We start from the raw sequence: 54,524 nt of genomic DNA, 5'->3' as shown, positions 1-54,524 counted from the left end.
TCGAAAAATTCATTCCAAACCTCCGTCGGATCGGCGGGGCTGCCGTCCGCGCAATGTCACCCCCACCAAGATGGAGAAGGTGGCGAAATTTCAACCCGATATGGTTAAAATACGGTTCGCGGCAACATCTGTTGCAAATTTATCACGACAGGCCCCGACCACAGCCTGCTTTCAAAGAGCGCCCGGGCATGGCATTCGGCGTCAAGCGTGCGTACTGCATCGCCTCACCTAGCGCGGTTCGAACCGGTAGAGCGATTGCGAAAGCGGCACCGGAGCTCGCAGCAGGTCGGCGCATCGGCGGTCCAGTGCAAGTGCCAGATCATGAGCCCGCAGCACTGCCGTCTTCCAATCACCGGCTGTTTTCAGCAAGGCCAGCGACTCTGAAGGGCGGTCGGCTGCGATCATGAGTTCTGCCGCGACGATGCGATCTTCCGGCGAGATGGTTTCGCCGGCCTTCAGCTTACCGGCCAATCCGACCCACTGTTCCCAAGGGAAGGCGGTGGTGAGCTGTTTCGGGCGAGGTGGCGGTTCGTCGCCATTGCCTTGCATGAACCGGGCTAGCGTCACCCGCGCCAACGCCCTGTCGATGAACAACTCCGCCGTTTCGCCCTGCATCTCGGAAATCAAGGCGTGACGCAGATTATCCTGCCGGTCGCGGTGACCAAGAACATAATCGATCGCGTTGAGCATGGCTGCCGTAACAGCATCGGGATTGTTGGTCGGGTCGAGCTGTCTTGCTGCAATCTGGGCATTGAGCGCCCCTGCCACCGTGGGACCGAGGCGCAAATCGCCTGTCTGGTTCATGAGCGTGAGCAGGATCGCGGCTTGAGGAGCATGGGCAATCAGCTGCCCGATCGACCGGATGGCTGGACCCATGCCGTTTTGACGGTCGACCGCCTGCACCTCCGCTGGCTGTCTGGAGATATCGAAGGAAGGGCGAAGATCAGCTGAGTAAAGGGTACGGCGGATAGAGCCCGTGCGACTGGCCTTGTCGGGGCGCACGGCGGATGGAAGCCTATCAAGGTAGGCGACGTAGTCGGAGAGGTCCTCCTTGGCTGCCCGCATCTCGAGAGCCAGCCGCCAAATGCCTGCATCTTCGGCCTTTTGGGCGAGATGTGACTTTGCTTCCTCATCGAGATCGGATAGCGCCCGCGCAGTTCCTTTGGCGGCTTCCGACGCCTGGTAAGGGTCGGACGTCTGCAAGCGCCCCACTTCGCCCAGCAGCCAGTCGCCGCCGTCCTCGGAGACGAGGGCACGCAAGGCAGATTGGCCAAGCTGTGGCACAATCGACTTGGCGTTGGGCAGCGGTTGCATGCCGGCAATCATCGCCGCCCTGTCCGGCGTTTTTGCATAGGCAACCCTGAGTTCGACAATGCGCAGTGGAGGATGACTGCGTTTTTCTAAGTCGGCCAGCAGTGCCGAACCTTCGGTGTAGGCAAGCCCGCCATAGCGTATCCTCAGATAGGCCGCGTCATCGCCAAAACGGTCGCGCCAGAAATTCGGGAACGTTGCGGGTTCTGCCAGCAGGAAATCGGCCGCGTCCAATATGGTTGGCGCGTAGGTGCAGGCGCTGGGCTCTGTCTGCGCGGTAGCAGCCGGCGATACCGGCGCAACTCCCGTGATCGCCGCTATGACTGCAAGAACTGCCTGCCAACGCATGTGGGCTCCTCCGCTGCGTGATCGTACACCGGAAATTATCGGCCCCACCAGCGCGCGGCCTTTCGGCCGAGCCGGCATCCGCCCGACAAATGTTTGCGCCAGAGGGCTTCGGCCCTATGTTGCAGAAACAGAAACCTGCTGGAGCCGAAAATTTGGCCGCGAGAAAGAAAGCCGCTAACCGTTATTACAGCGGCCCGCCGAGCGACCATTTCGACGGCACACTGTTTTTCAATCCCGATGGCAAGCCGCCCGGCCGTTTCGCTGACCTGCTGAAATGGCAACTCAGCGGCGAACGCTCAAAATGGCCGACAGCCAGCCCGAGCCCATTTCCGCCGGCAAAGCCAGGAGCGCGGATCGAAGGTTCCGAATTGCGCGTGACGATGGTCGGCCATTCGACGCTGCTGATCCAGACGGCGGGCCTCAACATCCTCACCGACCCGGTCTGGTCCGAGCGCGTCTCACCGCTCTCCTTCGCCGGGCCGAAACGGGTCAACCCGCCAGGTGTAGCCTTCGCCGACCTGCCGCCGGTCGACCTCGTGCTGCTCAGCCACAACCACTACGATCATCTCGACCTCGCGACGCTGAAGCGGCTCAAGACAGCACATGATCCGCTGGTGATCACACCGCTCGGCAACGACGCCATCATCGAGGCCGCCGTTCCCGGCATGCGGCTGTCGATGCATGACTGGGGCGATCGTATCGACATTGGCAATGGGACAGTGATTCACATCGAGCCCGCGCATCACTGGTCGGCGCGCGGTGCGCGCGACAGGCGCATGGCGCTGTGGGCGGGCTTTGTCGTCGAAACGCCGGCCGGCAACATCTACTTTGCCGGTGATACCGGCTTTCACGATGGCATCAACTACCGGCTGATGGCGCAAAAACATGGCGGCTTCCGCTTCGCCATCCTGCCGATCGGCGCCTACGAGCCGCGCTGGTTCATGGAGCCGCAGCACCAGAACCCGCAAGAAGCCGTGCAAGGCATGAAACTGTGCAACGCCGCATACGCCGCCGGCTGTCACTGGGGCACGTTCCATCTCACCGACGAGCCAATCGACGAGCCGGCAAGACATCTGGCCGAAGCATTGGATGCCGCGGGCCTTTCGCAGGACCATTTCCGCGCCTTGCACCCCGGTGAAGCTTGGGACGTGCCGCAATCGCCGACTGCTTGACCTAGCGGACACGGGCACCGGGAACCTAAGGGTCACGATAACGTTTGGTCCGTGTCCCAGGCATATCGTTCGAGGCATTTTCAATGATCAAGTGGATCATCATTCTTCTGATTGTCGCGGCTGCCGCCAGCCTGCTCGGCATGCCGGCGCTTGCCGGAGCCGCCGCCACCGGCGCGCGCATACTGATCGGCATCGTTCTGATCATCTTCCTGCTCGTGGTGCTCGGCATCTTCGCGGTGACGTGAAATCGCTGCGCACTGGTAATTCCTGCCCGTTTCCGCCATATAGCGCCAAACGGACACGGAATTTTCGGAGCGATGGCAAGCACTGCCCCTTTCGCCAAGATGAACGGCATCGGCAACGAGATCATCGTTGCCGATATGCGCGGTCGTGCCGATCGCGTGACGCCGGAGGCTGCCATTGCGCTCAACGCCGACGCCGCCACCAAGTTCGACCAGATCATGGCCATCCATGACGCAAGGACCGATGGCACCGACTATTTCATCCACATCCTGAATTCCGACGGTTCGCGCGCCCAGGCCTGCGGCAACGGCACGCGCTGTGTCGTCCAGGCCCTTGCCGCTGACACAGGCCGCAAGACATTCACCTTCGAGACCGTCGCCGGCATCCTCAATGCCCGGGAGCATGCCGACGGGCTGATATCCGTCGACATGGGCACGCCGCGCTTTGGCTGGCAGGACATTCCGCTGGCCGAGGAATTTCGCGACACCCGCATGATCGAGCTGCAGATCGGGCCTATCGACGCGCCTGTTCTGCATTCGCCCTCGGTCGTTTCGATGGGCAATCCGCACGCCATCTTCTGGGTCGATCGCGATGTCTGGTCCTACGAGCTCGACCGTTTCGGGCCGCTGCTCGAGAACCATCCGATCTTCCCCGAGCGGGCCAACATCACCATCGCGCAGGTGACCTCACCGGAAACCATGGTCATCCGTACCTGGGAACGCGGCGCCGGCCTGACCAAGGCCTGCGGCTCCGCCGCTTGCGCATCGGTGGTCGCCGCCGCCCGCACCAAGCGGACCGGACGCAGCGTTACCCTGATGACACCTGGCGGCGGTTCGCTGCATGTCGAGTGGCGCGAGGACGACCACGTCATCCTGACCGGCGCGGCCGAATGGGAATTTTCGGGCAGCTTCGATCCCTCGACCGGAATCTGGGCCCGCGACACCGAAAGCGCAGCCTGATGTCGGCTCTTCCCAAGGGCGTCGATATGGCTGGGGGTGTCGACGTGGTGACGTTCGGCTGCCGCCTGAACACCTATGAGTCCGAGGTGATGCGGCGCGAGGCCGAAAGCGCCGGCCTGGGTGCTCTGGCCGGCGGCGCCGTGATCTTCAACACCTGCGCCGTCACCGGCGAGGCCGTGCGCCAGGCCAAGCAGGCGATCCGCAAGGCACGCCGCGAAAATCCCCAGGCGCGCATCATCGTCACCGGCTGCGCCGCGCAGACCGCGCCGCAGGATTTTACCGCCATGGACGAGGTCGACCTCGTCCTCGGCAATGACGAGAAGCTGAAGGCGCATTCCTATCGCGCCTTGCCGGATTTCGGTGTCAACGACACCGAGAAGGCGCGCGTCAACGACATCTTTTCAGTGCGCGAGACGGCCGGGCACATGGTCGACGCCATCGAGGGCCGGGCGCGTGCCTTCGTCCAGGTGCAGAATGGCTGCGACCACCGTTGCACCTTCTGCATCATTCCCTACGGGCGCGGCAATTCGCGTTCGGTGCCGATGGGCGCCGTGGTAGAGCAGGTGAAGCGGCTTGCCGGAAACGGCTATGCCGAGATCGTTTTGACCGGCGTCGACATGACCAGTTTCGGAGCCGACCTGCCGGGCGCGCCAAAACTCGGCAAGCTTGTGAAGACAATCCTCAAGCAGGTGCCCGATGTGAAGCGCCTGCGGCTCTCCTCCATTGATTCGATCGAGGCTGACGACGATCTGCTCGACGCCATCGCCACCGAGGCCCGGCTGATGCCGCATCTGCATCTGTCGCTTCAATCGGGCGACGACATGATCCTGAAGCGCATGAAGCGCCGGCATTTGCGCGATCAGTCGATCCGCTTCTGCGAGGATGTGCGCAAATTGCGTCCTGGCATCGTCTTCGGCGCCGACATCATCGCCGGCTTTCCGACCGAAACGGACGGGATGTTCGAGAATTCGGAAAAAATCGTCGAGGAGTGCGGACTGACGCACCTCCACGTCTTCCCGTTCAGCCCGCGCGAGGGCACGCCCGCCGCGCGCATGCCGCAGGTCCGCCGCGAGGTGGTCAAGCAGCGCGCCGCCCGGCTGCGCGCCGCCGGCGAAGCCGCGTATGGCAGTCATCTGTCGTCGCTTGTCGGAACGCGTCAGTCGATCCTGATCGAGCGTGACGGCCTTGGCCGCACCCAAGGTTTCACGCTTGCCGCACTCGGCACGGGTGCGCCGGGCGATATCCTCGAAGCTGATATCACCGGCCACGATGGTATCAGACTGATCGCAGCGCCGCTTGCCGCGCGCGCCGCCTGAGAACGCAAAAAATATGGCTGGTTTTTTCAAGAAGATATTTTCGTTCGGCAAGAAAGAGATTGTCGAAGAGCGGATCGACGAGACCGCGCCGCTGCCACCGATCAAATGGGATCAGCTGGATGCGCTGAAGCCGGCGGCCGAACAGGTCGTTCCGGAATTCTTGAAGCGCGACGAGCCGCAGGCGGAAATTGTGCCGACAGTTCCGGCCGAGCCGCCTCAGCCGGAACCGGCGCCTGTCGAGGAACCGGTTCCCGAGCCCATTCCAACCGTCCCGCCAGCCCCGGAGCCTACGGTTCCGTCCGAGCCCGAGATCCAGCCTGAGCCTGTACCGGCCGAGGAGCCGCGACCGGTCGAGCCCGCCCGGGAGCCACAGGCTCCCGAAATACCCGCTGAACAGCCGGCCCCGCAAGAAACGCCCGAGGTGCCGGTCGTTCCGGAACGCGTTCCGGAACCTGCGCCACCGGAAATTCCGACGCCAGAACAGCCTGAAGTCGTGCCTGTACCGGGGAGACAGCCAGAGCCTGCGCCCGTGGAAGTGCCGACGCCAGTCGAGACGCCGTCGGCGATCCCGTCCGCCAGACTTCCCTTGGATGTCAGCGCCGCCCCTCATCCGCCTGCCGGCACCTTCTCCCCGTATAGGGACGGGGAGAAGGGCGCTGATCGTGACGCCAGTGCCCCTCCTGCAAATGTTGAAGAAGAAGCCTCGGCGCTGATGCCCGCCTCGCCCCGTACTTCACGGGCAGAGGGTAAGGGTGAGGGGCAGCGCCAGCCTGCGAATGACCTTGCGCCAACCGACGAAGCCGCGCCAACGATTCCGGCGCCATCGGCGGAAATCGCGCCCCCCCTTCGCCAGCCGGCGCCCGTCGAAGCACAGCCCATCATTGCCGAGGTCGCACCCGAGCCGCAGCCGGTCACGCCACCAGCCCCGCAACCCCTGCCCGAGCCAAAGCCCGCTCCGGGCAAGGTGACCGTCACCAAGAAGGTCGAGCAGAAGGCCGAGGTGCAGAAGGCCCCGGAGCCGGCGCCGAGGCGCTCGTGGTTCCAGCGCATGAAGGACGGACTTGCCCGTTCGTCGCGCGAGCTCACCGGCAACATCGCCGGCGTCTTCACCAAGCGAAAGCTCGACGAAGAGACATTGCAGGATCTGGAGGATGTGCTGATCCGCGCCGACCTCGGCATGGAGACCGCATTGCGCGTCACCGATGCGCTGGCCGCCAGCCGCTACGGCAAGGATGTCTCCGATACGGAAGTGCGCGCCATCATGGCCGCCGAGGTCGAGAAGGTCCTGACCCCTGTCGCCAGGCCGCTGGAGCTCGACCTCAACCACAAGCCGCATGTCATCCTTGTCGTCGGCGTCAACGGCACCGGCAAGACAACAACCATCGGCAAGCTGGCGGCGAAGCTCACCGATGGCGGCCTGTCGGTGATGCTGGCGGCCGGCGACACGTTCCGTGCTGCCGCGATCGAGCAGCTGAAGATCTGGGGCGAGCGGACGAAATCGCCCGTCATCTCCTCCAAGCTCGGTGCCGATGCGGCCGGCCTTGCCTACGACGCCTTCGAGAAGGCCAAACAGGCGGGCTCCGACGTGCTGATCATCGACACCGCCGGCCGGCTGCAGAACAAGGTCGAACTGATGGCGGAACTCGAAAAGATCGTCCGCGTGCTGGGCAAGCTCGATCCGGAAGCGCCGCACACCGTGCTGCAGACGGTCGACGCTACCACCGGCCAGAACGCGCTGAACCAGGTCGAGATCTTCCGCAATGTCGCCGGCGTCAATGGCCTGGTGATGACCAAGCTGGACGGCACGGCGCGCGGCGGTATCTTGGTGGCGATCGCGGCAAAGCACAAATTGCCGGTTTATTTCATCGGCGTCGGCGAACAGGTCGACGACCTCGAACCTTTCTCGGCAAGCGAATTCGCCCGGGCGATCGCTGGAGTGGCCTAACAAGCATATCCCAGAAAGTTGCAGACTTTCTGGATCAGATCATGCGTAAGAAAGAAGTTTTCATGAACCCACCCATCCTCGAACGCGATCCGTCCGATCCTCAGAAGGGAAAAAAGGAAGGCCTCAATCCCGTGCTCAAGCTGGTGCTGGAGCTCGGGCCGCTGATGGTGTTCTTCTTCGCCAATGCGCGCGGCGAATGGCTGCTGCAGAAGTTTCCCGCGCTGGCCGAACTCGGCGGCCCGATCTTCGTCGCCACCGGACTGTTCATGGCCGCGACCGCGATCGCCCTGATCGCCTCCTGGCTGCTGACCCGCACCCTGCCGATCATGCCGATGGTGTCGGGCGTCGTCGTGCTGATCTTCGGTGCGCTGACGCTCTATCTGCAGGACGACATCTTCATCAAGATGAAGCCGACCATCGTCAACACGCTGTTTGGCGGCGTGCTGCTTGGCGGCCTGTTCTTCGGCAAGTCGCTGCTCGGCTATGTCTTCGATTCTGCCTTCAGCCTCGATGCCGAAGGTTGGCGGAAACTGACCTTCCGCTGGGGCCTGTTCTTTCTGTTCCTGGCCATCGTCAACGAAGTGGTGTGGCGCAATTTTTCCACCGACGCCTGGGTTACCTTCAAGGTCTGGGGAATCATGCCGATCACGCTTCTGTTCACGTTCAGCCAGATGCCGCTGATCCTGCGTCATTCGCTGGACGACAAGACCGGAGAGAAGGCCGGCAAACAATAGGGCCGGCAAACAATAGGGAGAGGGCCATGGAATTCGTCGCCACGCGCGAACAGCTGAGGACGATCTACAAGACGCCCCGGCCGACGGACGGCTCGATCCGCAAGGAGCTGAAGGCGCTGGATGGCCATTGCCGCTCCTTCATCGGCAAGAGCCCGTTCGTGCTGATCGGTTCATCCGATGGCGCCGGCAATGCCGACGTGACGCCGCGGGGCGACCGGCCGGGTTTCGCAGCCATTCTCGACGACAGGACCATCGCCATTCCCGACCGGCCCGGCAACAATCGTCTGGACACGCTGGAGAACATCCTCCTCAACCCTTCGGTCGGACTGCTCTTCCTCATTCCCGGCATGAACGAGACGCTGCGCGTCAATGGCGATGCCCGCATCACCGTCGATGCCACCTTGCGCGAACGGCTCGCCGTCGACGGCAGGGAGCCGCAAAGCGTCATCGTCGTCGCCGTCAAGGCCACCTACATGCATTGTGCCAAGGCCTTCATGCGCTCCGACCTGTGGAAGCCGGAGAGCTGGTACGACCGCACGACGCTGCCGACGCTCGGCCAGATCCTGCGCGACCAGCTGGCGCTTGCCGATTCCGCCGAAGCAACCGACCGCTGGCTGGACGACAGCTACAAGCAGACGATGTGGTAGGCTGTCCGGACACGATTCGTCCCGGACTGGTCCCGCACAGTGCTGAATATCATCGCCATTTCTGGCAGCCTGCGGGTGGCCTCCACCAATTCGGCCCTGGTCGCAGCACTGGCGCGAAACGCACCGCCTGGATGCCAGGTCACGGTCTATGACCGGCTCGGCCACCTGCCGATCTTCAATCCGGATGATGAAGGCGAGCGGACGCCGCCGGAAGCAGCCTTGCTGATCGACGCCGTCACAAACGCCGATGGCGTCATCGTCTCCTGCCCGGAATATGCCCATGGTGTGCCGGGTGGACTGAAGAACGCGCTCGACTGGCTGGTGTCGCGCGACGCCGCGGTCGGCAAGCCCGCCATGCTGGTACACGCGTCGCCGCGCTCGCTGTTTGCCCGATCTGCGCTGGCCGAGATCATACGGACGATGTCGTTCGCGCTTTATGACGGCGCGGAACTCGAAGTCGGTTTGCTTGGCAAGAAGGCACCAGAGGTGGCGGCTATTTTGGCTGAGGCGGAAAATGTGCTCGCGGTGCGGAAAGCGCTCACCACGTTCGCCGATTTTATCCGCTCGCGTTGATGCTCGGCGACCGCTACCTCGCTTTCGCCACTCCTCGACCTAACCCTTGCGCAACGTCTCGACGTCGGTCTTGCCGACATACCAGTCCCGCGCATTGACCTCCTCGAAGACCACCCAGACATCGTCATTGCCCAGCCCGGTAGCATCCATGATGGCCGCCGTGACTTTTTTGGCGATGTCAGCCTTCTTGCCTGCGGGATCGGCGGCGATCACTTCCTTGACGATGCGGATGTTGACGAATGGCATGATTTTCTCCCTTTGGATTTTGTCGGCTGCCGTCGGGAAGCTGATCCGAAATTCGCTCTTGCGAATTGCCTGACGGTGCCGGGAACCGCAGCGCGGCAGGCACAGCGGGTAAGCGCAGAAACGCCAGCAAAGGTCGCCAGAGAAGAGTTTCCGGCAACCTCAATAGGTCTTGGCTCCATTCACCATCAGCCGCACCGAATAGAGCGAGGTGGTGCCGGCGATGTACAGGCAGTTCATCTTGTTGCCGCCGAACACGCAATTGGCGGTCACCTCCGGCACCTTGACCTTGCCGATCAGCGTGCCGTCCGGATCGTAGCAGTGGATGCCGTCGGCAGCGCTCGTCCAGATGCGTCCGTCCGAGTCGAGCCGGAAACCGTCGAACAGGCCAGCCGTGCAGTCGGCGAACACCTTGTCGCCGGAAACCTTCTTGCCGTGCTTGCCGACGTTGAACACGCGCATATGCGCCGGATTCTGCGCACCATGCGTGCGGCCGGTGTCGACGACATAAAGCAGGCTCTCGTCCAGCGAGAAGGCGAGCCCGTTCGGCCTGACCATGTCGGTGATGACAGCCTCGATCTCACCCGTGTCGGGATCGACCCGGTAGACATGGCAGTGGCCGATCTCGCTCTCGGCCTTGTCGCCCTCATAGTCCGTGTCGATGCCGTAGCTCGGATCGGTGAACCAGATCGAGCCGTCGGACTTCACCACGACGTCATTGGGCGAATTCAGCCGCTTGCCCTTCCATTTGGCGGCGATGGTGGTGATCGAGCCATCATGCTCGGTGCGGCTGACGCGGCGCCCCGAATGCTCGCATGTCACCAGCCGGCCCTGCCGGTCGACGGTGTTGCCGTTGGAATTCCCGGACGGCTGGCGGAAGACGCTGACGCTGCCGTCCGTCTCGTCATAGCGAAGCATGCGGTTGTTCGGGATGTCGGACCAGACGATGTAGCGGCCGGCGGCGAACCAGGCCGGCCCTTCCGCCCACCGACATCCGGTAAACAGCTTCTCGACTTGCGCGCTACCGTTGAACAGTCGCGCGAAGCGCGGATCGAGAACCTCATAATAGTCTGCGGCCGCCATGCTTTTCCTCCCGGCATCACGTGACGTCAGATCAAGCCAGCCCGCGATCGATATGGCAAGACGGGGCATCCGCATTTGTAAGACAAAATGGGAGCAGGCGCGGCTCGGCTGGATCCTGGTAGTTAGGGCGCCATTAACCGGCTATGCGCTGCGTGCAATGGTGCATTGCAACATCTTCTTTTTGCAACGCACCATTCCTATGTCATGCTTCGTACCGATCAAGGGAGGAACAACGGCCGCGAGAATGCGGCTCAAGAAAAGGGAACTTACCCATGATCTTCAACGACCTCATGAACCGCGCTCGCACCAGCATTGCCAAGCGCAAGCACTACAACCGCCTCGTCGCGGAAATCGACAGCTTCTCCAGCCGCGATCTGGCCGACATGCGCGCCGACCGCAGCGAGATGCTGTATCAGGTCCACAAGCAGATTTACGGCTGATCTTTTCAGTCGACCTTCGCAACAGCGGGGCGCAGCCCCCTCACCCGGATTGCCAAACCGAATTGCAAGAGCAATTCGGGGCAATCCGGCATCTCCCCAAGGGGAGAGGAGCAGTTTGGCGCTTCCGCTTCTCTTCTCCCCGCCGGGGAGAAGGTGGCCGCGTGCGGCCGGATGAGGGAGCCTGGCGCCGCCGCTCAGTTCGGCGCGGCAAGAGCCTTGTCGATCCGCGGCAACAGCAGGCTCTGCGCCGTCTCCGGCGTCAGCGGGCCGACATGCTTGTAGGCGATCTTGCCGTCCTTGCCGATGACGAAGGTTTCCGGCACGCCGTAGACACCCCAGTCGATCGCCGTGCGGCCCGCCTCGTCAACACCGATGGCCTGGAACGGGTTGCCGAGATCGCCGAGGAACCGGCGGGCATTTTCCGGCCGGTCCTTGTAGTTCAGCGCCGCCATGACGAAGCGCTTGTCCTGCGACAAAGCGAGCAGCACGGGATGTTCTTCCCGGCACGGCGCGCACCAGGACGCGAACACGTTGACCAGCGTCACCCGCCCCGCGAACTGGCTGGAATCGAGCCCCGGCAGATTGCTGCCTTCAAGCGGCGGCAGGTTTGTCTGTGGCGCCGGCAGGCCGATCAAGGCCGACGGCACTTCCGAAATGTCGCGGCCGGACAGCAGCTGCGACAGGAACAATCCGGCCAATCCCAGGAAAACCAGCAGCGGCAAAAGCACGATCAGGCGTCGCCCACGCGCCGGCGTTTCCGTTTCCATGCTCATGACTTGACCGTCCCGGCCTTGTCGGAACGCCGCCGGATGCCGGCTGCTTCGAGTTCGGCGAGTTCGCGCTTACGTGCCCGCTGGTCGATGAGAATCCAGCCGATCAGCCCGGCCAGGACCACGGCCGTGATGCCGTAGGCTGCGGTCACGTAAAGGGCGTGAGCACTCATGCGACCCGCTCCGCCAAGACTTTCAGCCCGATCATGCCGCTTCGTTCGATCATGCCTTCCCTTAGCCTTGCATCCTCGGCTTCGCAATCTGGCGCCGCGCCGCATGCCACCATCGTCCATGCCACCTTCATCCTTGGCGCATGACGGCCTCAATCCGTCCCGTGCCGCAATGCCAGCGCCGCGGAGACGGGCCCCAGCACGGCAAGAAACAGCGTCAGCGCGGCAAGAATGAGGAAGGGCTGCAGGAACGGGTCGGGATTGGCCGTCGCGCCATAGCTCGCCGAAACGCCGAAGATCAGCACGGGAATGGTCAGCGGCAGCACCAGCACCGAGATCAGCAACCCGCCGCGCGGCAGCGCCACCGCCACCGCCGCACCGGCGGCACCGATGAAAGTGATCGCCGGCGTGCCGACCAGCAGTGTCAGGGCCGTGGCACCGATGGCAAGCGGCTCCATGTTCATGAACAGGCCAAGCAGCGGCGCGGCGATCACCAACGGCAGCACGCTCCCCGCCCAATGCGCCAGGCATTTCACCAGCACGGTCAGCGCCAGCATGTGGCGGTCGTTGCCAACAACCAAAAGGTCGAGCGAACCGTCCTCGCGGTCGGCCTGGAACAGGCGGTCGAGGCCGAGCAGGCAGGCAAGCAGCGCCCCGATCCACAGGATCGCCGGGCCAATGCGGGCGAGCAGCTTCAGGTCCGGCCCGACGCCGAACGGAATGGTGGCGATGACCGCGAGGAAAAAGATGACGCCGGTCAGAGCGCCGCCGCCGGCACGGATGTTGAGACGGATGTCGCGCAGGAAGAGCGACCACATTATGATGCGGTCCCTTTTTGAGGAGGCAATGCCGACATCAATCGCCCATCCTCAATTCCCTTGCACCGTCCAATCCGAGCGGCAGGTGCGTCGCAGCGACGATGATCCCACCGCCTGCGCAGTACCTCGACATCAGTCCCGCAAACCGCCGCTCCGAGGCCTTGTCCAGTCCCGCCGTCGGCTCATCAAGGAGCCACAGCGGCCGATCACTGACCAGCAGTTTCGCGATTGCCGCCCGCCGCCGTTGCCCTGTCGAGAGATACCCGAAAGGCAGATGGCCGATACCGCCGAGCCCAACGGTTTCAAGCGCTTCTTCGACGCCCAGCACCCCTTCGCCATTGAAATCGCGCCAAAAGCGCAAATTCTCCGTCACGCTCAACACCGTCTTCATCGCATTCTGATGGCCGAGATAGTGGCAGGCTGACGCGACCGACGGGAATTCGTCGCCACCGTCCTCGATGACCGCGCGACCTTCCGCCGCCGGCAACAGCCCGGCAATGATTCGCAGCAGTGTCGATTTTCCAGAACCGTTCGGCCCGGTGACGATCAGTGCCTGACCGCTCTCCAGCGCAAAACCGACGGCGGAAAAAACGGGCTCGCCGCCGCGCTCGCCGCCCAGATTTTCGGCGATCAGCCGCATCCCTGCCTGTCCCCAAAACGAAGCGGCACGGTAGCTGCCGCATCGCACAAATTTGCTTTCCAACTGTCTAGAACTATTCCAGAAAATTCTCTATATGCGGGGCATCCGTGCCAGCGGTCGGCGCGGGAACAGAATTAGCGCCGAACCAGCGCACGCGCCGCCTTGAACGGCTCGGGTTGCTTGGGAACGGACAGCGGAAATGGCCGTACCCGCACCTTTGCGCGTGATTGCATGCCATCGGCGTCCGTTCCCTTTCAGGCTGAACAGACAAGGACGGATCGCACGTGTCAAAATCCCTCGATAGTTTCAATTGCCGCCGCACCCTGACCGCGGGTGGCACCGAGTATGCCTATTTCGACCTCATCGAGGCCGAGAAGAACGGCCTCACCGGCATCGCCCAGCTGCCCTATTCGATGAAGGTGCTGCTGGAGAACCTTTTGCGCAACGAGGACGGCCGCTCCGTCACCAAGGAGAGCATCCAGGCGGTTGCCGGCTGGTTGACCGACAAGGGCACCGCCGGCGTCGAGATCGCCTACCGCCCGGCTCGCGTTTTGATGCAGGACTTCACCGGCGTTCCCGCCGTGGTTGATCTGGCCGCCATGCGCGACGCCATGGCTTCGCTGGGCGGTGATCCGCAGAAGATCAATCCGCTGGTCCCCGTCGACCTCGTCATCGACCACTCCGTCATCGTCGACGAGTTCGGCACGCCGATGGCCTTTGCCCGCAATGTCGAGCTCGAATACGAGCGCAACGAGGAACGCTACAAGTTCCTGAAGTGGGGCCAGCAGGCGTTCCGCAACTTCCGCGTCGTGCCGCCCGGCACCGGCATATGCCACCAGGTCAACCTCGAATATCTCGGCCAGGTCGTCTGGACCAACACCGAGGATGGCGAAACCACCGCCTATCCCGACACCTGCGTCGGCACCGATTCGCACACCACCATGATCAACGGCCTTGGCGTTCTGGGCTGGGGCGTCGGCGGCATCGAAGCCGAGGCGGCCATGCTCGGCCAGCCCGTCTCCATGCTGCTGCCCGAGGTGATCGGCTTCCGCCTCACCGGCAAGCTCAAGGAAGGCGTCACCGCCACCGACCTCGTGCTCACCGTCACCCAGATGCTGCGCAAGAAGGGCGTCGTCGGCAAGTTCGTCGAGTTCTTCGGTCCCGGCCTTTCCAACATGACGTTGGCCGACCGCGCCACCATCGGCAACATGGCGCCGGAATATGGCGCCACCTGCGGCTTCTTCCCGGTCGACAGCGAGACCATCCGTTACCTGACGATGTCCGGCCGCAGCGAGGATCGCATCGCGCTGGTCGAGGCCTATTCCAAGGCGCAAGGGTTGTGGCGCGACACCGGCTCGGCGGACCCGGTGTTCACGGACCTGCTCGAGCTGGAGCTTGGCAGCGTCGTGCCGTCGATGGCCGGCCCCAAGCGTCCCGAGGGTCGCGTCGCGCTGGAAGGCATTCCGGAAGGTTTCGCCAAGGCGATGGAGACCGAATACAAGAAGGCGGCCGAGATCCACAAACGCTACCCGGTCGAAGGCACCAGCCACGATCTCGGTCATGGCGATGTCGTCATCGCCGCCATCACGTCGTGCACCAACACCTCGAACCCGAGCGTGCTGATCGGCGCAGGGCTTCTGGCACGCAACGCCAACCGCCTCGGCCTCAAGCAGAAGCCGTGGGTGAAGACCTCGCTGGCGCCCGGCAGCCAGGTGGTCGCCGAATATCTGGAGAAATCCGGCCTGCAGAAAGAGCTCGACCAGATCGGCTTCAACCTGGTCGGCTTCGGCTGCACCACCTGCATCGGCAATTCCGGCCCGCTGCCGGCGCCGATCTCGAAAACCATCAACGACAAGGGCCTGATCGCTGCCGCCGTGCTCTCCGGCAACCGCAATTTCGAAGGCCGCGTCTCGCCCGACGTGCAGGCCAACTATTTGGCCTCGCCGCCGCTGGTCGTGGCGCACGCGCTGGCTGGAACCGTCACCAAGGATCTTACCACCGAGCCGCTCGGCGAGGACAAGAACGGCAATCCGGTCTACCTCAAGGATATCTGGCCGAGCTCGGCCGAGATCCAGGAGTTCATCGAGAAGAACGTGACCCGCGAACTGTTCGCGCGCAAATATGCCGATGTCTTCAAGGGTGACGAACATTGGCAGAAGGTCCAGGCGCCGGAAGGCCAGACCTATGCCTGGGACGACAACTCGACCTATGTGCAGAACCCGCCCTATTTCGCCGGGATGACCGCCGGTTTCGGCAAGATCGGCGACATCAAGGGCGCCCGCGTGCTCGGCCTGTTCGGCGACAAGATCACCACCGATCACATCTCGCCGGCCGGCTCGATCAAGGCGGCCTCGCCAGCCGGCAAATATCTCACCGATCATGGCGTCGGCGTCGCCGACTTCAACCAGTACGGCACGCGGCGCGGCAATCATGAGGTGATGATGCGCGGCACCTTCGCCAACATTCGCATCCGCAACCACATGCTGGGCGAGAACGGCCGCGAGGGCGGCTACACCATCCACTACCCGTCGAAGGAAGAGGAATCGATCTACGACGCCGCCATGGAGTACAAGAAGGAAGGCGTGCCGCTGGTCATCTTCGCCGGCGTCGAATACGGCAACGGCTCGTCGCGCGACTGGGCGGCCAAGGGAACCAATCTCCTTGGTGTCCGCGCCGTCATCGCACAGTCCTTCGAGCGCATCCATCGCTCGAACCTGGTCGGCATGGGCGTCATCCCCTTCGTCTTCGAGGAAGGCACCTCATGGGCCTCGCTCAATCTCAAGGGCGATGAGCTCGTCGAAATCGACGGACTGAGCGCCATCAAGCCGCGCCAGACGATGACCGCCAAGGTCACCTATGGCGACGGCACGGTGAAGAACGTGCCGATCATCTGCCGCATCGATACGCTGGACGAGCTCGACTATTTCAAGAACGGCGGCATCCTGCAGTACGTGCTGCGCGATCTGGCAGCCTAAGGGCAGCAAGGCGTCAAACGACCAACAAGCCGCCGGAGCCAAAACTCCGGCGGTTTTTTTGTGCCGGTCACGGGGCAGCAAAGAGTGACCCGCGCATGGGCCGGCGTGAGACCAGCATGAGCAAGATATCGGGCCAGATCGTGCCGCGGTGACGCGCCACCGAGGATCATCGAATTGTGGAACCGCCACCGTCGGCGCCCTGGCAGAGATGTCGATACATGGTCTTCCCACACGCCACGCGCTCGCGGCGATGGCGACAAGAAAAAGTCAGCTTCACCAACGCATTGACCGCTCAGGGCTACAGTTGCGGCCAGGCCGCCTCGCAGTAGAGATCGATTGGCGTCAGAAACATTTGTCGCATGCCGATTGCCGTCTGAATTGATTTTGGACCTGGAATGCACACCTCTCCCGTTGTGTCTCGTGGATTGGCCGTGGCAGAGAAATTTCACCGCAACGTGACTTCCCGTTGACTGTTGCTTCTGCCACATATTCCGCCAACCATAACAAGGCCGGCGCCACCGGCGGGAATCGGAACGGCCATGGCATTTCGAAGACTCTTGGAGCTAGCGATGTTTGCGCTGGCGGTCTCGGTGTTTGCCGGATCGGCGGTTGCCGGCCAGGGCGACCGACCCCAGTTCAACCGATCGCAGAACAACAGACCTCTGTTCAGCACGCTCCCGATCGACAAGCCGCAGACCGACAAGCCCCTGGGCGTGGTTGAGCTGTTTACCAGCCAGGGCTGCAATTCCTGTCCGCCAGCCGACGAGTTCTTCGCCGAACTGGCCGCCCGGGAAGACATCGTCGCGCTCGCCTACCACGTCGAATACTGGGATTATCTCGGCTGGCAGGACACGTTGAGCCGCAAGGAGAACACCGAGCGGCAGTATGACTACATGCGCGCCTTCGGCAGCCGCTCCGTCTACACACCGCAAGCCGTCATCAACGGCCGCGTCCACGTCAACGGCGCCAGCCGCGGCGAGGTCAACGGCTCGCTCACCCGACTGGAGAAGGCCGGCGAGGGCATGCGGGTCAGCGTCAAGGTCAGCCGAACAAGCGACCGCGTGATCATCGACACCGGCGACGCCGGGTCAGGCCCCAGTGACGCCCATGTCATCATTGTCTATTTCGAGCCTCCGCAGACGATCAAGATCGGCAAGGGCGAGAACGTCGGCCGCAAGATGACCTACTGGAATTCGGTCGCAAGCATCCAGACCGCCGGAATGTGGCACGGCAAGGCGCAGCGCTACGAATTGCCGATGACCGAGATTTCCAAGAAGGGCGGCAGCGCGGTGCTGCTGCAATCGGTCGGCAAGGATGGCCTGCCCGGCCCCATCCTGGGCGCGGCTTTCATCCACAAGCCGTAGATCGCGGCACGCGGACATCCTGCAAGAGGCCGGTAGGTCATCCGGCGGCCCCGACACGCAGTGCGACAATGTTGGGCAGTCTAAGGCATGTCGCCCAAAATTGCGCAGCGGTTTTGGGATAACGACATGCACAAAACAAATATTTAAAACGCGTTGCATGAATCCGTTCAAACGCGACGCGCTTTAAACTCGCAAAACCGGCGCCTTGCACTTCAACTGAACTGAAGCAGGCATGAAAAGACCGACGTCAGCTTGCTTCTGACGCCGGTCATTTAAGTTTTGGGATCGTCGCTCTCGATTAATCCAAAGAGAAACCGAGGTTGGTTCGATCCGACGCAGACCCGTGGGCGGGGGGCTTGGGGTTTACGAGCCGGTGCCGGACCGAACCGTCTCAGGCAACGCCAGTAAATTCGTCGGACATTGGGGCATGAGCGCGGATAAAAAAAGGCAGAAATGTGGCGAAGCATCACCAATTCCAACAGGGCGCGTTACAAAAGTGACTGGACGCCCCGGAAATGGCGCGCCGCCGCCTCGCCTCGCCGGGTCTTGCAATTGCAGCGCGAAGGGGCCAACTTTGGTTGGCAAAGATTCATTTTGAGGGATCGAGGCATGACTGATGACAGCGGCGGGACGGGGGATGGTGACGCATCCGCGATATTGATCCCGCTGTACGAGGCGCGACGCGAGCGCCTCGACCAGCCGGTGCGCTTCGAACGGCGCGAACTGGACCAGATCCTCAGGCTCTACGGACGCATGGTCGCCGCCAATGAATGGCGCGACTACGCCATCGACCATCTCACGGACAGGGCTGTGTTTTCCGTCTTTCGCCGCGCCAGCGAAGTGCCGCTGTTCCAGATCGTCAAGGATCCGAAACTCGCTCGCAAGCAGGGCGCCTTTGCCGTCATCGCCGCCGGCGGCCGCATCCTCAAGCGCGGCCAGGAACTCGGCCGCGTGCTTGGCGTCTTCGACGGCAAGCTGAAGCTGGTCCAGGCTTAAGCAATTCCAGGAAAAGTGCGCAGCGGTTGTCCGTCCGGAATTGCATAAGAAATCAGGCACTTATTTTTGCTTTTGGAATTTCCGTTCCGGCAATGAGTCCGGATCAGGCGGAGTCGACGCCCCGCCATTCATCGCCAGTTGCATGAACACCGTGTCCAGCCATCGCCCATGCTTGTAGCCGGAGCCTTCGAGGCGCCCCGAATGGCGAAAGCCAAGTTTTTCATGCAGGCGCACCGATGCGCTGTCCGGCCGGCCGTCGCCAATCACCGCGACGATCTGGCGAAAGCCCGCCGCCCGCGCGGCCTCGACCAGATGCCGCATCAACAACAGGCCGACGCCCTGGCCTTTGGCCTCTGGTGCGACATAGACCGAATCCTCGACGATGAAGCGATAGGCCGGGCGGGGCCTGAAGGGGCCGGCATAGGCATAGCCCAGCACGGCACCGTCCTTTTCCGCCACCAGGTAGGGGAAGCCGCCGGCCATCAAACCATCGAATCGCGCCCCCATTTCGGATCGGCTGGGCGGCTCCAGTTCGTAGCTCGCCGTGCCGTGGGCCACAGCGTCGGCATAGATTTCGGTGATGGTGTCGAGGTCGGCGGATATCGCAGCCCTTATCGCAATACTGCTCATCATTTATGCAAACCTGATTTCTGCCTACGATAACAGCAAAAGCCGGCACAAAAGAAAAGGGCGGCCATTGGGCCGCCCTTTCCAAACTCGCTGGTCCAGTCAGACCATGACGCTCGCTCTAGCGGCGATCGCCCATGAACTGCAGCAGGAACATGAACAGGTTGATGAAGTCGAGATAGAGCGTCAGGGCGCCCATGATCGCCTTGCGGCCTGCGACATCCGAAGTATCGCCGTCGAAATACATCTCCTTGATCTTCTGCGTGTCATAGGCGGTCAGGCCCGAGAAGATCAGCACGCCAAGCGCCGAGACGGCGAAGGATAGAGCCGACGACTGCAGGAAGATGTTAATCACCATCGCGATGATGATGCCGAACACACCCATGATCAGGAACGAGCCGAGAGCGGTGAGGTCGCGCTTGGTCGTGTAACCGTAGAGCGACAGGGCGCCGAAAGCCGCTGCAGTTGCGAAGAAGGTCTGCGAGATGCTGGCCGTGGTGTAGACCAAGAAGATCGACGACAGCGACAGACCGACCAGGCCGGCATAGACCCAGAATGTCGTCTGCGCGGCCGAAACGCTCATCGACTGAACGCGGAACGACAGGAACAGCACGGCGGCCAGGGGCGCCAGCATCACCACCCAGCGCAGCGGCGAGCCGAAGATCGCGTAGCCGAAGGAGGTCAGCATCTCGCCGCTTGGCAGTGTCGCCACGGCGGCGGCCGGATTGGTGGTCGTGGCCAGCATGATTGTGCCGACCGCGGCAAGACCCGTGATGAGGAGCCCAAGCCCCATCAGATTGTAGACCTTGATCATATAGGCGCGCAGGCCCTGATCGATGCCTGCATCGACGCCGGCGCCGGGCACGGCGCGCGTCTGATAGTTGCGAATGGGTTCAGCCATTGGAGTCCTCATATTGCTTCTGCCCCGTCGGGTGTCAGGTCCTATCGGACCCAGGCGCCGCTGGCAGGGCTCCAGCATGCCTATGGCGAAATATGATGGTTCTCGGTGTCAAGAACAAGTCCGTAACCGGACTGTAATGCTTCGTGAGACGCACGCAATGCTGTTTTTCGGCCTGTAGAGGCTGATTATGACTCAAATTTAATCAAGTCGCGTCGCCGACGGTCGAGGATCAGAGGTTGCGCAGCACCGGAGCGGCCTTGTGTCCGAGCACCCGCCAGGTTCCGGCAAGGCCCATGCCGACCGTGATCACCAGCGAGAAGACGATGGTCGCCACCGCCACCTCCGGCATGAAATGCGATGGCAGCATCATGATCCTGGCGACGACGAACCACGCGGCGACGCTACCCGCCGCCAGGGCGAAAACCGCGGTGGCGAGCCCGATCAGCATGTATTCCAGCGAGAAGGCCGCTATCAGCGTCCTGCGGGTCGCGCCAAGCGTCTTCAGCACCACCGCGTCATGGACACGCGCCCGGTTGCCGGCGGCGAGCGCGCCGGCCAGCACCAGCACCGAAGCGATCAAAGCCACACCGGCCGCTACCCGGATCGCCGTGCCGAGCTGGCCGACCAGCCGGTTGACGACATCGAGCGCGTCCTTGACCCGCACCGTGGTCACCGCCGGGAAGGCGCGCGTGACGGCATTGAGAAGACGGGCGTCATCCGCCGTCGAGGCGTTCTTGTCGGTCAGCGTCGCCATCCAGCCATGCGGCGCTCCGGCGAATGTGTTGGGCGAGAAGTCCATGACAAAGTTGATCCCCATCGTCTCCCATTGCACCTGCCGGAAATTGGCGATCCTGGCGGTGACGTTGCGTCCCAGCACATTGACCGTGATGGTGTCACCCAGCTTCAGCCCGATCTGCTTGCCTTCTTCGGCCGAGAAGGACACCAGAGGCTCGCCGGTATAATTGTCCGGCCACCACGTTCCCTCCGTCAGCGTGGCGTTCTCGGGGATCTTCTCGTCATAGGTCAGGCCGCGATCGCCGCGCAGCACCCAGGCGCCTTCGGCGGGAACCTCGACCTTGTCGACAGCGATGCCATTCAGCGCCATCACGCGGCCGCGCAACATCGGCACTTTGACCAAGGTACCTTGCGGCGCTTGCCTGCCAACCAGCGTGGCGAACGCATCGACGTCGCTGCTCTGGATGTCGACGAAGAAGAAGTTCGGCGCCTTTTCCGGCAGGCTGCCGGAGATCTGCTGCCTGAGATTGCCGTCGATCAGCGCCAGCGTTACCAGCAGCGTCAGTCCCAGGCCCAGCGACAGCACGACCGAGGGTGTCAGGGCGCCAGGACGGTGAATGTTGCCGATGGCGAGCCTCAGCGCCACGAAGCGCACACGCGGGCTCTTCCTTGCCGCCCATTGCACCAGCGCGCCGACAAGACGCAGCACCAGGAATGCAACAATGGTGGCGCCGACGAAGATCGAGGCGATGCGGCGGTCGCCGGAAAACAGGATGGCCAGCGCCGCCAAGAGCAGCGCAATGCCGATGGCCGCCACGATATAGCGGGCGCGCGGAAAACCACGGCCTTCGAGTCCCATTTCGCGAAACAGCGCGGTGGCCGGCACGTCGCGGGCGCGGCCCAGCGGCAGAAGCGCAAAGGCGAGCGTCACCAGCAGCCCGAACAGCGCCGCCATGCCGAGCGCGCCGGGATAGAACCCGCCTTCCGCCGGCACCGGAATAACCGACTGCAGGGCGGCGCTTGCGGCGAACGGCATCAGTGCTCCGAGAATGAGGCCGAGCACGATGCCAAGTGCCGCGATCAACAGGATCTGCACAAGATAGACGGTGAAGACGAAGCCGCCCGAGGCGCCCAGGCTCTTGAAGGTGGCGATAACGCCGCGCTTGCCGTCGAGATAGGCGCGCACCGCATTGGCCACGCCGACGCCGCCGACCAACAGCGCCGTTAGCCCGACCAGCGTCAGGAACTGCGAGAAGCGCTCTATGTTGGAAGACAAAGCGGGTGCTGCATTGCTGCGCGTGCGGATCGACCATCCGGCCTCAGGAAAATCCTTGGCGGCCTGATCCTGGATCGCCTTGATGCCAGCCTCGGTGGTGCCGGCGGGCAGCCGGATCTTGTAGGCGTTCTCGACCAGGCTGCCCGGTTGGATCAGGCCGGTGGCGGCAAGCCCATCCGTCGAAATCATCAGCCGCGGCGCGAAACCGAAACCCTCCGACACCGCGTCCGGCTCGGTGACGAGCCTGGCGCGCAGTTCGAAAATGGCGTTGCCGAGCTTCAGCCTGTCGCCCAGCTTGAGGTTCAGCCGTTCGAACAGCAGGTCGGGCGCCGCCGCGCCGAAGACGCCGGATTTTTCGCCGAACAGGTCCTGCTTCGACAGCGCCGGTTCCGTCTCCAGCGCGCCGTAGAGCGAATAGGCATCGTCGACCGCCTTGGCCTCGACCAGCGCCTGGTCGGAACCGTCCTCGAGCCGTGCCATCGAACGCATGTTGGCGCTGTGCGACACAGCGCCCAGCCCATTGAGGAAGGTGCGTTCGGCCCCAGTCGCGTCGCGCTGGTTGATCTGGAAGCGCAGGTCGCCGCCAAGCAAGGTCTGGCCCTGATTGGCGACGCCGGCGGTGATCGCCCGGGCCACCGAATTGACGCCACCGATCGCCGCGACGCCAAGCGCGATGCAGGCAAGGAAGATCAGGAAGCCGGACAGGCCGCCGCGCATCTCGCGCAGCGAGAACCGGACGGCAAGCTTCAGCGTCTGCGAAAGCGGCATCAGGCCGTCACCTTGGCGGGCGCTGGCGCCTCGATGCGACCTGAGCGCATCGAAACCTGGCGGCTGCAGCGCGCCGCAAGTGCGGGATCATGGGTGACCAGCACCAGCGTCATGCCACGTTCGGCAGCCTTGGCGAACAAGAGGTCGGCGACCTGTCGTCCCGTCGCCTGGTCGAGATTGCCGGTCGGTTCGTCGGCGATCAGGATGCGCGGCGACGGCGCCAGCGCCCTGGCGATCGCCACGCGCTGCTGCTCGCCACCCGACAATTCGCCGGGATAATGGGTGACGCGGTCGCTCAGGCCCACCGCCGCCAGTTCCCGGGCGGCAACGCCGAACGGATCGGCATGACCAGCCAGTTCCAGCGGCACCGCGACATTTTCAAGCGCCGTCATGTTTGGAATGAGATGGAAGGACTGGAAGACGATGCCGATATTTCGGCCACGAAACGATGCGATCTGGTCCTCGGTCTTGCCGTTCAGCAACTCACCGGCGATTCGTATCGTTCCCGAATCGACCCGCTCCAGGCCGGCCAGAACCATCAGCAAGGTTGACTTGCCGGAACCCGAAGGGCCGACGATGCCAGTCGCCTCGCCGCTTGCGACATTGAGGCTGACGCCTTTCAGCACGTGGACGGAAGACGCGCCTTCGCCGAGCGCCAGCGATATGTCTTTCAGCGCGATGACGGCTTCTGTCAAAATCAAATCGTCCTATATGGGAGGGGAAGGTCGAAATCCGCCTGTGCCGAAAGAGACCTTCCCCGAAGGAATTCCTTGGTCATATGGGGCCTGCCGCATGTCTTTCAAACACACTGTTGCCGCAGCCTTCATCCTTTTCCTCGGCATTTGCGGCGCCATTTCGTCGGCGCGCGCCGAACCGTTCAAGATCGTCGGCTTCGGTGACAGCCTGATGGCGGGCTTTGGCCTCGGGCCCGACCAGGGCTTTACCGACAAGCTCGCGGCCGCATTGCGTGCCAAGGGCCGTGACGTGACGGTCGCCAATGCCGGCGTCTCCGGCGATACGTCGAGCGGCGGCCTGGCGCGGCTCGACTGGTCCGTGCCCGACGGCACGCAACTGGTCATCCTGGAGCTCGGCGCCAACGACATGCTGCGCGGCATTTCGCCCGATATCACGCAAAAGAATCTCGATGAGATGCTGACCAGATTGAAGCAGCGCAAGGTCGCCGTGCTGCTGGCCGGCATGCGCGCCGCGCCCAATCTCGGCCCGGACTACCAGCACGCCTTCGACGCCATCTTTCCGGACCTCTCCGAAAAATACGGCGTCACGCTTTATCCGTTCTTTCTCGATGGCGTCGCCGGCCAGCCGGCCCTGCAGCTCGAGGACGGCATGCACCCGAACGCGCAAGGCGTCGACCAGATGGTCGAGCGTATTCTACCCACCGTTGAAAAGGCCATTGCGTCCGTACAGGGCGGATCCTGAGGCGTTGTGGCAAGCGCCGGGGTCGTCTTCCGCAGGGGAAACTTTTTTGCCGGACCTGTGACCAACAAACATCTTGCCCCGCTTGAATATCGATGATTCGCTAGGGGCACAGTTCGATTCGAGGAAGGGAGGCTCATTCATGCCGCGTCTTTTCACCGCCCTCGAAATTCCGCGTGACGCCGCCCTTTCGCTGTCCCTGCTGCGGGGCGGCCTGCCGGGCGCCCGCTGGATCGACGTCGAAAACTACCACATGACGCTGCGCTTCATCGGCGATGTCGAGGGCCATGTCGCCGACGAGATCGCCAACGCGCTCGACCGGGTCCACCGCCCGTCCTTCTCCCTGAACCTGTCCGGCGTCGGTGCCTTCGGCCAGAAGAAGCCGCACGCCGTGTGGGCCGGCGTTTCCGCATCGCCCGACCTTGCGGCGTTGCAGGGCGAGATCGACCGTATCTGCCAGCGGCTCGGCATTCCCGCCGACCCCCGCAAGTTCATGCCGCATGTGACGCTCGCGCGGCTGCGCAATTCGAGCCCGCTCGACGTTGCCCAGTATCTGTCGGCGCGGGGCAACTTCTCGACATTGCCGTTCCGTGTCGGCCGCTTTGTGCTGATGTCGTCGCGCGATTCGGTTGGCGGTGGCCCCTATATTGTCGAAGAGGCCTGGCCATTATCGGATGTCGACAGCCGCGCTTCGAGCCGCGTCGCCAGTGCTTCCGACGCCGTGCGAATCATGCGGTAGACGGAAGCGAACGCTTCCGGCCCGTCGTAATAGGGATCCGGCACGTCGCGTGGCCGATCCTCCGCCAATTCCAGGAACAGATGAACCCGGTCGCGTGTTCCGGCAGACGCCAGCGCCTTGAGATCGGCGACATTTGACCGGTCCACGCCGAGGATGAGGTCGAATCGGGAGAAGTCGTCCAGCGTCACCTTGCGCGCCTTCTGCCCGGAAATGTCGACGCCGTGCTGCGCGGCAATCGCAATCGAACGCCGGTCCGGCGCCTCGCCGGCATGCCAGCCGCCGGTGCCCGCCGAATCGATCAGCACGTGACGATCCAGTCCGCGCTCCGCCAGAACCGCGCGAAACACGCCCTCGGCCAGCGGTGACCGGCAGATATTGCCGAGGCAGACAAAAAGAACGGACTCTATAGGCTTCGCGCTCATCGATTCCAGCTGCTCCGGCGCATGTCGTTGTCCCAAAACCGCTGAGCATTCTTGGGCGACTTGCACTATGGTGACGACTTCGGTCGCAATAGCATGGGAAGCGGACATGGCGAGAGAGAAACTGGGCAAGGACGCGATTGCCGAGGCCTTGGCCGGCCTTGAGGGCTGGACGTTGGCCAAGGACGGCGGCGCCATCAAGCGCACCTTCACCTTCAAGAACTTCTCCGAGGCTTTCGCCTTCATGACCCGCGTGGCGCTGGCGGCAGAGAAGATGGACCATCACCCTGAGTGGTTCAACGTCTACAAGACGGTGGATGTCACATTGAACACACACGATCTCGGCGGCCTCAGCGTGCTCGATTTCGAGCTGGCCAAGAAGATGAACCGCTATTTCGGCGGCTGAAAAGCCTCGCAAGCATGCTTGCGATGGAACTGCGGATCGCAAATCGGCGGCGGCATCTTGTAGCGGACTTGTGCTTTCACCACATTTTCCCCGCAACCCGTGCGGGAAAAGAGACGCACGGGCACAGCAAGGAGAAACTGATGGCGCAAGAATCCGGTTTTGATTTCTTCGGCTTTCGCGACAGGCTGGGCGATGAGAGCGAAGTGCGCGAGAAATTCTGGCGCACGGCGAAGAAGGCCGCGCGGCACATTCCGTTCATGGAAGACGTGGTCGCCGCCTACTACTGCGCCATGGACAAGAACACGCCGCTGCGCGCCAAGGGCATATTGCTGGCCGCGCTCGGCTATTTCGTGCTGCCGGTGGATATCATCCCCGACTTCATCTTCGGCATTGGCTTTACCGACGACATCGCCGTTCTGACCGCCGCGATCACCGCTGTCAGCGCCCATATCACGCCCGCGCACCGGCTCGCCGCCAAGCAGGCGATTGCCGACAACAACTGACCGCGCGGCATCGTTGATCCTCTCACCCAGCGACAACGGGGACAGTCAAACTCTTGCCGCTTTCGTGGCCTCCAACTCGAAACAGGGACATCGTGTTGGCCGCCTTCTCAAGCGGCGGCATGGAGACGGCGGCGGTTTACTGGGGTGAGGGTCCTTTTCTTGAGGAAAATTCACCGTTTGGTAACCCAGATTAAATCAAAATGAAGCGACGGGCAGGACGCCAAGCCGGCCTGCCTCCGCACCATTTGGAATACGGGAAAAACGATGCGCGGATTGATAGCTATAGTTTCAAGCCTGGTCCTGGTGGCCGTGACAGCGCCGGCGCTGGCGCAGTCGGCGACCAAGATCGGCCAGCACAATGCCTGGGGCACCTACAGTTACCAGGCGGCCGGCGGCAAGGTCTGCTACGTGCTGACGGTGCCGACCGACAAGCAGCCGCCGACGCTCGACCATGGCGACATGTTCTTTTTCGTCAGCCAGCGTCCGGGGCAGCAGGTGTCCTACGAGCCGCAGTTCATCGCCGGCTACACCTTCCAGGAAGGCTCCAAGGCCACCGTCACCATCGACAAGAAGTCGTTCTCGATGTTCACGCGCGGCAAGTCGGCCTGGGTCGAGAATGCCGCCGAGGAGCCTGTGCTGATCGCCGCGATGAAGACCGGCACCGACATGAAGGTGACGGCCAAGTCGGGTCGCGGCAACCCCACTTCCTATGTCTTCTCGCTGAAGGGCATTTCGGCGGCGCTGTCGTCGATCGCCAAGTGCAAATAGGCAAAGGCCGGATTTGAATGAAAGGCCGGGCCACGCAGCCCGGCCTTTTTGCTTTCCAGGACCTGCTCCTCAGCCTGGCGCTGATTCCGGCGCGGCTTCCGCCCGCCGCCGCCTGATGGCATCGGCGATGAAAACCCGCGACAGCGCGTGATAGAGCGGCTCGTGCGAGATTATCCGTGCCGTACCGTAGCCCAGCATGGAGGCCAGCATCAGCGCGATGACATTGTCGTGGTTGCCAGTCATCTCGAGGATGATGACGAAGGCCGTCATCGGCGCCTGCACCACGCCGGCGAAATAGCCGGCCATGCCAAGCAGCGCCGCGATGCCGGTGCTGGCGCCGAAGACAAGGCCGAGCGAACTGCCGATGCCGGCGCCCACCGCCAGCGACGGCGCGAAGATGCCACCGGGAATGCCAGAGATCATCGACAACAGCCCAGCCAGGAACTTCTGGGCGAAGAAGAACCATGGCAGTGGAGCCCCCTCGACCGCGCTGCGCGCTTGCACATAGCCGGTCCCGAACGTCAGTCCGCCCGACGCGATGCCGATGGCGGCCACCAGCAATCCGCAGACAGCCGCCACGATCAGGGCGCGGCGCAGCGGTTGCTGTGTGTGCCAGCGCCGGATCCGCCGTGTCACCTTGAGCGCCAGCAAGGAGAACAGCGCGCCAAAACCGCCGCCGATGACGCCGCAGGCAATCACCAGCGGCCAGGCGGCAAAGGAGATCGTCTCCTTGGCGACGCCGAAATAGGTGTAGTTGCCGAGCAGGCCGAGCGAGGCAAGACCAGCCAGGATCACCGCCGTCAGCACCAGTCCGTTGGTACGCGCTTCATAGGTGCGGCCCATCTCCTCGATGGCGAAGACAATGCCGGCCAGCGGCGTGTTGAAGGCTGCCGCGATACCGGCGGCCGAGCCGGCCAGGATCAGGCCGCGCGCCTGCGCCATGCCGCCCCAGCGCGCCACCTGCAGCATCAGCGATGCGCCAACCTGCACGGTCGGACCTTCGCGGCCGATCGACGCGCCGCAGAACAGGCCGACAATGGTCAGCGCGATCTTGCCCGCCGCCAGCCGCAGCGAAAGAAGGTGGCTTCGATCGTCGTCGTCACGCAGGTGCCGGGCGGCGATCGCCTGCGGGATGCCGCTGCCTTGCGAGCCCGGAAAGAAGGCATGGGCGAGCCACGCGCAGAGAACAAACCCGAGCGGCGTGATGGCGAGCGGCAGGAAACTCCGCCAGCCGCCCTCATTGCCGGTGATCGCATGGAACAGACCTTGCGCCTTGTCGGCCAGCACCGCGAACAGCACGCTGATCAGGCCAATGGCGATGGCGCCGGCCCAGAATACCAGGCGCGGCTGCCAGACACGCCGCGAGCCCCACATCGCACGCGAACGCCGCAGCATGGGATATTTTCGCGATGTGCGGGCCATGTCGATCCTCGGGAGGGGGATGGCGAGCCCTAACACAGGCAGGCGGGCCGTTAAACCGGAAGCCGGCAAGGACGGACAAAACAGCGTGAGCTGCCATATGCCATGACTCCGGCGCCAAGCTGTGCTATGCGCCGCGCTTGTTTTCCGACACTCTGTGGATCGGCTTCGCCTCGTCCCTATATAAGCACCGCCATGACCCTGTCGCTTGATCTCACCGCCGAAGGTGCCCGTGATGCGTTGCGCGCCCGCGCCGCACAGCCCGAAAAGCCGACGCTGATCGGCCTGACTCGCGCTGAAATCGGCGAAGCCCTGGTTGCATCGGGCATCGTGCCCGAGCGCCAGGCCAAGATGCGCGCCCAGCAGCTCTGGCACTGGATGTATGTGCGCGGCGTTTCCGATTTTGCCGGCATGTTCAACATCTCCAAGGATTTGCGCGCCGAACTGGACAAGCATTTCACGGTCGCCAGGCCCGAGATCGTCGAGGAGCAGATTTCTTCGGACGGCACCCGCAAATGGCTGTTCCGCTTTCCGCCGCGCGGCGCCGGCCGGCCCGTGGAGATCGAGACCGTCTACATTCCAGAGGAAGGCCGCGGCACGCTCTGCATCTCCTCGCAGGTCGGCTGCACGCTGACCTGCTCGTTCTGTCACACCGGCACGCAGAAGCTGGTGCGCAATCTGACCGCCGAGGAAATCCTCGCTCAGCTGCTCACCGCGCGCGACCGGCTCGGTGATTTCCCTGACCGCGATACGCCCGACGGCGCCATCGTGCCGGCCGAGGGCCGCAAAGTGTCCAACATCGTCATGATGGGCATGGGCGAGCCGCTCTACAATTTCGAGGCGGTCAAGAAGGCGCTGCTGATCGCCTCCGATGGCGACGGCCTGTCCTTGTCCAAGCGCCGCATTACGCTCTCGACCTCCGGCGTCGTGCCCGAAATCTTCCGCACCGGCGAGGAGATCGGCGTCATGCTGGCGATCTCGCTGCATGCCACCAACGATGATTTGCGCGACCTGCTGGTGCCGATCAACAAGAAGTATCCGCTGAAGGAACTGATCGAGGCTTGCCGCGCCTATCCCGGCCTGTCGAACGCCAAGCGCATCACCTTCGAATATGTGATGCTGAAGGACGTCAACGATTCCATCGAGGACGCCAAGGGCCTGATCAAGCTGCTCAAGGGTATTCCCGCCAAGATCAACCTGATCCCGTTCAATCCCTGGCCGGGCACCAACTACCAGTGCTCCGACTGGGAGACGATCGAGAAATTCGCAGATTACATCAACAATGCCGGCTATGCCTCGCCGATCCGCACGCCGCGTGGCCGCGACATCCTGGCCGCCTGCGGCCAGCTGAAATCCGAATCGGAACGCATGCGCAAGGTCGACCGGCTGGCGCTCGAGGCGATGATGATAGCAGGGCACGGCGAGGCGTGAATCGTCCCGTCGTGAAGCGCCTGGCCGCGATTGCAGTCGCCTATGTCGCCGCTGCGCTGACCTCTATCCTCGTGCCTGTGCTGCTGATCGTCCTTCTGGAAGGAATCGAAGAAGGGAACTGGTCCATGGTTTTCCAATTCGACTGGATGGGTTCCTTTCCGCTCGCCGTGCTGACCGTGATGGTCTGCGCGCTGGTGATCGCCGTCCCCGCGATCCTTGTCGCCGAACGGTGGTCGCTTCGAAGATGGTTCTATTTCGCGGCCATGGGCGCCATCACGTCCACCGCATTCGGCCTCTCAACCCCGCGCTCGGCCGGATGGATTGCTTTCAATCCGGTTTTTCTCGGTTTCCTGGCGACAGCCGGCACCGCCGCCGGTTCGGTCTACTGGCTTCTGGCGGGGCGCAAGTCTGGCCATCTCAGGCGCCGGGATCTGCGATGAACCGTCTCGTCGCCTACCTCATCCGCTTCGCCGTCATCCTGATCGGCTATGCCGTCGCCTCGCTGGCGGCCAGCGCCTTCCTCAACATCATTTTCCTCGCCTATCTCGGTTTTACGCCGGAGCATGCGGCACAGCCCGCGACGACCGCCTCGCTGATGTTCTCGATCCCCTTCGTTTCCCTGTTCGTCGCCTATTTCGCCTTCATGCCGGCCTGCATCGTCATCCTGGTTTCCGAAATCCTCGGCCGGCGCGACTGGCTGTTCTATGCGCTGGGCGGCGCCGTGGCCGCGGCGATCTTCCTCGGGTTCGCTCACCAGAGCGGCGACAGCGACTTCGTGGCCACCGACACCCACGCCATCATGGTGGTGATCGGCTCAGGCATGGTCGGTGGAATCTTCTACTGGCTCAGCGCCGGCCGCTGGGCCGGGAGCTGGCGTCAAGCCGACGGCTCATAGCCCGGCAGGTCTATTTCGCCTGCGCTGTCAGTATCTTGAGGGCAAAGGCCGAGAACACGCCGGCGAACAGATAATCGACGACGCGCGTCACGCGCGGGCTGGCCTTCATCGCCGATGAGAATTTCTCAGCCGCGAACACCATCGGCGCCGTCACGGGTATCGACAGCACGATGAACATCGCGCCGAGGAAGAACAGTTTTCCCGGCGCGTGCGGATCATGCGCGGAGACGAACTGCGGCAGAAAGGTCATGAAGAACAGGATGATCTTCGGGTTGAGCAGGTTGACCCCAAGGCCGGCCGCCCAGCTGCGGAACAGCGAAATCTGGGGTCCCGTCTTCTTCTCCGGTGAAAACGCCGAACCCTTGGTGATCGCCTGCCATGCCAGGAAGACGAGATAGCCGGCGCCAAAAATCTTCAGCGCGAAGAAGGCCATCGGTGAGGCGACGATCAGCGCCGAGACGCCGACCACCACCAGCGTGGTGTGGACCAGCGTGCCGCACAGCGCGCCGGCCATCGAGGCAAAGCCGGTGGCGCGGCCCTGGCTCAGCGTGCGCGAGACGAACAGTGTCATGTCCGGCCCCGGCGTGATCGCCAGGATCACGGTGGCGATGGCGAACTGGATCAGCGTCGAGGTATCGGGAATGAAGGACATGCGGCAGCCCCGGAGCATAGGTCGGCGCAGCCATATAGGATGCGCCGCGCCTGCGCCAGACGTGTGAAAACACTGCACCAACGATCCGGTGCGCAGGACCGCCGACGACAGCATTCGTGCCCTGCGTCTATCCGCTCACGCTTATCCTGGGCCGCTCGCCAAGGATCAGGTCATGCGGGACAGAATCCGCCACGCCCGCCAGCAGGATCTGATCGATCGGCTGCGGGCGGCCAAGGAAATAACCCTGCGCTTCGTTGCAGCCCTCGACTTGCAGTATGGCGAGCTGGACATGCGTCTCGACACCCTCGGCAAGTACCGGGATTTCCAGGCTGCGCCCGAGCGTCAGCACCGCTCGAATGATCGCCTTGGCTTGCGGGCTGCGCTCGACATCGGCCATGAAGGAGCGGTCGAGCTTGATCTTGTCGAAGGGAAACGAGCGCAGCGTGTCGAGCGACGAATAGCCCGTGCCGAAATCGTCGATCGCGATCGTGACGCCCAGCGCCTTGATCTGGCGCAGGACATGCAGCGTGCGGAACTTGTCTGCGACGATGGTCGATTCGGTGAGCTCCAGCTCCAGCCGATTGGGAGAAAGCCCGGTTTCAACCAGGATATGGTGAACCAGCTTGGCAAGATCGGCGTGGGCGAATTGGACCGGCGACAGGTTGACGGCGATCTTATGGTCATTGTCCCACGACGCTGCCTGGCGGCACGCGGTCCGCAGCACCCATTCGCCGATTGCAAGGATCGACCCGTTCTCTTCAGCGATCGGGATGAAGTCGGTTGGCGCAATCATGCCGCGTTCGGGATGCGTCCAGCGCAGCAGCGCCTCGTAGCCACAGACGGCGCCGGTCGAAACCGAAGTCTGCACCTGATAGTGGAGTGAAAGCTCGCCACGCTCGACCGCCTGCCGAAGGTCGATGGCCAGCGCACGCCGCGCGCGCGCCGTCTCATCCATGTTGGATTCGTAGAAACAGACGGCCCGCGACATGTCGTTCTTGGCCCGGTACATGGCAAGGTCGGCGTTGCTGACCAGTCTTTCCCTGTCGGCGCCGTCGCGAGGGTAGACGGCGACACCGATGCTGGCGCCGGTGGCGATTTCGAAATCCTCGAGCTGCAAAGGCTCGAACAGGGATTTCTCCAGCCTCGAAACCAGGCCGAGAAGATCGTTCTGGTCCTTGAAGCGCTTGATTGCGGCAAATTCGTCGCCGCCCAGGCGCGCGACGAATTCTCCGTCTCCGGTCAGCTTTGCCAATCTTCGCGCAACGATCTTCAGCGCTTGGTCGCCCGCGGCATGGCCTCTGAGATCATTGATCTCCTTGAAGCGGTCGAGGTCGATGACGATGACCGCGGTCATCGTCTCCTCGTCTTCCCGCGCCCGTTCGATCTCATGGTCCAGGCGGTCGTTGAAACTGACACGGTTGGCGAGGCCGGTGAGCGAATCGTTGAGCGCCAGATGCTGGAGCCGCTCGAAGCTTTCGAGCCGGCCGCGCTCGTCGATCAGATAGCTGGCGAAACCGGTCGCGGCGACAATGAGGCCAACGACGGCGACGGCGACCGCCATCGCCACGAGGATCTCGGGATTGGTGCCCGTGCTGATGAAGGACATCGGCGTCACCGCCACGGCCGCCATACCCGTGAAATGGAGGCCGACGATCGCCAGCACCAGCAGTCCGATGCCGACATACTGCGCCCGCCGGTATGGCCGGCGTATGGCCTGGCCAAGTGCGGCAGCTGAAAAGGCTATTGAAATGACAAGCGACGCCGCGACGTAGCCAGCGTCCCACTCGACGATCCCGGCAACGTGATAGGCCATCATCCCGGTATAGTGCATGGCCGAGATCGCCAACCCGACAACACATCCGCCCCATTCCGGGGCGACACGCCGGCTTTTGTCGGAGGCAATGGTGAAGCCCACTCCGGTTCCGGCAATGGCGATGACCAGCGACACCATGGTGAGGATGGGATCGAAGGTGATCGGCGCACCGGGCTGGTAGGCCAGCATGGCGATGAAATGCGTGCACCAGATCGAGGAGCCCGCGGCGACGGCGGTCAGGAACAGCCAGCCCTTCATCTGCACGCCCGCGGTTTTCCTGGTGCGGTCGAGGAGACCAATCGTCACCCATGAGCCGGTGACGCACATCAGCGCCGCCAGGAGGACGAGCCACAGATTATGCTCCGTGACGATACAGGATATAACGCGCATCAAGAACGGCCCAAGCCTGAGAGCGCCCGCGAAGATCGGGCAAAGCAGCTTCGGCACGCCGCCGGCACAGCTTTGGCCTCATTGTTAGCAACGGGGCGTGAAAACTTGATTAAATGCTGTAGGTAAATGCAGCCCTTGATTGTAGCAGGTTGTTTGCCTGGATCGCGTCGCTACCACGCCGGGCGGTCACCACCCAACCACGCGCTGGATCAGAAGTCAGGTGCCGCGCGCGCTTGCTCGCTTTGCCGTTCCTGCTAAAAGGCGCTGCGACAATCCGCGACGCCTTTTTGGGGCGTCCCTCATCGACGGGGTAAAAATGTCCAAGGGAAAAGACGTCAAGAAAGTCGTGCTCGCCTATTCGGGCGGCCTCGATACATCCATCATCCTGAAATGGCTGCAGACTGAACTCGGCGCCGAAGTCGTCACCTTCACCGCCGACCTCGGCCAGGGTGGAGAACTGGAGCCAGCGCGCCTCAAGGCCGAGATGATGGGCATCAAGGACATCCGCATCGTCGATGTCCGCGAGGAGTTCGTCGCCGATTTCGTCTTCCCGATGTTCCGAGCCAACGCCGTCTATGAAGGCACCTATCTGCTCGGCACCTCGATCGCCCGGCCGCTGATTTCGAAACACCTGGTCGAGATCGCCAAGGAGACCGGCGCCGACGCGATTGCCCATGGCGCCACCGGCAAGGGCAACGACCAGGTCCGTTTCGAGCTTTCCGCCTATGCGCTGAACCCCGACATCAAGGTCATCGCACCATGGCGCGACTGGTCTTTCAAGTCGCGAACCGACCTGATCAATTTCGCCGAACAGCACCAGATTCCCGTGCCCAAGGACAAGAAGGGCGACGCGCCGTTCTCCGTCGACGCAAACCTCCTGCATTCATCCTCGGAAGGAAAGGTGCTGGAAGACCCGTGGAGCGAACCGCCGGAGTTCGTCCACCAGCGCACCGTTTCGCCGATGGACGCGCCGGACGCCGTCACCGAAATCGAGATCGAGTTCCTGAAGGGCGATCCGATCGCGCTCAACGGCAAGAAACTGTCGCCGGCAACCATGCTGACCGCGCTCAACGATCTCGGCCGCGACAACGGCATCGGCCGGCTCGACCTGGTCGAGAACCGCTTCGTCGGCATGAAATCGCGCGGCGTCTACGAGACGCCCGGCGGCACCATCCTTATCGCCGCGCACCGTGCCATTGAATCGATCACGCTCGACCGGGGTGCCGCCCACCTCAAGGACGAGTTCATGCCGCGCTATGCCGAGCTAATCTACAACGGCTTCTGGTTCGCACCCGAGCGTCTCATGCTGCAGGCGATGATCGACAAGAGCCAGGAAGACGTCGAAGGCACTGTGCGGCTGAAGCTCTACAAGGGCAATGTCATGGTCACCGGCCGCAAGTCGAAGAAGACGCTCTATTCCGACGCGCTGGTCACCTTCGAGGACGACCGTGGCGCCTACGACCAGAAAGACGCCGCCGGCTTCATTCGCCTGAACGCGCTGAGGCTGAGGACGCTGGCGGCGCGCAATCGCAAGGGTTGATTTTCAGCCGGCGACCGGGGGTGTTCTGCAATCCACACCTAAGGAACCCGACGGAGACGTCGGGTTTTTATTTGACGCCTCTAATATAACCCGGATGAAGCCTCTTTTGATCAATTCCTGTTTGACCTTTCAGCAGCTTCATTTAAGTCTACTGGCGGGATTGAGGGGTTTGGCAGTGAAAAAAAGCGTTTCTCTTCTGCTTGCGATGGTCGTCGTCTTGACGGTGTGCCAGTCCTCACAGGCAGGCGCCAAGCGCGACCCGAAGGCGGATATGAACGAATGCGTCACCTCCGCCCGCACACGTGACCTTGCGTTCAAGCATGACATGGCTTTGTTCATGGGCGTTTCGGAGGAGCGCATGCCCGCTCTGTTTTGCCAGCGCATTGCTGATGGGATACGCAGCGGGCGCATCAGCTATTCCGACATAAACAGGCTGCAGCTCGACCAGCCGACCGAAATCTGGATGGTCCTCAAGGGCAAGCCAAAGCCCGCTAAGGTCACGCAAGCCCAGGCGCCGCGGTCGCTCAAATTCCGTAACTGCAGCGCTCTTGACGGCGCCTTCCAGGTTCCCGCTTCCCAGAACTGCCCTGCGAGCGCCTACGCGCATTCCGAAAGCTGGGTGCTCCCCAAGGGCAAGTCAAAGGTGGCTACGCAAGCCCCGGCGGCGTGGACGCTCAAGTTCCGGACCTGCAGCGGCATTGACGGCACCTTCCAGGTTCCCATTTCCCAGAAATGTCCGTTGAGCGGCTACGCGGATCATTGAGAGTGATGTGCCCGGGCGCTCGGCCACCCCTAGAACCGGTTTCCTGCCTGCGTTGGCTGTCCTGGCGAGCCTGACTGTCGCCAAAGCCAACGACTACAACCCGCCTCTGTCGACCTTGCCGCGCTGATCGAATGCCGGGCGGATGTGCCGGCCTATAATGGTTTTGCCCTGTGGCTGAGCGGCGAGCCCGGCGCGGCGGGCACGCTTGGCTGGAAAGAGGTTCCATCCGGCAATCCGTTCCTGCGGCAGTATCAACTGCCCGCGGCGGTTCATGTATTCGGGCGCGGCACGGGGACAATCGTCTTCACCGCGACAGGGCCGATGGCCGTGCTTGACGGCATTGCCGCGCCGGATCTGGCGAGAGAACTCGATGTCGCCGCCACGGTTTCGACACCGGACAAATTCCTCGGCGAGAAGGTCATTGTCGAAAGCACCGAGGACACCGGCGACGTGAGCCTCGCCACGCACATCACGCTCAACGTCTCGACCGTCGAGTCCCATCCCGGCAAGACGCTGGCTGGCTGCCCCTACGCAATCGACGTGAAATAAAAAACCCGGCGCTGATGAACTGAGGCCGGGTTTTCCGTTCAATGATGCACGGTTCTATCAGTTGGCGTCGATCGCGGTGGCGATGCGGGCGATGGCCTGTTGATAAACGCTTGCGTCATTCCAGCCGGCAATTGCGCCGATATTGGCCTGCGCGCTCGCACCTCTCTGCCAACCATGAGCCTTGAGGAAGTTGGCGGTGGACGCCAACGCAGTGGCCTTGTCGCGCAGGTTTCCGCCGCCCACCCCATACTTCAAGACATTCCCGGGCAGGAACTGCGTGTGGCCGATCTCGCCATGCGCGGCGCCGACCGATGAGGCGCTCAACGCGCCGCGATCGACCAGCTTCAGGGCTGCAATGGCATGCGGGTGAAAGAACTCCGGGCGGCGGCAATCATAGGCAAGTGTCAGAATGGCGGACACCGTATTCTGGTTGCCCATAGCGGAACCGAAGCCGGTTTCCATGCCCCAGATCGCAAGCAGCACACCTGGCGACACACCGTAGGTACTCTCGATCTGATCGAACAGCGCCGCATTCGACTTCTTCAGCGAACGACCCTTGGAAATGATCGCTGCCCCACCCCGGCGCTTCATGAAATCGTCGACCGAGCCGCTGAAGGCCTTGTGGATGCCGCGGTCGACGGAGATCGTCTTTGTCGCGTAGGTGGCGCCAGCCAGGGCGGCCAGCCCCTTGGGGCCGACACCTTCGGCTTTGGCCTCCGCGGCGAACTGCGGCTTCCAGGCATCGAAGCCGGCGCCGGTCTTGCCACAACTGGCCGCCGCCTGGGCGCCTGTCGCCATAGCGAACACCGCCAAGGCGGCGGCCGCAAAAATCTTTCCCTTGGCAAGAAATGCCATCCCTAGTCTCCTGGTTGCCTGAGTCACGTCCCTGAAATCGAATTTGCCAGCGAAACGCTCGCTTGTCACGGTTAAGAAGTCGTTACGCGCCATTGGCGCGCCACGCTGGCGAATGCGAGACCCCTCGCCTACGATCGAGTGCTTATTGTGGCAAGATGTATCGTTGTCCCGGCCTGGGACAAAATGGCGTGAGCGGATCGTGGAACGCCGGCCGATGCCCGGCGTTGGGGCGAAGCGACATGTGCTGCGCCCTTTACGCCGCATCTGGTGATGTGAGATATCGATGAAGCTTTTCGACTGCCCGCATTGCGGCCATCGCCTCTACTTCGAAAATGCCCAGTGCCTGAGTTGCTCCAGCATGGTGCTCTATCATCCCGAGGACGCACGCTTTGTGCTGTCGGGCGTCGACGACATTTTCCAGTGCACCAATGCCGAGGAATGCGCCTGCAACTGGGTCGCTGAACCCGGCCAGGCCTTTTGCCGCGCCTGCGTGCTGAACCAGCTCATCCCGGATCTCTCTGTCGACGGCAACCGTCGCCGCTGGATCCGCGTCGAGGCGGCCAAGAAACGCGCCATCTATTCGCTGCTCGCCTTCGGCCTGCCGGTCGCGCCCAAGCAGAATCCCGGTGACGAGATCGGCCTTGCCTTCGACCTGCTCGCCGATCCGATCGGAGGCGGCCCGGGAGGCGAGCGCATCCTGACCGGGCACGACAACGGGTTGATAACGCTCAATGTTGCCGAGGCCGACTCCGCCGAGCGTGAAAAGCGGCGCGTCGAGATGGGCGAGAATTACCGCACGCTGCTCGGCCATCTCCGCCATGAACTCGGCCACTACTACTGGGATCGCCTGATCCGCGACCAGCCGGAAAGGCTCGAAGCCTTCCGTGCCCTGTTTGGCGACGAGCGCGCCGACTACGAGCAGGCGCTGAAGAACCACTATGCCAATGGCGCGCCGCCAGATTGGCAGCAAAGACACATCTCGGCCTATGCCACATCCCACCCCTGGGAGGACTGGGCCGAGACCTGGGCGCACCACCTGCACATCACCGACACGCTGGAAATGGTGCATGCGCTGAATGTTCCGCTCGGCCGACTGGAGACGGTGGAAGCCCAAGCCTTGCCCCTGGGCGATACGGGCGGCGGACTGCAGGCGGCGCCCTCGGAACCGGCTGCGACCCCCGAACCGTTCGAAAAGATCCTCGCACGCTGGCTGGTTCTGTCCGAAGCCTCCAACTCGATCAATCGCTGCATGGGTTTGCCGGACCTCTACCCCTTCGTCATTTCGGACATCACGGCACGGAAGCTGGCCTTCGTTCACGAGCTTTTGACGCAATGAATGGACGCTGACCTGAGTGATTGCCTGAAAAGCGTCGATCCCGTAGACCGACACTCGAGACTCCAATCCAAGGTAATCGCCAGGGAAGCCGCGTGACGATCGATCCAACCGCCTTCGACCGCTACCGGCAGTCCCCGAACGAATGGACGACCCTGCCCCGCCTGTTGTTTGGCACGGCCATCACCGTCGCGCTCTGGGTCGGCATGACCATTGCCGTCCTGTTTGGCGGCACCTATTTCTATGTCATCTGGCAGGTCTCGATCGGTGGCTCGCCGCTGGCCGGCGGAGCGGTCCAGAATTTCCTCGCTTCACCGCAGGGCATTCTCACCGCGCTCGCCACTTTCTCCGGCATCTGGCTTGGGCTCTGGATTGCCATGCGCTGGGTCCATGGCGAACCGCTGGCCGCACTGGTCGGCGCCAGCCGCCGTGTTTCGCGATCTGGATTCCTCAAGGGATTGGTGGCGGTGCTGATCACGTCGCTGCTGTCCGAGATCCTGCTCTATCTGCTGCAGCCAGAGATCGCGCGCGGCGCCATCAACCTGTCGACCTGGCTCCTGTTCCTGATCCCGATCGTAGCGCTGACCCTGCTGCAGACATCGTCAGAAGAGGCCTTGTTTCGCGGTTATCTGCTGAGAGGCCTGGCCAACCGCTTCAACAGCCCCTTCATCTGGGCGCTGGTGCCCGGGCTGCTGTTCACCTCCCTGCACTGGAGCTCAAGCTCATCAGCGGCCATCAACGCCTGCGTGCTGGCCTCGATCGCGGCTTTCGCGCTGCTGCTGACGCTTCTGGTCTATGCCACCGGCAATCTCAGTGCGGCACTCGGTGCCCACCTCGGCAACAATCTGACCGGATTTCTGCTGATCTCGCATCAGGAGAGCTACAATTCCTTCGCCCTGTTCAATGCCAAGCCGCTGGAAGGCCCCGGCTGGACGACGCTGGATGCGGTACTCATCGCGGGAATCGGCATCGTCTGCAGCCTGCTGACCATCCTGCTGCTGCTGCATCAGCGTTCGCCGCTGAAGGTCGAACCGGACAGGGCGCGGCCCGGCGAAAGCCCGTAAGGCATGCCACTGCCCGGCGCCGCATTTGGCCCGGACCTTGACTCCGCGGCGGATTTCCTGTCTACACGCCCCGAATTCCGCGACGAGTATACCTCCGAGCAAGCCGACCAGGACGCCGAAGCCTCTTTGAGGCGGGTGCTGTAAATAGATCCTGGAGGCCAACACCCGGCAGCGCTGAGCGCCCCCGGGTGCTTTTTGGTTTTGGCTTTTGCTTGGCGACTTGACGCGAACGCATTACCTCTCGGATCGAACCGAACCGAGATCGAAGGACGCAAGATGTTTGAATCGCTTCAGGAGCGCCTTGGCTCCATCCTGAACGGCCTGACCGGCCGCGGCGCGTTGTCGGAGGCTGATGTCTCGGCAGCACTTCGCGAGGTGCGCCGTGCGCTGCTCGAAGCCGACGTCGCGCTGGAAGTGGTGCGTTCCTTCACCGACAAGGTGCGCGAGAAGGCCGTCGGCGCCGCCGTGGTGAAGTCGATCAAGCCCGGCCAGATGGTCGTCAAGATCGTCCATGACGAGCTGGTCGACATGCTGGGCGCCGAGGGCGTTGCCATCGACCTCAATGCGCCGGCTCCGGTCGTCATCATGATGGTCGGCCTGCAGGGCTCCGGCAAGACGACGACTTCAGCCAAGATCGCCAAACGCCTTTCCGAGCGTCAGAACAAGAAGGTTCTGATGGCCTCGCTCGACACGCGGCGCCCCGCGGCACAAGAGCAGCTTCGCCAGCTCGGCGAGCAGGTCAAGGTCGCCACGCTGCCGATCATCGAGGGCCAGTCGCCCGTCGACATCGCGCGGCGTGCAGTTCAGGCGGCAAAACTTGGCGGCCACGACGTCGTCATCCTCGACACCGCCGGCCGCACCCATATCGACGAGCCGCTGATGGTCGAGATGGCCGATATCAAGAAGGTGTCGTCGCCGCACGAAATCCTGCTGGTTGCCGATTCACTGACCGGCCAGGACGCTGTCAATCTGGCGAAGAGCTTCGATGAGCGCGTCGGCATCACCGGCCTTGTGCTGACCCGCATGGATGGCGACGGCCGTGGCGGCGCCGCTCTGTCCATGCGCGCCGTCACCGGCAAGCCGATCAAGCTGATCGGCACCGGTGAAAAGATGGATGGGCTCGAGGAGTTCCATCCCAAGCGCATCGCCGACCGCATCCTCGGCATGGGCGACATCGTCAGCCTGGTCGAAAAGGCCGCCGAAAACATCGACGCCGAACAAGCGGCGGCGATGGCCAAGAAGATGCAGTCGGGCAAGTTCGACTTGAACGATCTCGCCGGCCAGCTTCAGCAGATGTCGAAGATGGGCGGCATGGGCGGTATCATGGGCATGATGCCCGGCATGGGCAAGATGAAGGACCAGATGGCCGCCGCCGGCCTCGACGACAAGATGTTCGGCCGCCAGCTTGCCATCATCTCGTCGATGACCAAGGCCGAGCGCGCCAACCCCGACATACTCAAGCATTCGCGCAAGAAGCGCATCGCCGCCGGCTCCGGCACCGACGCGGCCGAGATCAACAAGCTCTTGAAGATGCATCGCGGCATGGCCGACATGATGAAGGCGATGGGCGGCAAGGGTAAAGGCGGCGGCCTCATGCGCGGCATGATGGGCGGCCTCGCCTCCAAGATGGGCCTCGGCGGCATGATGCCGGGCGGCATGGGGGGCATGATGGGCGGCGGCATGCCGGACCTGTCGAAGATGGATCCCAAACAGCTCGAAGCCCTGCAGAAGCAGGCGCAGGCGGCCGGCCTCGGCGGCATGAAGGGTTTGCCCGGCCCCGGTGGCCTGCCCGGCGGCAGTGGCCTGCCCGGTCTGCCCGGCGGCATGAAGCTCCCTGGCCTGCCCGGCGGCGGACTGCCCGGGCTTGGGAAGAAGAAGTGATGAGGCAAGAAGAAGTGAGGACGCGATGAACGAAGAAAAGGACATGGCCGACGCACGCACCATCCTGGCCGGCTATCGCGCTTCGATCGACAATATCGATGCAGCGCTCATCCATATGCTGGCCGAGCGCTTCCGCTGCACCAAGGCGGTTGGCGTGCTGAAGGCCGAGCATGGCCTGCCACCGGCCGACCCGGCGCGCGAGCAGCAACAGATCACCCGTCTGCGCCAGCTGGCAAAAGACGCCCATCTCGACCCGGATTTCGCGGAAAAATTCCTCAACTTCGTCGTCCGCGAAGTGATCCGTCACCACGAACAGATCGCCGCTGCCAACGGCGTGACGAAAACCGGCTGAAGCTGGTGCATGTCTCCCAACGACTTGCATAGAGACAAAAGCCGAAACCCATCAACGAAATCAGAGCTTTTAGGAGAAAAGAAATGGCACTGAAGATCAGACTGGCCCGTGCGGGCTCGAAGAAGCGTCCTTACTACCACGTCGTCATCGCCGACGCGCGTTCGCCGCGCGACGGCCGTTTCATCGAGGCGCTCGGCTCGTGGAACCCGCTGCTGCCCAAGGACGGCGAACGCATCAAGGTCGACGCCGACCGCGTCAAGCATTGGCTCTCGCACGGCGCACAGCCGACCGATCGCGTTCTGCGCTTCCTTGATGAGGCCGGCATCGTCAAGCGCGAAGCCCGTTCCAACCCGAAGAAGGCAGAGCCGGGCAAGAAGGCGCAGGAACGCGCCGCCCTGCTGAAGAAGGCGCAGGAAGATGCCGCCGCCGCTGTCGCCGCCGCATCGGCTGCTCCGGCGGAAGCCACCGCCGAGTAATCCAGTTTCTGGATGCTTCTACGAAAACGGCGGGCCTATGCCCGCCGTTTTGCTATTTCGGGCAATGCCATGGTGGCATTTGCATTTGTCATCCATCTGGCCTTTTTTGTTGTCCAGCATCGCGGAATCTGATTTTCCAGCGGATGGAGCCAGATGGACGAACGGGGAGTTACCGAGGAAATCCTTTCCGGCAACGTCGCCGGAAAGCTGTTGCGATCCCCGGATGCCACGACAGGCGTCGTGGTGTTGAGCGGATCGAGCGGCCGTGTCGACATTGCCCGTGCACGGTTGTTCGCTGGCGAGCGTGCCTCTGCCCTGGCCCTCCAGTGGTTTGGCGGCGAAGGCCAGGTGCCGGGAATATGCGAGATCCCCCTGGAGACGTTTTCGGCCGCAACCGACTTTCTTGTTGGACTGGGATGCCGACGCATCGTCTACGTAGGGACGTCCAAGGGTGCCGAGGCATCATTGCTTGCGGCCACTCATGACCCTCGCATCGACGCCGTGGTTGCGATCAGCCCAACATCGGTCGTTTGGGGGAATATCGGGCCAGGCCGCGATGGCATCCGTTGGCCAGAACGATCTTCATGGACGCTCAAGGGACTTCCCTACCCGTTCGTGCCAACCGACCCCGATTGGAGCAAGGAGTATGTCGACGGTCTCGTCTCCTACAGGGGGCTTTTCCAGCACTGCCTGAAAATCTTCAAGGATGAGGCGAGCAAGGCCACCATTCCCGTAGAAACAGCGGTTGCCGAGATCGTGTTGGTTGCAGGTGGCGATGACGCGCTGTGGCCGTCCCTGGATTTTGCCGAGACGATTGTCCGGCGTCGAAAAGATGCGGGAAAGACCACGCGCCTCGTTTCGGCGCCCGACGCGGGCCACCGAATTCTATTGCCGGGTGAAAACACCTCGCGGTCGGGATCGCATGCCCATGGTGGCAATGATCCCGCCGATGCAAGCCTGGGCCGGCAAGCTTGGGGATATATCCGAGACCTGCCTTAGCCTCACATGAAAACGGCGGGCCTGTGCCCGCCGTTTTGCTATTTCGAGTTCATTTCCGATGGTTGCCCGATCAATAGCCGCGCGGGCAGTGGGCGATGTAGGTACGACCGTCGCGACCGCGATAGCGGCATTCGCCGGGCTCGGTTGCCCGGCCGATCAGTGCGCCGGCGACGGCACCAACAGCACCGCCGATCACAGCGCCTTGAACCGGATTTCCAGCCACTGCCGCACCGACCGCCGCGCCACCCAGGCCACCAACGGCCGCGCCCTGTTCCGTTCGCGAGCAGGCCCCGAGCGGCACCAGCAAGGCCATCAAAAGCATCATTGTCTTCATTGTCGTTCCTCTCCAGCGGGAAACAGCTCCACACGCCCAGCGCCAACAACGCACCAGTTGCGAATTTGATCCGCCCGGAGCAGCAATCGTTCGCCGTGAAGTTTCACTTTTCGGCCAGGCTCTTCATATTGGCGAGGCCAATCTCGAAATCCCTGCCGATCAGCGTATCGAAATTCATGAACACACCCATCAGCTTGGCGATGAAAGGCCGGCTGCCGCGCATCGCCCAGGTGACGGCGGTGCCGTCGCCAGACGGCGTGAGGGTGAAGTCGACCATATTGTTGGCCCTGAACGGTTTTTCGAAATCGAGCTTTAGCGATACCAGCGAGGACGGCGCCGAATTGATGATCTCCATGCGCCCCTTTCCGGCCTTGCCGTTGCTCTCCCAGGCATAGGCAGCCCCCTTGCCGCTTTCGGCGCCGGAGAGCGTGCGCTTCATGTCCGGGTCGAGCTTTTCGTAGGGCGACCATGTCGGCCAACGGCTGAAATCGTTGATCAGCGGAAAGATCGCTTCCGGCGGTGCCTTGATGTTGGCCGTGCGGGTGGTGACGAAGTCGTTCGGCCGTGTCGCGGCGTAGATGAGCAAGGCAGCGATCAGGACAAGCAGGACGACAGCAAGAGTGATGAACATCTTTCTATCCTTCGATCTTAACGGGAGAACGGGATCAGCGCGCGCACCCTGGGGTCGCGCAGGAACAGGCCGCCCCACAGGATGATGCCGAGATAGACACCGAACAGCGTGTGCGAAAACAGCGGACTGCCGATGCGCATATGGGTGGCGATGGCGCCGCCCATATAGGCAGTGAGCAGGATGGCGCCGAGCACCGACGTGCGCGGCACCGCGTAAAGCGCGGTCGAGATCAATCCGATGACGCCGAGCAGCCGAGCGACATTGGCGTCAGCGGGCCAGCCGATCTGCGTCATGGTCTGGGTGACGACATCGAGCGGCGGCAGTTTGATGACGCCGTCGAAGATCATGAACAGAACGATGAGGCCGCTCAGCACGCGGCCGGTCCACAAGGCGCCGGACGAGACCGGCGCGGTCTGGGAAATGGTCATGGGTGTTTCCTCTGGTTGTCTGGCCGAGCATTTCGCCAGGGTTGAGCCAAGGACGTGGCACGCGGCGGCAATCCGACACGCCATGGATTCTTTTTGACAGCCCGGCACGTCATGCCGCCGCGCCGGGCAAGTCAGGGTTCAAAGCGTCCCGAGATAGGCTTCCAGGCGCGCATAGCTTGCGGCGACCATCTGGCCAAAGCCCATCTTCACCGCCATGTCACGGGCACCAATCGAATTGGCGCGGACATTGGCGATAATCCGCGTCCTGCCGCCGATGTCCTCGAACAGGATCGTCGTCACCATCTCCGCCGGCGGCAATGCATCCTGCCATTGGCTGCGGTCGAGCGGCGCGTCGCGATAGACGATCCGCTCCGGCGGCGCGATCTCGAGATAGATGCTGTTGGTCGGATACTCGCTGCCGTCGGCGAAACGCATGGTCAGGCGCCATTCGCCGCCCGGCCGCACATCCATCTCGCAAACCGGATAGGTGGACCCTTCCGGTCCCCAGAAACGCACCAGGTGATAGGGATCGGTGAACAGCTTGAACATCAGTGTGCGCGGCGCATCGAACGTCCTGGTGATGATGATCACCGGATCGTCGGACGGAAGGTCTATCGATTGATCTGTCATGACTTCCCCCTTTGTGTTGCCTTTGTTGGTCGGCATGATTTTGAGGCTTACGGGTGGCCGGTCCGGCCGGCCTCAGCTTTGGCTGCCGCCCGGTTCTCCCTTCTGCAGCGCCTGCAGATAGGTTTCGAGCCGGTCAAACCGGGCGTCCCACAGCACGCGGTAGGTTTCCAGCCATTCATCGATGGCGCGCAACGGCTCCGGCTGCAGTCGGCGTGGCCGGAACTGCGCGTCGCGCCCGCGTGCCACCAGGCCCGCGCGCTCCAGCACCTTGAGATGCTTCGACACCGCCGGAAAACTCATGGCGAAGGGTTCGGCCAACTCCGTCACCGAGGCCTCGCCAAGCGACAGCCGCGCCAGGATGGCACGCCGGGTGGGGTCGGCAAGCGCCGCAAGGGTCAGGCTGAGGCTGTCGGTTGCCATGCGCATCAAACCAAGTGGTTATGTAACCTTCTGGTTTGATAAGAGAGAACAACAAACGAGTCAAGTGCCGGGCGGGAGCCGGCCCTTGCCTCGAATTGATCAGGAGAAATAGAACTTCTCGGCCGCAATCATTTTCGGCGGCGTCTCGCCCAACGCCTCGAACACCGAGATCTCGCAGACGCGGCACAGGCCATCGAGGGCAAGGTCGTTGGCCTCGGTGCCGAACGGATCCTCGAGCTCCTCCGAAAGCGCGTCGAGGCCGAAGAATGTGTAGGCGATCAGCGCGGTGAACAGCGGCGTCGCCCAGCCGGTGGTCGAGATGAGGCCGATGGGCAGGAGCAGGCATACGATGTAGGCCGTGCGATGCACCAGCAGCGTGTAGGCAAAGGGCAATGGCGTGCCGGCGATGCGCTCGCAGCCGGCCTGGATGGCTGATATCGATGCCAGCCTTTCATCCAGGATGCGAAAGCCGATCGGATCGAGTTCGCCAGTCCGGCGCTGCGCGTTGGCGCGCCGGCCCATGCGCCTGACCATCTCGTCCGCCGGATTGGCGAAGGTCGCGGCCGTCTCTGCTTCGGCATCGATGAAGGCGCGGGCGTCCTTGATGCTGTCGATCTTGCGCAATTGCCCGCGCAGGAAATGGCAGAAGGCGAGCGACTCCATGAGCAGGGCCCGCTGTTCGGCCTGATCGGGGATGAGGCTGGTCGTGGCGCGCGCCAGATTGCGTATCTCGAAGACCAGTGCGCCCCACAGTTTGCGCGCCTCCCACCAGCGGTCGTAGGCGGCGTTGTTGCGGAAGGAGAGATAGATCGACAACGTCACGCCCACCAAGCCGAAAGGCGTGATGTTGAAGACGCTGAAATCGAGATGGAACTGGCGTGCAACGACGAGAATGACCGCGGAATAAACAGCAAAACCCAGGATCTGCGGCAGGATGCGCGGCACCACCGAACCGCGCATGACAAAGAACAGCTGCAGGAAGGTGGGGCGCGGGCGAACGATCATCGAGAGCCTTTCACGGACCGGCGCTGGTCCTGAACCACATCTATTGTGCGATGCGATCGATGCGCAAGCGCAGCCGTCAACGACACCGCCATGTCGTGCGCGCAACGAACCGGACGGACTATCGGTGGGCAGCCGGCACCGATATTGAAGGCATGGCAGCCACGCTTGGAAGGCTGCGACCGTCTCCGTGACAACTGGCCGTCGAGGAAAACAATGACCGGCGAGACCGATCTGAAAAAGCTGCTGGGGTCGATGACACCCGAATTGCTCCCTGACGTATATGTCTTCGCCACGCTGGCGCCGGGCGTTGCTCAACCAGCAGGCCTCGTACCGATGATGCTGTTCCGCGAACGCGAAGGCATCACGCTCATATTGCGCGAGGAAGACGCGAATGCCGCCGGCCTGAACGTGGCATTCCGCTGCCGCATGGTGACGTTGGACATCCACTCGTCGCTGGAAGCGGTCGGCTTCCTCGCCGCCATCACCACGCGATTGGCCACCGCCGGCATGGGCGTCAACCCAGTCTCGGCCTTCTACCACGACCACCTGTTCGTCCCCGCCGACCGGGCGGAGGAGGCGATGGAGCTGCTGCGGGAGCTGGCCGAGGATAGTGCCGGCTGAATCAGCGCCCGCGAACATAGAGAATGTCGGGCAGGCCTTCCTCATTCTTCGTGCCGTCGCCGAAGGACTCCGCACGGAACCCATGGCGCTCGTAGAAGCGCTGGGCATCGGTGTTGGACTGAAAGCAATGCAGTTTCACGACCGGCAGGGAAGCAGTTGCATCCTTCAGCAATCGGCTGCCGATGCCTTGCCCGGTCCAGGCGGGATCGAGATAGAGCTGCTCCACCCACTCGCCGCTGACGGCGATGAAGCCGACAATCTTTTCGCCGGTCTGGGCGACTGTCACCTGCTGCCGTGGCAGCACGATATCACGGATGAAGGCGAGATCCTCGGCCGGCGTGTGGATGACCGGCATCCAGTCGAACGAGCCAAGTGCTGCCCGCATGATTTTTGCGATAGCAGCGGCGTCCGAGCCGATGGCCGGGCGTAGCAAGACTTTGGCGGTATCGCTCATGGTCGTTTCACATCAGAGGCGGTGCTGCCCCTCATCCGCCTGCCGGCACCTTCTCCCCGTAAACGGGGAGAAGGAATGCTTCGGCCGAAGGCCGAGCCCGCGACCGCAGCGGCGATACGGCCCCGTGAGCGAGAACCAGAAGGCCGTCAGGCCGCCTTCTTCTTCGGCTGGATCAAGCCGCGCTCGACCAGCAGCTCGGCGATCTGCACCGCGTTGAGGGCCGCGCCCTTGCGCAGATTGTCGGAGACGATCCACATCGACAGGCCGTTGTCGATGGTCGAATCCTCGCGGATGCGCGAGATGAAGGTGGCGTCCTCGCCGGCCGATTCCAGCGGCGTGATGTAGCCGCCGTCCTCGCGCTTGTCCAAGACCTGGCAGCCCGGCGCTTCGCGCAGGATGTCGCGCGCCTCGTCAGCGGTGATCGGCTTCTCGAACTCGATGTTGACAGCTTCCGAATGGCCGATGAACACCGGCACGCGCACGCAGGTCGCCGTCAGCTTGATCTTGGGGTCGAGCATCTTCTTGGTCTCGGCCACCATCTTCCACTCTTCCTTGGTGGAGCCGTCGTCGAGGAAGACGTCGATATGCGGAATGACGTTGAAGGCGATGCGCTTGGTGAACTTCTTGACCTCGACGCTGTCGGCGACGAACACGGCACGCGTCTGCGTGAACAGCTCGTCCATGCCTTCCTTGCCGGCGCCCGACACCGACTGGTAGGTGGCGACGACGACACGCTTGATGGTGGCGAAGTCGTGCAGCGGCTTCAGCGCCACCACCAGCTGCGCCGTCGAGCAGTTCGGGTTGGCGATGATGTTCTTGCGCGTGAACAGCGAAATCGCGTCCGGGTTCACTTCCGGCACGATCAGCGGCACGTCCTGGTCGTAGCGGAAGGCCGACGAATTGTCGATGACGACGCAACCCTGCTTGCCGATCTTGGGCGACCATTCCTTGGAGACATTGCCGCCGGCCGACATGATGCAGATGTCGGTGTCGGAGAAATCATACTGGTCGAGTGTCCTGACCTTCAGCGTGCGGTCGCCGAACGACACTTCGGTACCCTGGCTGCGCCGCGAGGCGAGCGCCACCACTTCGTCCACTGGAAAGCCGCGCTCTTCCAGTATGTTGAGCATTTCCCGGCCCACATTGCCCGTGGCGCCTACGACTGCAACCTTGAAACCCATCGAAAAATCTCCTGTCCCTCTCCGCTCGTTTTTGGAGAAACCCGCCGGCCGGTGCGGGTCTCGCCCCCGGGCCGGACCCGGGGAGAGGGCGAGCAGGCCAAGGGAGATCAGACCGTTTTAGTGGTCGTTTTGGCCGTGATTTTGGTCGAACGCAGGCAAACAGCCCTCACTTCGCCGGAAACCATGCTGCCATGGCCGGGGAAGTCGAATGCAAAAGGCGCCATTGGGAGGCCGCGCATCGAAGCTGTCCTGTTCGGAGCCGGCTTTTACGCGGTTTGCCAAAAGAGTCAATCGCGCCGCGCGCAAGGTTTACGCGCATGCCCTGTACAATGGCGGCCGCGCGAAGTAGGAACGGCGGAATTGTTTTGGCTGGCAGCGCGCCTGGCCTCGGCAGGCGCTCTCCGATGGACGACCCATCGCCGGGCGCGCAGGCCCCCGAAATCCGAAAGACGAAGATGATCAAGGTTGATGGCATTGTCCCAGCGCTGGCAAAGGCGCTGGAAAAACGCGGCTATTCCGAACTGACGCCAGTTCAGAAGGCTGTTCTGGCCCCGGAACTCGGGCAAGCCGACGCGCTGGTTTCGGCGCAGACCGGCTCCGGCAAGACGGTGGCCTTCGGCCTTGCCCTGGCGCCGACCCTTCTCGATGGCGCTGAGCGCTTCTCCCAGGCCGCCGCACCCCTGGCGCTGGCCGTGGCGCCGACCCGCGAACTTGCCCTGCAGGTGACGCGCGAGTTGGAGTGGCTCTACGAACTGACCGGTGCCACCGTGGCATCCTGCGTCGGCGGCATGGACATGCGCAGCGAGCGGCGCGTGCTGGAGCGCGGCGCCCATATCGTCGTCGGCACGCCCGGCCGCCTGCGCGACCATATCACCCGGCACTCGCTGGACATGTCGGCGCTGAAGGCCGTGGTGCTCGATGAGGCCGACGAGATGCTCGATCTCGGCTTTCGCGAAGACCTGGAATTCATTCTCGACGCAGCCCCGGCCGAACGCCGCACGCTGATGTTCTCGGCCACCGTGCCGCGCTCCATCGCAACGCTGGCCCAGGGCTATCAGCGCAATGCCGTGCGCATTTCGGCCGCCGGCGAGGAAAAGCAGCATCTCGACATCGAGTATCGAGCGCTGAGCGTCGCGCACCCCGATCGCGAGAACGCCATCATCAACGTGCTGCGCTATTACGAAGCGAAGAACGCGCTGGTGTTCTGCAACACCCGCGCCGCCGTCAACCATCTGACCGCGCGCTTCAACAACCGTAACTTCTCTGTGGTCGCGCTCTCGGGCGAGCTCAGCCAGAACGAGCGCAGCCATGCGCTGCAGGCGATGCGCGACGGCCGCGCCAAGGTCTGCATCGCCACCGACGTGGCGGCGCGCGGCATCGACCTGCCCAATCTCGAACTGGTTGTCCATGCCGACCTGCCGACCAACCCGGAAACACTGCTGCATCGCAGCGGACGAACCGGGCGCGCGGGACGCAAGGGCGTCAGCGCGCTGATCGTGCCCAACAGCGCCCGCAAGCGCACCGAACGTCTCCTGCAGAACGCTGGCCTCAAGGCAACGTGGGCCGCCCCGCCTTCGGCCGACGACGTGCTGCGCCGCGACGACGAGCGTATCCTTGCCGATCCGACCTTCAGCGAACCGTTGAAGGACGACGAGCGCGGTTTTGTCGGCGAGCTTCTCGAACGGCACGGCGCCGAACAGGTGGCGGCGGCCTTCGTGCGGCTGTGCCGCGGCAGTCGCTCGGCGCCCGAAGACCTCATGGACGTCGCACCCTTCACGCCTTCGCGTGAGAAACTGGCAGGCGAAAAATTCGCGCACCGCGATGAAGCGCCAAGCCGTCGCGATGATTTCGGCGACAGCGTCTGGTTCTCGGTATCGGTGGGGCGCAGGCAGAATGCCGAACCGCGCTGGCTGATCCCGATGCTGTGCCGCACCGGCGGCATCAGCAAGCGCGAGATCGGCGCCATCAAGATGCAGCAGGAAGAAACCTTCGTGCAGATCGCCGCCGACTGGACCGACCGGTTCCTGGCCGCGATTGGTCCCGACCGCAAGCTGCAGGACAACATCAGGGTCAAGCGGCTGGAAGGCACGCCCGACCTGTCGAGGGCAGGCTATCAGCCGCCGCAGCCGGACAAGAAGCCGCATCGCGGCAAGCGGCCGTTTGACCAGGATGCCCCGAAGCCTAAATTCGAGAAGCGCGCGCCGTCGGCCGACCACCGCCCCGCCGCCGCGAGCGAGGCGACGCCCTGGGCAAAGAAACCGGGCAAGCCTAAATTCGACAAGGCTGGCCCGCCAAAGCACAAGAAGCCGAAGAAGCGGCCGGAGTGACAAGCCCGCGCTTCGCCGCGGCTTCCCGCTATTTTCGCTGAAGCGCCATGCTTGCCGCCGTCGCTTGCAGGCCGGCCTTGATCGCCGCCCAGCTGGCCGCAACGGACGTCGGCTGGTGTTGCCGGGCGATGCTGTCCGTCAGTGAGGCATGCCAGGCCTTGTCTTCCGCCATCCTGCGGATCGCAGCATACCAGCCCGCCTGATCGGTGGAATCGATTGCCGGCATAAGCCCACCGGTGGCTTCGATCAAGGACGGCGTCGTCGACACGATGACCGGGACACCAAAATCGAGGCATTCCGAGGCGGCATAACCCCAGCCTTCTATATGCGAGGGAAAGACGCCAAAAGACGCCGTGCGATAGTAGCCGATGAGATCGTCGTCGCTGATCGGGCCTGTGAACACAATCGACTGGGCGAGCTCCGGATGGGACTTCAGATAGGTTTTCAACTCTTCGATCATCCAGCCCCATCGCCCGACGCAGACCAGCTTCGGCAACTTGACCCCCTCGTCCAGCGCCTGCCGCCAGATCCTGGCCAGCATGATGTGGTTCTTGCGCACTTCGATGGTCGAGCAATAGAGGACGAACGGCTCGCCGGCTTCGAGACGCGAGGTCATGTTCCGTCTGGAAGCCGCCTCATGGAGGAGGGAGGGCATCGGAAAGCGATGAAGGCCGGCCAGGCTTATTCCGGCCTGACCCATATGGCTGGTCAGCATCTCGCCAGCGGCGCGCGACGTGCAGAATGCCGTCGCTCCGGACCGCACCAATGATTCCAGATTGGGTCCGAACGCCCTCTCAAGTTTGCCTTGTGACACGAGATCGGGTCGTATCGTGGGAATGAGGTCATGGCAGAGAAATGCGATCTTGTTGGTGGTGTTCGAGACCGGTGCTCTGTTGTCTCCGACAAGTATCTGGTGACTGATCAGCACAGTCGAGAGCTCCACATCGGTGAGCGGCGGCGCGGCGGGTTTGGACCAGCCAAACTGCAGGCGCGCCCGCCTGTACAGCCGATAGGCGCGAAACAGCAGCCTGGCTGCGATGGAACGCAGCCCTGTCTCGCCATCGGTCGCCATGCTGGCGAGCTGGCGATCCGCCTCTCTCTTGGCCATCGGAAAATTCCGGATCGCCTTGAACGCCTGCCGCAGCGCTGTTGCCGATCCTGCCCATCGCCTCACACGAAATGGCGCGATGTGGTCAGCCGACAGCTGTTTCTGCTCGAAAGGATAAAGCCTGCGGAAGCGCTGGCTCGAAAGGTCCAGCGCGACCACCTCGATATTGGGATCGGGGTCGGCAAACGCCGCCTTGATGAGAAAATCCTCGATCCTCTGGATGCCAGCGAGCGCACCGCCCCCCCACGACAGCAACCCGGTCGCATCGATGGCGAACATTGGAGACCTCGCGCCCCCTTCGTCTTCCGTCGCGGCGGTGGCATTCAAGCTCTCTACTGTCATTGCGTGCTTTGGACGATCAGGATGTATGGGTGCCTTATGCTTCATTTGCAGCGAGGACGAAAGGTATCTTGAGCGACGCGCTCCTTGCCTGCCGCTTGGTTCCTCAAGTACCAAAGGCGACAAAGGTGGGCAAACTGCTTCCTGGACGTCGCAAAAGATTCCGCTTGCAATTTAATCTGTGCACAGATAGTCTGTGCACAGATTAAAACACCGACCAAACAGGAGCCAGGGCAATGTGGAGCAATGAGTACACCGCAATTTCGCCGCTTCCGGCGCGAGCCATCTGGAACGCGCTCAAGGCGTTGCACGAAGGCCGCCTCACCTATGAAGGGTCCGACACATTCGTGCTGCACGGGCCGTTCGCCAAGGGCACCCGTGTCTCGGTGACCCCGGTCGGGCAGGACACGTTCGAATCCACCATCGTCGATCTCGTTGATAACGTGACCTATGCCGACGAGACTTCGTTCGGTGATACGACGCTGCTGTTCCGACACACTCTGACGCCTGTCGACGGCGGCACGCGGGTCACCCACCGGCTTGAAATTTCCGGCCCCTCGGCCGCCGAGGTTGGACCCGAACTCGGACCGCAGATCAGCGGCGATTTCGATGTCTCGATGGCCAAGCTGTTCGAACGGGCAAAGGAGTTTGAAAACCTTGGTTGACAAGCAGGACCTGGACACGCGCTTCAAGGGCGGGCCTTCGGAGAGCCCCGGATTGTTGCTCTGGCGAACCACCATGCGCTGGCAACGCGTAATGACGGCAGCATTGGCGCCTCTCGACCTGACGCATGTCCAGTTCGTGCTGCTTGCCTCGGCGATGTGGCTGGGGCGCAATGGCGAGCCGCCCAACCAGGTGCAACTCGCCGCCCAGGCAGGCACCGAGGTGAAAATGACGTCGGACGTTGTCGCCCGCCTGGAGGCCAAGGGGTTGATCGCGCGGGAGACCGACCCGCATGATTCCAGGGCCAAGGTGATCCGCATCACCCCTGCCGGAGCCGCCGCCGCGCAGCGAGCCATCGTTGCCGTCGAGGCTGCTGATGCAGCTTTTTTCGGATCAGTCGACGAAGCGCAACTGGTCGGGCTGCTGCGGCAGCTTGCCGGAGAGATCCGATGAGCCGCGCCGCGACAGGCTAAGCCAGGAACTTGGCGATGATCGCGTCGCCCATCTGCACCGTGCCGACCTCGGTCATGCCCTCGGACAGGATGTCCTTCGTGCGCAGACCTTCATCGAGCACGGCGGCGATCGCGCTTTCCACGCGGTCGGCTTCATCGACCATGCCGAAGGAATAGCGCAGGCACATGGCGAAGG

At 63.0% G+C, this 54,524-nt stretch carries 60 protein-coding genes (2 of these 60 only partly in view); 33 read left to right on the top strand and 27 right to left on the bottom strand.

Annotation, left to right across the window (positions count from 1 at the left end):
* Both ABVQ20_RS24520 and ABVQ20_RS24515 read right to left on the bottom strand, forming a co-directional pair.
* Positions 1–13: the 5' end (the start) of a protease inhibitor Inh/omp19 family protein gene (locus ABVQ20_RS24520; RefSeq protein ID WP_354462044.1), read on the bottom strand. 530 nt of this gene lie to the left of the window's left edge; 13 of the gene's 543 nt are visible here — the first part of the coding sequence; its start codon is at positions 11–13; its stop codon lies off the left edge, out of view.
* A 215-nt stretch (positions 14–228) separates the two neighbouring features.
* Positions 229–1,326, bottom strand: coding sequence for a hypothetical protein (locus ABVQ20_RS24515; protein WP_354462043.1), 1,098 nt, complete (start codon positions 1,324–1,326; stop codon positions 229–231).
* A 485-nt stretch (positions 1,327–1,811) separates the two neighbouring features.
* Between ABVQ20_RS24515 and ABVQ20_RS24510 the strand changes: the two genes are divergently transcribed.
* The 8 genes from ABVQ20_RS24510 to ABVQ20_RS24475 all read left to right on the top strand — a co-directional run bounded on the left by ABVQ20_RS24510 (position 1,812) and on the right by ABVQ20_RS24475 (position 9,248).
* Positions 1,812–2,831: an MBL fold metallo-hydrolase gene (locus ABVQ20_RS24510; RefSeq protein WP_435528401.1), complete on the top strand. Its 1,020-nt coding sequence runs from the start codon at positions 1,812–1,814 to the stop codon at positions 2,829–2,831.
* A gap of 83 nt (positions 2,832–2,914) precedes the next feature.
* The gene (locus ABVQ20_RS24505; protein WP_091576005.1) at positions 2,915–3,076 is read left to right on the top strand and encodes a DUF1328 family protein; all 162 of its coding nucleotides are present in this window, start codon (positions 2,915–2,917) and stop codon (positions 3,074–3,076) included.
* 72 nt (positions 3,077–3,148) lie between these two features.
* Positions 3,149–4,033 carry a diaminopimelate epimerase gene (gene dapF, locus ABVQ20_RS24500; RefSeq protein WP_354462041.1) on the top strand — a complete coding sequence of 295 codons (885 nt, stop codon included), beginning with the start codon at positions 3,149–3,151 and terminating at the stop codon, positions 4,031–4,033.
* Positions 4,033–5,349 (top strand): tRNA (N(6)-L-threonylcarbamoyladenosine(37)-C(2))-methylthiotransferase MtaB, encoded by a 1,317-nt coding sequence (gene mtaB, locus ABVQ20_RS24495; protein WP_354462040.1) that lies wholly within the window; start codon positions 4,033–4,035, stop codon positions 5,347–5,349. The genes dapF and mtaB overlap by 1 nt, the downstream gene beginning before the upstream one ends.
* A 13-nt stretch (positions 5,350–5,362) precedes the next feature.
* Positions 5,363–7,294 carry a signal recognition particle-docking protein FtsY gene (gene ftsY, locus ABVQ20_RS24490; protein ID WP_354462039.1) on the top strand — a complete coding sequence of 644 codons (1,932 nt, stop codon included), beginning with the start codon at positions 5,363–5,365 and terminating at the stop codon, positions 7,292–7,294.
* A gap of 62 nt (positions 7,295–7,356) precedes the next feature.
* Complete coding sequence (locus tag ABVQ20_RS24485) at positions 7,357–8,028, top strand: septation protein A (protein ID WP_354462262.1); 672 nt, start codon at positions 7,357–7,359, stop codon at positions 8,026–8,028.
* 26 nt (positions 8,029–8,054) lie between these two features.
* Positions 8,055–8,675: a pyridoxamine 5'-phosphate oxidase family protein gene (locus ABVQ20_RS24480; RefSeq protein WP_354462038.1), complete on the top strand. Its 621-nt coding sequence runs from the start codon at positions 8,055–8,057 to the stop codon at positions 8,673–8,675.
* Positions 8,676–8,714: 39 nt separating this feature from the next.
* Entirely contained in the window at positions 8,715–9,248 is a 534-nt protein-coding gene (locus ABVQ20_RS24475; protein ID WP_354462037.1) for an NADPH-dependent FMN reductase, read from the top strand.
* Between the two features lie 39 nt (positions 9,249–9,287).
* On the opposite strand, the gene ABVQ20_RS24470 is transcribed toward ABVQ20_RS24475, so the two are convergent.
* A complete protein-coding gene (locus ABVQ20_RS24470) occupies positions 9,288–9,494 on the bottom strand; it encodes a tautomerase family protein (protein ID WP_013892236.1) in 207 nt (68 codons plus the stop codon).
* 159 nt (positions 9,495–9,653) lie between these two features.
* Positions 9,654–10,574: an SMP-30/gluconolactonase/LRE family protein gene (locus ABVQ20_RS24465; RefSeq protein ID WP_354462036.1), complete on the bottom strand. Its 921-nt coding sequence runs from the start codon at positions 10,572–10,574 to the stop codon at positions 9,654–9,656.
* Positions 10,575–10,846: 272 nt separating this feature from the next.
* On the opposite strand from ABVQ20_RS24465, the gene ABVQ20_RS24460 reads away from it, so the two are divergent.
* A complete protein-coding gene (locus tag ABVQ20_RS24460; protein WP_227344439.1) occupies positions 10,847–11,014 on the top strand; it encodes a hypothetical protein in 168 nt (55 codons plus the stop codon).
* A gap of 194 nt (positions 11,015–11,208) precedes the next feature.
* On the opposite strand, the gene ABVQ20_RS24455 is transcribed toward ABVQ20_RS24460, so the two are convergent.
* The 4 genes from ABVQ20_RS24455 to ccmA all read right to left on the bottom strand — a co-directional run bounded on the left by ABVQ20_RS24455 (position 11,209) and on the right by ccmA (position 13,412).
* A complete protein-coding gene (locus ABVQ20_RS24455) occupies positions 11,209–11,787 on the bottom strand; it encodes a DsbE family thiol:disulfide interchange protein (protein ID WP_354462035.1) in 579 nt (192 codons plus the stop codon).
* Positions 11,784–11,957: a heme exporter protein CcmD gene (gene ccmD, locus ABVQ20_RS24450; RefSeq protein WP_354462034.1), complete on the bottom strand. Its 174-nt coding sequence runs from the start codon at positions 11,955–11,957 to the stop codon at positions 11,784–11,786. Before ccmD ends, ABVQ20_RS24455 begins: the two co-directional genes overlap by 4 nt.
* A gap of 149 nt (positions 11,958–12,106) precedes the next feature.
* A complete protein-coding gene (gene ccmB, locus ABVQ20_RS24445; protein WP_354462033.1) occupies positions 12,107–12,772 on the bottom strand; it encodes a heme exporter protein CcmB in 666 nt (221 codons plus the stop codon).
* 37 nt (positions 12,773–12,809) lie between these two features.
* The gene (gene ccmA / locus ABVQ20_RS24440) at positions 12,810–13,412 is read right to left on the bottom strand and encodes a heme ABC exporter ATP-binding protein CcmA (protein ID WP_354462032.1); all 603 of its coding nucleotides are present in this window, start codon (positions 13,410–13,412) and stop codon (positions 12,810–12,812) included.
* Positions 13,413–13,696: 284 nt separating this feature from the next.
* Between ccmA and acnA the strand changes: the two genes are divergently transcribed.
* The 3 genes from acnA (at position 13,697) to ABVQ20_RS24425 (ending at position 18,747) form a co-directional block, all read left to right on the top strand.
* Positions 13,697–16,387, top strand: a complete 2,691-nt coding sequence (gene acnA, locus ABVQ20_RS24435; RefSeq protein WP_354462031.1) for an aconitate hydratase AcnA — start codon at positions 13,697–13,699, stop codon at positions 16,385–16,387.
* Between the two features lie 539 nt (positions 16,388–16,926).
* Positions 16,927–17,751 carry a DUF1223 domain-containing protein gene (locus ABVQ20_RS24430; RefSeq protein ID WP_354462030.1) on the top strand — a complete coding sequence of 275 codons (825 nt, stop codon included), beginning with the start codon at positions 16,927–16,929 and terminating at the stop codon, positions 17,749–17,751.
* 609 nt (positions 17,752–18,360) lie between these two features.
* Positions 18,361–18,747, top strand: coding sequence for a DUF2794 domain-containing protein (locus ABVQ20_RS24425; RefSeq protein ID WP_227344433.1), 387 nt, complete (start codon positions 18,361–18,363; stop codon positions 18,745–18,747).
* A gap of 60 nt (positions 18,748–18,807) precedes the next feature.
* Here the strand turns inward: ABVQ20_RS24425 and ABVQ20_RS24420 are convergent, their stop codons facing one another.
* The 4 genes from ABVQ20_RS24420 to ABVQ20_RS24405 all read right to left on the bottom strand — a co-directional run bounded on the left by ABVQ20_RS24420 (position 18,808) and on the right by ABVQ20_RS24405 (position 23,749).
* Positions 18,808–19,377, bottom strand: a complete 570-nt coding sequence (locus tag ABVQ20_RS24420) for a GNAT family N-acetyltransferase (protein ID WP_354462261.1) — start codon at positions 19,375–19,377, stop codon at positions 18,808–18,810.
* A 118-nt stretch (positions 19,378–19,495) separates the two neighbouring features.
* Entirely contained in the window at positions 19,496–20,275 is a 780-nt protein-coding gene (locus ABVQ20_RS24415; protein ID WP_354462029.1) for a Bax inhibitor-1/YccA family protein, read from the bottom strand.
* A gap of 229 nt (positions 20,276–20,504) precedes the next feature.
* Entirely contained in the window at positions 20,505–23,054 is a 2,550-nt protein-coding gene (locus ABVQ20_RS24410) for an ABC transporter permease (RefSeq protein WP_354462028.1), read from the bottom strand.
* Positions 23,054–23,749 (bottom strand): ABC transporter ATP-binding protein, encoded by a 696-nt coding sequence (locus ABVQ20_RS24405; RefSeq protein WP_354462027.1) that lies wholly within the window; start codon positions 23,747–23,749, stop codon positions 23,054–23,056. The genes ABVQ20_RS24410 and ABVQ20_RS24405 overlap by 1 nt, the downstream gene beginning before the upstream one ends.
* Before the next feature lie 97 nt (positions 23,750–23,846).
* Between ABVQ20_RS24405 and ABVQ20_RS24400 the strand changes: the two genes are divergently transcribed.
* Together ABVQ20_RS24400 and thpR are read left to right on the top strand one after the other, a co-directional pair.
* Positions 23,847–24,491, top strand: a complete 645-nt coding sequence (locus ABVQ20_RS24400) for an arylesterase (RefSeq protein WP_354462026.1) — start codon at positions 23,847–23,849, stop codon at positions 24,489–24,491.
* A 139-nt stretch (positions 24,492–24,630) separates the two neighbouring features.
* Positions 24,631–25,227, top strand: a complete 597-nt coding sequence (thpR, locus tag ABVQ20_RS24395) for an RNA 2',3'-cyclic phosphodiesterase (protein ID WP_354462025.1) — start codon at positions 24,631–24,633, stop codon at positions 25,225–25,227.
* Here the strand turns inward: thpR and ABVQ20_RS24390 are convergent.
* Positions 25,131–25,649 (bottom strand): low molecular weight protein-tyrosine-phosphatase, encoded by a 519-nt coding sequence (locus ABVQ20_RS24390; protein WP_354462024.1) that lies wholly within the window; start codon positions 25,647–25,649, stop codon positions 25,131–25,133. The two genes, thpR and ABVQ20_RS24390, sit on opposite strands and share 97 nt — an antisense overlap.
* Positions 25,650–25,755: 106 nt before the next feature.
* On the opposite strand from ABVQ20_RS24390, the gene ABVQ20_RS24385 reads away from it, so the two are divergent.
* From ABVQ20_RS24385 to ABVQ20_RS24375, 3 genes are all read left to right on the top strand, one after another.
* Complete coding sequence (locus tag ABVQ20_RS24385) at positions 25,756–26,052, top strand: 4a-hydroxytetrahydrobiopterin dehydratase (protein ID WP_354462023.1); 297 nt, start codon at positions 25,756–25,758, stop codon at positions 26,050–26,052.
* Between the two features lie 140 nt (positions 26,053–26,192).
* Complete coding sequence (locus ABVQ20_RS24380; protein ID WP_354462022.1) at positions 26,193–26,555, top strand: YkvA family protein; 363 nt, start codon at positions 26,193–26,195, stop codon at positions 26,553–26,555.
* Between the two features lie 264 nt (positions 26,556–26,819).
* On the top strand, positions 26,820–27,323 hold the full coding sequence (locus ABVQ20_RS24375; protein WP_227344423.1) for an invasion associated locus B family protein: 504 nt from the start codon (positions 26,820–26,822) through the stop codon (positions 27,321–27,323).
* Positions 27,324–27,392: 69 nt separating this feature from the next.
* Here ABVQ20_RS24375 and ABVQ20_RS24370 read toward each other — a convergent pair whose 3' ends face one another.
* Positions 27,393–28,745: a chloride channel protein gene (locus ABVQ20_RS24370; protein ID WP_354462021.1), complete on the bottom strand. Its 1,353-nt coding sequence runs from the start codon at positions 28,743–28,745 to the stop codon at positions 27,393–27,395.
* 192 nt (positions 28,746–28,937) lie between these two features.
* On the opposite strand from ABVQ20_RS24370, the gene rlmN reads away from it, so the two are divergent.
* The 3 genes from rlmN to ABVQ20_RS24355 are packed head-to-tail and all read left to right on the top strand — an operon-like array spanning position 28,938 to position 31,068.
* A complete protein-coding gene (rlmN, locus tag ABVQ20_RS24365) occupies positions 28,938–30,173 on the top strand; it encodes a dual-specificity RNA methyltransferase RlmN (RefSeq protein ID WP_354462020.1) in 1,236 nt (411 codons plus the stop codon).
* Positions 30,170–30,613 (top strand): hypothetical protein, encoded by a 444-nt coding sequence (locus ABVQ20_RS24360; RefSeq protein ID WP_354462019.1) that lies wholly within the window; start codon positions 30,170–30,172, stop codon positions 30,611–30,613. Before rlmN ends, ABVQ20_RS24360 begins: the two co-directional genes overlap by 4 nt.
* Entirely contained in the window at positions 30,610–31,068 is a 459-nt protein-coding gene (locus ABVQ20_RS24355) for a hypothetical protein (protein ID WP_354462017.1), read from the top strand. Before ABVQ20_RS24360 ends, ABVQ20_RS24355 begins: the two co-directional genes overlap by 4 nt.
* 10 nt (positions 31,069–31,078) lie before the next feature.
* On the opposite strand, the gene ABVQ20_RS24350 is transcribed toward ABVQ20_RS24355, so the two are convergent.
* Together ABVQ20_RS24350 and ABVQ20_RS24345 are read right to left on the bottom strand one after the other, a co-directional pair.
* On the bottom strand, positions 31,079–31,720 hold the full coding sequence (locus ABVQ20_RS24350; RefSeq protein WP_354462016.1) for a LysE family translocator: 642 nt from the start codon (positions 31,718–31,720) through the stop codon (positions 31,079–31,081).
* Between the two features lie 127 nt (positions 31,721–31,847).
* The gene (locus ABVQ20_RS24345; protein ID WP_354462015.1) at positions 31,848–33,923 is read right to left on the bottom strand and encodes a putative bifunctional diguanylate cyclase/phosphodiesterase; all 2,076 of its coding nucleotides are present in this window, start codon (positions 33,921–33,923) and stop codon (positions 31,848–31,850) included.
* Positions 33,924–34,239: 316 nt separating this feature from the next.
* Between ABVQ20_RS24345 and ABVQ20_RS24340 the strand changes: the two genes are divergently transcribed.
* The 3 genes from ABVQ20_RS24340 (at position 34,240) to ABVQ20_RS24330 (ending at position 36,775) form a co-directional block, all read left to right on the top strand.
* A complete protein-coding gene (locus tag ABVQ20_RS24340; RefSeq protein ID WP_354462014.1) occupies positions 34,240–35,463 on the top strand; it encodes an argininosuccinate synthase in 1,224 nt (407 codons plus the stop codon).
* Positions 35,464–35,584: 121 nt separating this feature from the next.
* On the top strand, positions 35,585–36,226 hold the full coding sequence (locus ABVQ20_RS24335) for a hypothetical protein (protein WP_354462013.1): 642 nt from the start codon (positions 35,585–35,587) through the stop codon (positions 36,224–36,226).
* A gap of 144 nt (positions 36,227–36,370) precedes the next feature.
* Positions 36,371–36,775, top strand: a complete 405-nt coding sequence (locus tag ABVQ20_RS24330; RefSeq protein ID WP_354462012.1) for a hypothetical protein — start codon at positions 36,371–36,373, stop codon at positions 36,773–36,775.
* Between the two features lie 57 nt (positions 36,776–36,832).
* On the opposite strand, the gene ABVQ20_RS24325 is transcribed toward ABVQ20_RS24330, so the two are convergent.
* On the bottom strand, positions 36,833–37,630 hold the full coding sequence (locus tag ABVQ20_RS24325; protein ID WP_354462011.1) for a lytic murein transglycosylase: 798 nt from the start codon (positions 37,628–37,630) through the stop codon (positions 36,833–36,835).
* A 283-nt stretch (positions 37,631–37,913) separates the two neighbouring features.
* Here ABVQ20_RS24325 and ABVQ20_RS24320 point away from each other — a divergent pair, with 283 nt between their 5' ends.
* From ABVQ20_RS24320 to ABVQ20_RS24295, 6 genes are all read left to right on the top strand, one after another.
* Positions 37,914–38,966: a zinc-binding metallopeptidase family protein gene (locus ABVQ20_RS24320; protein WP_354462010.1), complete on the top strand. Its 1,053-nt coding sequence runs from the start codon at positions 37,914–37,916 to the stop codon at positions 38,964–38,966.
* Positions 38,967–39,058: 92 nt separating this feature from the next.
* Entirely contained in the window at positions 39,059–40,027 is a 969-nt protein-coding gene (locus tag ABVQ20_RS24315; RefSeq protein WP_354462009.1) for a CPBP family intramembrane glutamic endopeptidase, read from the top strand.
* Between the two features lie 276 nt (positions 40,028–40,303).
* Entirely contained in the window at positions 40,304–41,908 is a 1,605-nt protein-coding gene (gene ffh / locus ABVQ20_RS24310; protein WP_354462008.1) for a signal recognition particle protein, read from the top strand.
* Between the two features lie 25 nt (positions 41,909–41,933).
* Entirely contained in the window at positions 41,934–42,260 is a 327-nt protein-coding gene (locus ABVQ20_RS24305) for a chorismate mutase (protein ID WP_027042804.1), read from the top strand.
* 83 nt (positions 42,261–42,343) lie between these two features.
* Positions 42,344–42,736, top strand: a complete 393-nt coding sequence (gene rpsP / locus ABVQ20_RS24300) for a 30S ribosomal protein S16 (protein WP_354462007.1) — start codon at positions 42,344–42,346, stop codon at positions 42,734–42,736.
* Between the two features lie 153 nt (positions 42,737–42,889).
* A complete protein-coding gene (locus ABVQ20_RS24295) occupies positions 42,890–43,735 on the top strand; it encodes an acyl-CoA thioester hydrolase/BAAT C-terminal domain-containing protein (protein ID WP_354462006.1) in 846 nt (281 codons plus the stop codon).
* A gap of 70 nt (positions 43,736–43,805) precedes the next feature.
* Here the strand turns inward: ABVQ20_RS24295 and ABVQ20_RS24290 are convergent, their stop codons facing one another.
* The 6 genes from ABVQ20_RS24290 to ABVQ20_RS24265 all read right to left on the bottom strand — a co-directional run bounded on the left by ABVQ20_RS24290 (position 43,806) and on the right by ABVQ20_RS24265 (position 47,183).
* Positions 43,806–44,069: a YMGG-like glycine zipper-containing protein gene (locus ABVQ20_RS24290; RefSeq protein WP_354462005.1), complete on the bottom strand. Its 264-nt coding sequence runs from the start codon at positions 44,067–44,069 to the stop codon at positions 43,806–43,808.
* 103 nt (positions 44,070–44,172) lie between these two features.
* A complete protein-coding gene (locus ABVQ20_RS24285) occupies positions 44,173–44,700 on the bottom strand; it encodes an SRPBCC family protein (protein ID WP_354462004.1) in 528 nt (175 codons plus the stop codon).
* 17 nt (positions 44,701–44,717) lie between these two features.
* Positions 44,718–45,128 carry a DoxX family protein gene (locus ABVQ20_RS24280; RefSeq protein ID WP_354462003.1) on the bottom strand — a complete coding sequence of 137 codons (411 nt, stop codon included), beginning with the start codon at positions 45,126–45,128 and terminating at the stop codon, positions 44,718–44,720.
* A gap of 138 nt (positions 45,129–45,266) precedes the next feature.
* Positions 45,267–45,758 (bottom strand): SRPBCC domain-containing protein, encoded by a 492-nt coding sequence (locus ABVQ20_RS24275; protein WP_354462002.1) that lies wholly within the window; start codon positions 45,756–45,758, stop codon positions 45,267–45,269.
* A 72-nt stretch (positions 45,759–45,830) separates the two neighbouring features.
* Positions 45,831–46,178, bottom strand: coding sequence for an ArsR/SmtB family transcription factor (locus tag ABVQ20_RS24270; RefSeq protein WP_354462001.1), 348 nt, complete (start codon positions 46,176–46,178; stop codon positions 45,831–45,833).
* 99 nt (positions 46,179–46,277) lie between these two features.
* Positions 46,278–47,183 (bottom strand): bestrophin family protein, encoded by a 906-nt coding sequence (locus ABVQ20_RS24265; protein ID WP_354462000.1) that lies wholly within the window; start codon positions 47,181–47,183, stop codon positions 46,278–46,280.
* Between the two features lie 213 nt (positions 47,184–47,396).
* Here ABVQ20_RS24265 and ABVQ20_RS24260 point away from each other — a divergent pair, with 213 nt between their 5' ends.
* Positions 47,397–47,804 carry an ACT domain-containing protein gene (locus ABVQ20_RS24260; RefSeq protein WP_354461999.1) on the top strand — a complete coding sequence of 136 codons (408 nt, stop codon included), beginning with the start codon at positions 47,397–47,399 and terminating at the stop codon, positions 47,802–47,804.
* Between the two features lies 1 nt (position 47,805).
* Here the strand turns inward: ABVQ20_RS24260 and ABVQ20_RS24255 are convergent, their stop codons facing one another.
* Both ABVQ20_RS24255 and ABVQ20_RS24250 read right to left on the bottom strand, forming a co-directional pair.
* Positions 47,806–48,258, bottom strand: coding sequence for a GNAT family N-acetyltransferase (locus tag ABVQ20_RS24255; protein WP_354461998.1), 453 nt, complete (start codon positions 48,256–48,258; stop codon positions 47,806–47,808).
* Positions 48,259–48,404: 146 nt separating this feature from the next.
* Positions 48,405–49,439 carry an aspartate-semialdehyde dehydrogenase gene (locus ABVQ20_RS24250; protein WP_354461997.1) on the bottom strand — a complete coding sequence of 345 codons (1,035 nt, stop codon included), beginning with the start codon at positions 49,437–49,439 and terminating at the stop codon, positions 48,405–48,407.
* 455 nt (positions 49,440–49,894) lie between these two features.
* Here ABVQ20_RS24250 and ABVQ20_RS24245 point away from each other — a divergent pair, with 455 nt between their 5' ends.
* The gene (locus ABVQ20_RS24245; RefSeq protein ID WP_354462260.1) at positions 49,895–51,766 is read left to right on the top strand and encodes a DEAD/DEAH box helicase; all 1,872 of its coding nucleotides are present in this window, start codon (positions 49,895–49,897) and stop codon (positions 51,764–51,766) included.
* Positions 51,767–51,794: 28 nt separating this feature from the next.
* Here the strand turns inward: ABVQ20_RS24245 and ABVQ20_RS24240 are convergent, their stop codons facing one another.
* Positions 51,795–53,153, bottom strand: coding sequence for a glycosyltransferase (locus ABVQ20_RS24240; RefSeq protein WP_354461996.1), 1,359 nt, complete (start codon positions 53,151–53,153; stop codon positions 51,795–51,797).
* A 296-nt stretch (positions 53,154–53,449) separates the two neighbouring features.
* Here ABVQ20_RS24240 and ABVQ20_RS24235 point away from each other — a divergent pair, with 296 nt between their 5' ends.
* A complete protein-coding gene (locus tag ABVQ20_RS24235; RefSeq protein ID WP_354461995.1) occupies positions 53,450–53,878 on the top strand; it encodes an SRPBCC family protein in 429 nt (142 codons plus the stop codon).
* Entirely contained in the window at positions 53,871–54,329 is a 459-nt protein-coding gene (locus ABVQ20_RS24230; protein ID WP_354461994.1) for a MarR family winged helix-turn-helix transcriptional regulator, read from the top strand. The genes ABVQ20_RS24235 and ABVQ20_RS24230 overlap by 8 nt, the downstream gene beginning before the upstream one ends.
* A gap of 16 nt (positions 54,330–54,345) precedes the next feature.
* Here the strand turns inward: ABVQ20_RS24230 and leuB are convergent, their stop codons facing one another.
* Positions 54,346–54,524: the end of a 3-isopropylmalate dehydrogenase gene (leuB, locus tag ABVQ20_RS24225; RefSeq protein ID WP_354461993.1), read on the bottom strand. It continues 925 nt past the right edge of the window; only the last 179 of its 1,104 coding nucleotides appear in the window; the start codon falls outside the window, past its right edge; its stop codon occupies positions 54,346–54,348.

Origin of the sequence: Mesorhizobium shangrilense (genome assembly GCF_040537815.1) — a bacterium.
In the GTDB taxonomy this organism is placed as follows: domain Bacteria; phylum Pseudomonadota; class Alphaproteobacteria; order Rhizobiales; family Rhizobiaceae; genus Mesorhizobium; species Mesorhizobium shangrilense.
This window is presented reverse-complemented; position numbering and strand designations above follow the sequence as displayed.

Excerpts from the sequence above, each read along its gene's own strand:
- ABVQ20_RS24485 (WP_354462262.1), top strand. The coding sequence starts at position 7,357 with ATGAACCCACCCATCCTCGAACGCGATCCGTCCGATCCTCAGAAGGGA.
- ccmD (WP_354462034.1), bottom strand. The coding sequence starts at position 11,957 with ATGAGTGCTCACGCCCTTTACGTGACCGCAGCCTACGGCATCACGGCC.
- ABVQ20_RS24515 (WP_354462043.1), bottom strand. The coding sequence starts at position 1,326 with ATGATTGCCGGCATGCAACCGCTGCCCAACGCCAAGTCGATTGTGCCA.
- ABVQ20_RS24250 (WP_354461997.1), bottom strand. The coding sequence starts at position 49,439 with ATGGGTTTCAAGGTTGCAGTCGTAGGCGCCACGGGCAATGTGGGCCGG.
- ABVQ20_RS24275 (WP_354462002.1), bottom strand. The coding sequence starts at position 45,758 with ATGACAGATCAATCGATAGACCTTCCGTCCGACGATCCGGTGATCATC.
- ABVQ20_RS24280 (WP_354462003.1), bottom strand. The coding sequence starts at position 45,128 with ATGACCATTTCCCAGACCGCGCCGGTCTCGTCCGGCGCCTTGTGGACC.
- ABVQ20_RS24380 (WP_354462022.1), top strand. The coding sequence starts at position 26,193 with ATGGCGCAAGAATCCGGTTTTGATTTCTTCGGCTTTCGCGACAGGCTG.
- ABVQ20_RS24240 (WP_354461996.1), bottom strand. The coding sequence starts at position 53,153 with ATGTTCGCCATCGATGCGACCGGGTTGCTGTCGTGGGGGGGCGGTGCG.
- ABVQ20_RS24245 (WP_354462260.1), top strand. The coding sequence starts at position 49,895 with ATGATCAAGGTTGATGGCATTGTCCCAGCGCTGGCAAAGGCGCTGGAA.
- ABVQ20_RS24370 (WP_354462021.1), bottom strand. The coding sequence starts at position 28,745 with ATGGCCCGCACATCGCGAAAATATCCCATGCTGCGGCGTTCGCGTGCG.
- ABVQ20_RS24385 (WP_354462023.1), top strand. The coding sequence starts at position 25,756 with ATGGCGAGAGAGAAACTGGGCAAGGACGCGATTGCCGAGGCCTTGGCC.
- rlmN (WP_354462020.1), top strand. The coding sequence starts at position 28,938 with ATGACCCTGTCGCTTGATCTCACCGCCGAAGGTGCCCGTGATGCGTTG.
- ABVQ20_RS24415 (WP_354462029.1), bottom strand. The coding sequence starts at position 20,275 with ATGGCTGAACCCATTCGCAACTATCAGACGCGCGCCGTGCCCGGCGCC.
- thpR (WP_354462025.1), top strand. The coding sequence starts at position 24,631 with ATGCCGCGTCTTTTCACCGCCCTCGAAATTCCGCGTGACGCCGCCCTT.
- ABVQ20_RS24255 (WP_354461998.1), bottom strand. The coding sequence starts at position 48,258 with ATGAGCGATACCGCCAAAGTCTTGCTACGCCCGGCCATCGGCTCGGAC.
- ABVQ20_RS24260 (WP_354461999.1), top strand. The coding sequence starts at position 47,397 with ATGACCGGCGAGACCGATCTGAAAAAGCTGCTGGGGTCGATGACACCC.
- ABVQ20_RS24355 (WP_354462017.1), top strand. The coding sequence starts at position 30,610 with ATGAACCGTCTCGTCGCCTACCTCATCCGCTTCGCCGTCATCCTGATC.
- ABVQ20_RS24505 (WP_091576005.1), top strand. The coding sequence starts at position 2,915 with ATGATCAAGTGGATCATCATTCTTCTGATTGTCGCGGCTGCCGCCAGC.
- ABVQ20_RS24420 (WP_354462261.1), bottom strand. The coding sequence starts at position 19,377 with ATGAGCAGTATTGCGATAAGGGCTGCGATATCCGCCGACCTCGACACC.
- ABVQ20_RS24455 (WP_354462035.1), bottom strand. The coding sequence starts at position 11,787 with ATGAGCATGGAAACGGAAACGCCGGCGCGTGGGCGACGCCTGATCGTG.
- ABVQ20_RS24325 (WP_354462011.1), bottom strand. The coding sequence starts at position 37,630 with ATGGCATTTCTTGCCAAGGGAAAGATTTTTGCGGCCGCCGCCTTGGCG.
- ABVQ20_RS24390 (WP_354462024.1), bottom strand. The coding sequence starts at position 25,649 with ATGAGCGCGAAGCCTATAGAGTCCGTTCTTTTTGTCTGCCTCGGCAAT.
- ABVQ20_RS24460 (WP_227344439.1), top strand. The coding sequence starts at position 10,847 with ATGATCTTCAACGACCTCATGAACCGCGCTCGCACCAGCATTGCCAAG.
- ABVQ20_RS24465 (WP_354462036.1), bottom strand. The coding sequence starts at position 10,574 with ATGGCGGCCGCAGACTATTATGAGGTTCTCGATCCGCGCTTCGCGCGA.
- ABVQ20_RS24425 (WP_227344433.1), top strand. The coding sequence starts at position 18,361 with ATGACTGATGACAGCGGCGGGACGGGGGATGGTGACGCATCCGCGATA.
- ABVQ20_RS24265 (WP_354462000.1), bottom strand. The coding sequence starts at position 47,183 with ATGATCGTTCGCCCGCGCCCCACCTTCCTGCAGCTGTTCTTTGTCATG.
- ABVQ20_RS24375 (WP_227344423.1), top strand. The coding sequence starts at position 26,820 with ATGCGCGGATTGATAGCTATAGTTTCAAGCCTGGTCCTGGTGGCCGTG.
- ABVQ20_RS24470 (WP_013892236.1), bottom strand. The coding sequence starts at position 9,494 with ATGCCATTCGTCAACATCCGCATCGTCAAGGAAGTGATCGCCGCCGAT.
- ABVQ20_RS24320 (WP_354462010.1), top strand. The coding sequence starts at position 37,914 with ATGAAGCTTTTCGACTGCCCGCATTGCGGCCATCGCCTCTACTTCGAA.
- ABVQ20_RS24480 (WP_354462038.1), top strand. The coding sequence starts at position 8,055 with ATGGAATTCGTCGCCACGCGCGAACAGCTGAGGACGATCTACAAGACG.
- ccmA (WP_354462032.1), bottom strand. The coding sequence starts at position 13,412 with ATGCGGCTGATCGCCGAAAATCTGGGCGGCGAGCGCGGCGGCGAGCCC.
- ABVQ20_RS24305 (WP_027042804.1), top strand. The coding sequence starts at position 41,934 with ATGAACGAAGAAAAGGACATGGCCGACGCACGCACCATCCTGGCCGGC.
- ABVQ20_RS24270 (WP_354462001.1), bottom strand. The coding sequence starts at position 46,178 with ATGGCAACCGACAGCCTCAGCCTGACCCTTGCGGCGCTTGCCGACCCC.
- ABVQ20_RS24430 (WP_354462030.1), top strand. The coding sequence starts at position 16,927 with ATGGCATTTCGAAGACTCTTGGAGCTAGCGATGTTTGCGCTGGCGGTC.
- mtaB (WP_354462040.1), top strand. The coding sequence starts at position 4,033 with ATGTCGGCTCTTCCCAAGGGCGTCGATATGGCTGGGGGTGTCGACGTG.
- ccmB (WP_354462033.1), bottom strand. The coding sequence starts at position 12,772 with ATGTGGTCGCTCTTCCTGCGCGACATCCGTCTCAACATCCGTGCCGGC.
- ABVQ20_RS24290 (WP_354462005.1), bottom strand. The coding sequence starts at position 44,069 with ATGAAGACAATGATGCTTTTGATGGCCTTGCTGGTGCCGCTCGGGGCC.
- ABVQ20_RS24295 (WP_354462006.1), top strand. The coding sequence starts at position 42,890 with ATGGACGAACGGGGAGTTACCGAGGAAATCCTTTCCGGCAACGTCGCC.
- ABVQ20_RS24285 (WP_354462004.1), bottom strand. The coding sequence starts at position 44,700 with ATGTTCATCACTCTTGCTGTCGTCCTGCTTGTCCTGATCGCTGCCTTG.
- ftsY (WP_354462039.1), top strand. The coding sequence starts at position 5,363 with ATGGCTGGTTTTTTCAAGAAGATATTTTCGTTCGGCAAGAAAGAGATT.
- ABVQ20_RS24235 (WP_354461995.1), top strand. The coding sequence starts at position 53,450 with ATGTGGAGCAATGAGTACACCGCAATTTCGCCGCTTCCGGCGCGAGCC.
- ABVQ20_RS24350 (WP_354462016.1), bottom strand. The coding sequence starts at position 31,720 with ATGTCCTTCATTCCCGATACCTCGACGCTGATCCAGTTCGCCATCGCC.
- ABVQ20_RS24340 (WP_354462014.1), top strand. The coding sequence starts at position 34,240 with ATGTCCAAGGGAAAAGACGTCAAGAAAGTCGTGCTCGCCTATTCGGGC.
- ABVQ20_RS24410 (WP_354462028.1), bottom strand. The coding sequence starts at position 23,054 with ATGCCGCTTTCGCAGACGCTGAAGCTTGCCGTCCGGTTCTCGCTGCGC.
- rpsP (WP_354462007.1), top strand. The coding sequence starts at position 42,344 with ATGGCACTGAAGATCAGACTGGCCCGTGCGGGCTCGAAGAAGCGTCCT.
- ABVQ20_RS24400 (WP_354462026.1), top strand. The coding sequence starts at position 23,847 with ATGTCTTTCAAACACACTGTTGCCGCAGCCTTCATCCTTTTCCTCGGC.
- dapF (WP_354462041.1), top strand. The coding sequence starts at position 3,149 with ATGGCAAGCACTGCCCCTTTCGCCAAGATGAACGGCATCGGCAACGAG.
- ffh (WP_354462008.1), top strand. The coding sequence starts at position 40,304 with ATGTTTGAATCGCTTCAGGAGCGCCTTGGCTCCATCCTGAACGGCCTG.
- ABVQ20_RS24345 (WP_354462015.1), bottom strand. The coding sequence starts at position 33,923 with ATGCGCGTTATATCCTGTATCGTCACGGAGCATAATCTGTGGCTCGTC.